The sequence below is a fragment of the Priestia endophytica DSM 13796 genome (genome assembly GCF_900115845.1).
Lineage (GTDB): Bacteria > Bacillota > Bacilli > Bacillales > Bacillaceae_H > Bacillus_I > Bacillus_I endophytica.
Genome location: NZ_FOXX01000013.1, coordinates 57,672 through 115,342, shown reverse-complemented (window position 1 = coordinate 115,342; position 57,671 = coordinate 57,672). Strand labels below are relative to the sequence as shown.

Below are 57,671 nucleotides of genomic sequence, written 5' to 3'. Positions count from 1 at the left end.
TAATCTAGAAGAAGTAGCAGCACTTTATGGCTTAGAGAATTTAACAACTGATGAAAAAGAAAAACTAAAAGCGGCAAAAACAAAAGAAGAGGTAGGACCAATCTTATCTAAACTATTAGCAAATCGCGCGAACCTCGGCTTTACAACTGGAGGCCATACAGGTGAAGATGTTTTCTTATATGCTTATGGTCCACAAAAACCATCTGGTTTAATTGATAATACAGACATTGCTAAAACAGTGTCAAAAGCGATGGGCTTTGATTTAGAAGAGTTAACAGATGAGTTATTTCTAGATGCTGAATCAGCCTTTAAAAAAGTTAAGGCGACTGTAAAGGTCGATAAGACAGATGAAGCCAATCCAGTCCTTGTAGTTACACGTAAAAACGTAAAAGCTGAACTACCTGTTAACAAAGATATTATCCGTATAAAAGGGAAAGAATATGATTTAGACAGCGTTATTGTAGAGAGCAACGGTAAATTCTATGTACCTGAAGAAGCAGTGAATGTATTTAAAAAATATGCTCGCTAAGTTAAATGAAGAAACCGCGTCCCAACTTTAATTAAAGTTGGGACGCGGTTTCTTTTTATTTCTTAATACTCTATACATATTTAGTTCACGTAATGTGATGTCTAGGAAATAATAAAAGCTTAAACCTGTTGAATAACGGTGAGTTTGGGATTTTTATTTTCCTTGAGGTCTACTTTTACGGTGATTTTTATTGTATGGAAGAAAAAAACTAACTCATACATGGGCAGAAACAGGTCAAAAGTTAAAGAGACATATTTCAAACTTCCCTAATCTAATTATCCGTAAAGAATATATGAAGAGATAGAGGATGCTTAGATCCTACCTTAATAAAGAATTCACATTATTTATCAGTATTATTAAAAACTCTGAATATACAGTTGATTTACGACTTAAGTCTTACTATTTTATAAGTCTAGGAATGCTTATTTTTCCATTATGAACCATATATAATAAATGTACATCATCTAATAAACGCTTGTTTATTTGAAACGTAAGTTATTTCGTATGTTAGATCATGCAATATTCTTTCACGATATATCATTGTTAGTTAGTAACCATTTATATATAAGTAGCTAAATGGAAGGAGAGAAATAAAACTTATAATACAAATTTTAAATTGTTGCCTATCCGAATGATATTAAACAGAGAGGAATTAAAATAATAAGATGAAAAAGATAAAAAAATTACTAAAATGGACATGGTTAAGTCTTGTATTATTACTCCTTATCGCTCTCTTTTTTCCCACCTGGACGGCCCATGTAAAAGGAAATAATAGTATAAATGAATTAGAAGAAGTAGAGATAAATGGAAGTAGCCATGAACTTATGATACGTGGTCACGATAAGAACAATCCTGTTATTATTTTTGTTCATGGAGGACCTGGAAGTTCGGAAATCCCGTATGCGAAGAAATATCAAGACTTATTAGAAAAGAACTTTACAGTTGTAAATTATGATCAAAGAGCCAGTGGGAAATCCTATCATTTTTTTGAGGACTATTCTAATCTTTCATCAGACTTACTAGTCGATGACTTATTGGCGATGACCGATTATATATCAGAACGTCTTGGCAAAGAAAAGGTGATACTTATTGGTCATTCTTATGGTACATATATCGGCATGCAGGCTGCCTATAAAGCACCTCAAAAGTACGAAGCATATGTTGGGATCGGACAAATGAGTGATACGGTCCAAAGTGAACTCGACAGCTTAAACTACGTTATGAATAAGGCGAAAGAGGCTGGAAATACAGATGATATTTCAGCTTTACAAGGGGTAAGGGGAAAAATTATAAAGGGTGAGACATTTACCCCAAGGAATTTTGTACTCAAATATGGTGGAGGAGCAAGAGGGATTGATAGTCCAGATGGTGATAATCTAGGTATGTTGTTGAGCGGTGAGTATAACTTATTAGACGTGATCGGCTACAACTATGGGATATCCTATTCTCAAGAAACTTTATTGAAAGAAGTCTTAAAAGAGCCATTGCCTACTAAGATAACAGAACTTAAACTACCGTGCTATTTCGTGATGGGGAAATATGACTATATGACTTCGTCTCATGCTGCAAAAGATTATTTTGATAAACTTAAAGCTGATAACAAAGAATTTATTGCTTTTAATCACTCCGCACACTATCCGCAATTTGAAGAGAAGGAAAAATTTTATAAGTGGATGTGCGATACATTTCTAAAACAAGAATAAAATGAAAAACCAAAAGACCATTATTCAAATTGGATATGGTCTTTTTAAACCTTATACTTTTACGAACTTATTTTAAATCATTTTTTCATTTACACATGGAAAACCTAGTTTACATGTTATCTATATAAGGAGATAAGAGGAAGAGTTCTATGTAACGTTCTTCCCAACACATCTTATTATGTATACTTTCTTGGTTATATCTACCTAAAATTTACCTAGTATGTCTTACATAAAGAAAGGGATTCTAAGGTTATACAAGGGCAAGGAGGTGGCAAGCATGTCAAATCGTAGTGGTGGTCGTAATCAACTATTAGTACAAGGTGCTGAATTAGCACTTGAGCAAATGAAGTATGAAATCGCTTCTAAATTTGGTGTTCAACTAGGAGCTGACCAAACAGCTCGTGCTAACGGTTCAGTAGGAGGAGAAATTACGAAACGTCTTGTTGCTACAGCTCAATCGCAATTATCAGGCCAAGTTGGAACAATTAACGTATCTCGTTAATTGATCAAAAAACTCCATAGCTATCATGGCTTAGGCTAACTACATCTGTAGGTAGCCTTCAATCTTATGTTTTTATTTATTATTTAAAAGAGGGGTGAAAATGAAAAACTTCTCCTTTATAAACTTAATCTTTATATTGTTACTTATAGCTTGTTCAGGGAATAACAAAGTAAAAGAGAAACCTACAGAAATTATCATATCGTTTATAGGAATTGAACTTTTGTTACCTTCGTAAAAGTTTTTCAAGTTTCTCCTCGATATGTTTAAACTTTCGATTGTAATGTTTAAATGTTAAGTAACATATAAGAACTTTAGCTGAAAAATAAAATAACAACGGAAATTATAATCTAAGCGTTATTCGTACATTTATTCAAAATCTGACCAAATTCATTTATGACAGGCCGCCCCCTTTTTATTTATTTTTTATCAGCCCCAATGTTATTATGCTGAGATTTCAAGTCTATCTTATCTAAAGATTGAAAGTTGTTTTCTTTGAGAGGTACGGAGAGTAATTGGGTTTTTCTAAAAAAAACGATAAAAGGGGAATAGTAGATTATTGATAGAAGAGCTTCTTGCTTAGCGAAAAGTAAAAGAGGAGGGTTCTGTTGAAGAGAACCGCCCCCTTTAGTTAATCATCTCTATTATCTTTATCTCGTCTATCTTCTTGATCTTCTATTTGATCTTCTGGATCTGGATTTTGGTCTTTTTCATCATCTTTATTTAGGGTATCATTTTCATCGACACCAGGTGCATTCCTATTTCTATCCAGATTATTTTCATAGTTCACATCGTCTGCATCCTGATTATTTTCATTGTTTGTGTTATTTCCACCTTCATCATTTGGAGCTTGTTCTTCATTTTGTTGCTCATCTTCTTGAGGAGAATCTTGATTATCATTTGCTGTACAACCTGTAATAAGTGTAATAGCAAATAAGCCTCCTAGTGATTTTAATAACCATTCCTTCATTTGGGCACTACTCCTTTCTTAACTATGACTTAAATTTCTTTTATATTTTCTGTATTTTATTTTTTTTTATTCAATTAACTCTTTCTTTTCAGAGGAGAATTTATCAATTTTTTATTCGCATTTTTCGTAAATAGGACTTCTTTTATTAGATTTTTATACTATGAATTAGTCAGCATGCAGTTAGAGATGGAGGTTTCAGAACGATTATGAATAACGTAGAACATAAATATGCAAATTTAGACTTAAATACGGTTTCAGAGTATGCACTTAGCTATACTATAATTTAAAGAGGCTACTATATATAAAATAATAAAAGGTACCTCTTTTTTAATACATATTATATTTATAAACTAGATTAAATTTAGTTAGTACAATATGTATATTTGATGTTCCACAATCGCACCCTTTTCATGAAGGTTTGGTTTCAAGGTAATATTAATAACGATCTTCCGCATTATTCCCTTTACCTTAATTAAAATTCGTTGAAATCCTCGGAATATACCGAGTGTTTTTTGGTAAATAATAAGATCGTTCAACAATAAATTGAGGAGGACTTGTATGCAACAGGATCAACAAGCTAAAGAGAATTTGAATTCTATTATTAAACCAGAATTTGCTAGAACTGATGCGCAAAAAGTAAAACAAGAAATTCAAAAAGATGTAAGCGAAGGACAAGGAGCAATGACTTCCCGAGAAGCAGGAGCAATACGTGATTAAAAAACCACTCTGGGTGGTTTTTTTCTCTTTCAAGATTAAACACTTTATATCTCTCATTTGGATTTGATCAAGATGCTGCAAATTTAATAATTAAGCACGGTTGGTTTGAAAGACCACCTCAAGCAATCAGGTGTAAATATCTAGATAAAGAAAAACCAATCTGTACCATTTTTATAAATGGGTTACTCCACACTCTGGCCCGATTGTTGAACAAAAAATGAAAGGTTGATACATATTAGTTATGTATCAACCTTTCATTTTTTAAGAACTTTTACGATTTAGATCTTGATAAGATTTTATCAGGTCGTTGCGATAACTGGGATAATGCATGTTTTAGACTGAAAATTAGCTAGGCCTTTTTGTTCTTTTCTTTGTGATACCTTGCATATAGTATGACAGCTGTAAGCCAAAATCCACTAATAAGGTATCCACCAAAAATGTCACTTGGATAATGTACACCTAGATAAATACGGCTTACTCCCATTGCTAAGATTATAGTTATGATTAGTAAAGATAATAGAACCTTTATTTTATAATGATTTAAATGAGTCCATAATAAAAATAAAAGTATACCGTAAAGAACAAAGGCATTCATAGCGTGTTGACTTGGAAAGCTATGGCCATCAATCTCTACTAAATGTGGTCCATCTGGTCGTGAACGGATAAGTAAATATTTTAGTCCTTCCCCAAGTAGTCGCTCTCCTAGCATTGTAATAATAAACAAAATAGAAGCAAAACGACGCTTAATTATAAAATAAAGGTAAAATAGAATGACAAGGGAAATTCCAATGACAAAATAGCTTGAGCCGATGAAGTCAAGACATTTCATTATATTGGTTAAAAAAGAAGCTCGATTATTATGAATGATTGAGGATAACCATTTGTCAAATTCACTAAACTTCCCAGTTTTAACTAAAACAGTAGTGAAAACAAAGCTAATGATCAATAATAAACCAGTAATAATGTATGCTCTTAATTTAACTAAAATCTCCATATTAGAATCCTCAAATCTATGTAAGTAATAATATTCTTCCCGAAGGATCAGTTGTTTATTTATTAGAGGAATCTAGAGAGTTTTGTGAATGAATGATGTATAAAATCTTGCATAATGAAAAGACACAAATCCCTTATCGTTCAACGGATCTGCGCCTTCTCTACTTCCCCGAATTAAGATCATAGTGATTAGGTTAGTCACTAGAGATTCACCTTAGGAAAAGGAGAATATCATGAGTTATTTAAACCAACCTTTTCTTTTAAACCAAAGATACATTAATACTCCAATAATCCCCATGAATCCAAGAGAAAGAAAATATCCATATTTCCAAGTTAATTCAGGCATATTTTCAAAATTCATTCCATATATTCCTGCAATAAACGTCAAAGGGGCAAAAATAGAGGTGATAATTGTAAGGACCTTCATTACATTATTTGTTTGATGTGAATTTAATGAAAGATAGCTATCCCTTATATCAGCTGTTACTTCCCTATTGGACATTACCATTTCCGATAGTTTCAAAAGGTGGTCATATATATCAGAGAAATATTCTCTTTTTTCTCTAATCCCACTCAAATGATGAGAGTTTAACATACGATAAAGTAAGTCTCGCATAGGATTAACCGTATGTCTTAGATTTAATAGCATAGATCTTGTATCGAATAACTCATTCATCAAATCGGTCATTGATTTCTTTGTTGTGTTATGTTCAATTTTATTTAATTCATCTTCAATTTTATAGATTAGGGGAAAGTAGTTGTCTACAATTTTGTCCAAAATTTGATAAAACACATAAAAGGTATCCCACTTTTCAGTATTTTTTTGTACTGAAAGCCTATCCCATACTTGAGTAACTTCCTTTGATGGCATACGATGAAAGGTCACTATAAATTTTTCACCGACAAAGAAATCCAATTCTTCTTTATAAATTTCTTTTTCTATTTCTCGAATAATATGTGTAACATAAAAAGTATAGTTATCGTAGTAGTCCAATTTAGGACGTTGAAGTCTCTGCACACAATCTTCAATAGCAAGTGGATGGAATTGAAAAGTGTACGCTAAATGTTTTATCTCTTCATCGGTAGGTTCATCAAAATCTACCCAGAACCATTTATACTTTGATAAATCTGCATGATGCAAATTAATATTTGTTTCTAAATTATTCTCATTAGTAATAGCAATAAAATTTATCATAGATAATTCTCCCTAACAACTATGATGATAACTAGATTTTTGTGGCGTAATAATGTCTAAACAGAAAAGGATAGGGAAGAGGTCCAATATCCTTTTCTATTTAGAACGAACTAAGGCTTAAGGTAACTGGAAATCTCATATCACCTTAAGTAGTTTGCTCCAAATATTGGATGTTATTCCTTTCCTTAAAATGAGCATAATAATGCTTCCTTTTCCTTGTTGAAAAACTAGAGAGATTAAAGAAGGCTTATAATTAAGTACATAGTTATCAAATAACCCTAAAAACCATGGATTCTGAGAGGATTTCTGTTCAAAATAAAGAATAATAGGGGTATTTTATATGAAACAAAATGTAGAGAAGCAGGGTTCATGATTACGAAAGGGATTCGGGGCAGAGTAAAAGAAAATTGGTGAAATGAAAAAAGGGGTGTGACTAAACGGTCAACATCTCTTTTCTCTTTTGCACATGGAAAACCTAATGTCGGATATGAGTCTTACATATACAAGGAGATGAGGGGAAGAGTTCTATGTAAGGTTCTTCTTCCCAACATAACTTATTCTGTATGAATTTCCTGATTATATTAACCTAAAAATTACCTAGTATGTATTAATTAAAGTAAGGAACCTTAAGAGTATACAAGGGCAAGGAGGTGACACTTATGTCAAATCGTAATAGCGGTCGTAACCAACTATTAGTACAAGGTGCTTCATCTGCAATTGAACAAATGAAATATGAAATCGCTTCTGAATTTGGCGTTCAATTAGGAGCTGATCAAACAGCGCGCGCTAACGGTTCTGTTGGAGGAGAAATTACGAAACGTCTTGTTGCTACAGCTCAATCTCAATTATCAGGTCAAGCTGGAACAACTAACGCACTTCACTAATCTCTTGAAAATTCAATAGCTATCATGACTTGGGCTACCTATCTATATAGGTAGCCTTCAATTATATGAAGTTTTCTAAATCGTATATACAAAACTATGACATGGATTATAAGAAGTAAATCCTTAAACTAGTAACAGGATTGAGCCTTCTTTTTCTGATAGGAACTCGATATAAACAAAGAAAAATATCTAAGAGAGAAACAAAACTCCAAATTCTACAATTTAATTTTTAAATTAAATTGAAAGATTATGAAAAAGAGAGAAAAGACGTGTAATATTAAGAAAATTCTATATACTACATGTTTTCAAAGCTATTGTTTCCGTTTTCATGGAGAATGTTTCCGTTTTCAGTGACTTTGCCTAAATAAGCCCACGCATGACATAATGAGAACAACAAATCATAAGGGAGGAAAATAAAATGAAAAAAATAGTTAAATTAGTTTCTAACGTAAGAGAAGTATATGGTAAATCAATGGATAATTACGGAAATGCGATTTTAAAAACAAAAGTCAAGTAAGGAGGATTTTAATTGAAAATCTATATTGAATATCAAACTGATCCACAAACCGATTCCAAAAGATAAAAACGAGAATCGGTTTTTTTTATGAAAAAAATTCCTCAATCCCTGCTTTTCCATTTAGTTATCTCTCCCCTAAATTAACATCATCATAAAAAGTTATGTATCTACTTTTGCCTTAACATAATCTGTTCTATAAGAAATAAAAGGCTAGAGGATTCAAAATATAGCAGCAATATTTACAGCCAGGATAACAAGTGAAACTGAAGTATATATTATAATTTGGTGGGGTCTAGATTTTCTATTAAATCATCTCCATCTCGTTTTCTCTTAAACAAATATAAACTAATTGAGAAGGTAATCTTTTTATACATGGAAAGTCAAACCTCTATCCGCAGGAAGTTCGAAGATAATTAATTTTTATCTAGCCGACAATTAATATATTATAATGAACATAAAAGTTAACTAATAATGTTTTTGTGTTAACATAATGGAAATGGATTCTGGTGAATTGAGGTGAAATATGTATAAACTGCGAGGCCATCATCTTTTTTGCCTTCTTGGCTATCGGGGAATGGGGTATTCCCCAGAATACGTAGAAAATATGACAAAGTTGCATCAAACCTTAAGAGATCAACCCCAGACAAGGATTAAGCTTGTAATGGGTCCTGATCACTTGTGTGAGAAATATCCTAACTCAGGTGAATACCATTGCCAAAATGAAAGCATCTACAAAAGAGATGCTGAAGTTTTAAAGAAGATGAAGCTTGAAATCGGACAAATTTTGAAATGGGAGGACATTGAATTCCGTATCCGAAAGCATGTCAACCCCTTCGATATTCAAGACATCTGTAAAAACTGTTCTTGGCGTTCATATGGGGTTTGTGAAGAAGGTATTCAAGAAATGCTTGAAGGGAAGGGCTTAAGGGAAATTAAATAAGCCCTTCTTTTATACAGGTTTTTTTGTTTCTGGGGGGAGGAACATTTATTAAAATCTTGCAATGGCATTTTATATTCAGCAAAACAAATCATTAAGTACATTTCTCATCATCTTTTTTTCCTAATTCAAAAAGAGCTACCGTAGTAGCCCTGAATAATAAAATCAACTGATATTTATAGCTTGTCCCCATTAGTTGTAATAACGTCTTTATACCAGAAAAAGGATTTTTTCTTTTTCCGTTCTAATGTTCCGCTACCGTCGTCATGTTTATCAACATAAATAAAACCATAGCGTTTTGAGAACTCACCTGTGGACATGCTGACCATATCAATACAGCCCCAGCTTGTATAACCCATTAACTCAACCCCATCTTCGATAGCTTCTCCCATTGCTTTTATATGTTCACGAAGATAGTCAATTCGATAATGATCATTTATCGTACCGTCTTCTTCTATATTGTCATAGGCTCCTAATCCATTTTCTACAACAAACAGTGGCTTTTTATAGCGATCATATAATTTGTTTAAACTAATGCGTAATCCTTCCGGGTCGATTTCCCAGCCCCAGTCACTGGCTTTTAAGAACGGATTTCTTATTCCGCCAATAATATTCCCTTGTGAAGCTTCCTCATCTGTTTTCACTTTCTTCTCAGTACGTGACATATAGTAGCTGAAGCCAATATAATCCACAGTGCCTTCCTTTATTATATCTAAATCACCATCGTGCATTTCCAATTCAATATTATGTTCCTTGAAGTATCTCTTCATGAAAGATGGATATTCTCCCTGTACTTGAACATCTGCACAATAGTAATTGAAAAGTTGTTCCTCTTGAAGGGCATACATCACATTTTCTGGATTGCAATCAAAGGCATATACAGGTGCAAAGAGAATCATACAGCCTATTTTGGAGTTAGGAATAATCTCATGGCATGCTTTGACCGCAAGAGCACTTGAAACAAATTGATGATGATAGGCTTGGAAGGTAGGTTGGTATTTATCCTCTTCTTTTTCAATTGAAAAGCCAAGACCTTGAATTGGCATAACCAAACCACTATTGATTTCATTAAACGTCATCCAATACTTTACTTTATCTTTATAACGATTGAAAATCACTTTTACATATCTTTCGAAAAATGTTACCACTTGACGGTTTCTCCAACCTCCATATTCTTTTACTAAATGAAGTGGCATTTCATAATGAGAAATTGTTACGAGTGGTTCAATTCCATGTTTATGTAACTCGTCAAAAACACGATCATAAAAAGCTAATCCTTCTTCATTAGCCTCTAATTCATCACCATGCGAAAAAATTCGCGTCCAAGCAATTGACATACGGAATGACTTGAAACCCATTTCCGCAAACACGCAATATCTTCTTTATATCGATGGTAAAAATCAATTGCTTCATGATTTGGGTAGTAATACTGATCGGGATGGATTTCAAAATCGAAACCTGGATTCATTAATATTTTGTAGCGTTCTTTTCCACCTGGAAGGAGATCAGCAATATTGAGTCCTTTATTTCCTTCATTATATCCGCCTTCTATTTGATTAGCTGCAGTTGCTCCGCCCCATAAAAATCCTTCAGGGAACCGATATTTTTTCATATTAAATTACCTCCGCAAGTATATTCCATCCTTATTATTTGGTTTTTGTGTAAATTTGTTAAATTCATTACTTCAAAATCAAGATAAAAACTATAAAAAATCAGATTCGAAAGTTAACTTTAGTTCTATTGTAGGGAAAAAGAGAAAAAATATAGGGAACATTTCTTTTCCTATAAATAAAATATTCATAAAATTTATAAAAAACTTATATACTTAGTAGACAAGTTAAAACAAGGAGTGTATACTAGGATCATGGAATAACTTAGTAGACAAGTATATAAGTATACAAATTATTTGCTTTTTATAAGTCTTAATTGAGGTGACAGAAATGAAAAACATAAGTATTGAGGAATTAAAAGAAAAAGCAATTGAAATGAGACAAACTGCTGTAACAATGATTCACAAAGCACAATCTGGTCATCCAGGAGGTTCACTCTCTGCAGCTGATATTATGACAGCGCTATATTTTAAAGAGATGAACATTGATCCTAAAAATCCTAACTATGAAGATCGAGATAGATTTGTCCTTTCAAAAGGTCATGTTTGTCCAATCCAATATTCTGCATTAGCCCTATTAGGATATGTCCCATATGAAACGATTTATACACTAAGAGAATATGGTTCTCCTTTCCAAGGACATCCAGATATGAAAAAATGTCCGGGAATTGATATTTCAACAGGTTCTCTAGGACAAGGATTATCATGCGGCGTAGGTATGGCAATCGCAGGTAAAAGAGATAAGAAGGATTACCGAGTGTTCTCATTAGTAGGGGATGGGGAATGTCAAGAAGGACAAATTTGGGAAGCTGCTCAGACTGCAGTAAAGTATCAATTGGATAATTTAGTTGTCTTTGTAGATAATAACCGTCTTCAAATTGATGGCTTCTGTGACGAGATTATGCCACTTCAAGACGTAGAGAAGAAATTTGAAGCCTTCGGTTTTGAAACCAAGAGAATTAATGGACATTCAATGGAGGACATTGTTGAAACATTAGATGAAATTAGAGAATTAAAAAACGGAAAACCGAAATGTATTGTACTTGATACTGTGAAAGGAAAAGGCGTTTCTTATATGGAGGATATCGCTGATTGGCATGGGGTTGCTCCTAATGATGAGGAGTATCAACAAGCTATGGAAGAACTTGCAGGAGGTTTAAAATAATGAGTATCTTAGAAAAAACTCTAACAACAAAAAAAGCTACAAGAGAAGCCTTTGGTGATGAAATCGTAAAATTAGGTAAAGAGAATAAAGATATTTATGTAATTGATGTTGATATTGCAAAATCATGTAAAACGAGCACTTTTATAAAGGAATTACCCCATCAACATATTAATGTTGGAATTGCCGAACAAAATGCTGCAGGTTTAGCTGCAGGGCTTGCAACAACTGGTAAGATTCCTTTTGTAAGCACTTACGCTGTATTTGGTTCGTTAAGAATGGCTGAACAAATTAGACAAGAAGTTTGTTATCCAAACTTGAACGTTAAGATTGCTTGTTCTCATGGAGGGTTAACTCCTGCTAATGATGGAGGAAGTCACCAAGCCATTGAAGATATGGGCGTTTTAAGAAGTTTCCCAAATATGACAGTTATTATGGGAGCTGACTATCAATCTACTCGAAAATTAGTAGAGCAAGCTGCGAAGATAAACGGACCTGTATATTTACGATTCACACGGGATAAAGTTCCAATGCTTTACGATGAAACGGAGGAGTTTACAATTGGTAAAGCAAAAAAATTAAAGGATGGAAAAGATATAGCCATTATTGCAAATGGGGATACGGTGCATCTCGCTTTAGAAGCAACAAAGGAATTAGAAAAACAAGGTGTTTCTGTAAAACTACTAGATATGCATACAATTAAGCCAATTGATAGAGAAGCTGTAGTAGAATGTTTAGAGTTAGGAAGAATTATTACAGTGGAAGACCACAATATTTTAAATGGACTTGGAAGCGCTGTATCTGAGGTAGTTGCTGAGGAAGGCAAAGGTAAGGTAAAGAGAATTGGCGTTCAAGATCAGTTCGGTCAATCTGCTCCATATGAAAAATTGTTGGAGCTTAACGGAATTACTGTTGAAAATATTGTTCGTACTGCAAATGCAATGCTTTAAAAAACGAAAATAATCTTAGAAATTTTAACCTGAGGAGCGAATAAAGATATGTTTGAATTAAAAGATAGAGTAGCAATCGTTACAGGAAGTGGATCAAAAAAAGGGATTGGACGTACAATTGCCTTAACACTAGCAAAACAAGGAGCATCTGTTGTAGTGGCTGATTTAAACGCCGACGGAATTCAAGATACTGTTCAAACAATTCAAAATGAGGGTGGAAAAGCATTAGGTGTAGAACTAAATGTAACAAACAAAGAATCAGTTGACGCTATGGTTGAAACCGTTTTAAATGAATATGGACGTATTGATATCCTTGTTAATAATGCAGGAATTTCACAAAAAGTGACAGTTGAAGATATGACAGTTGAAGATATGGCTAAAGTCTTTAACGTAAATATGTTTGGGTTATTCTTATGTACTCAAGCCGTATTAGAACCAATGAAAAAACAAAAATTCGGTAGGGTTGTAAGCCTTTCCTCTGTATCTGCAAAAAGAGGAGGAGGAGTCTTTGGTGGAGCACACTATTCTGCATCTAAGGCTGCTGTTTTAGGATTCTCTAAGAACCTAGCTCGTGAAGTTGCAGTAGAAGGAATTACAGTGAATTGTGTGGCCCCAGGCCTTGTAAATACCGAGATTTGGAAGTCGCTTCCTAAAGAAGATGCTGATAATGTGATTGCTGGAATACCAATGGGGAGACCGGGGGAAACGGAAGAGATTGCATCAACTATTGCTTTCCTAGCTTCAGAAGAAGCTTCTTACATTACAGGTGAAGAAATTGATATCAACGGTGGATCACATATGGATTAATACCTAGGATAGATGGATTGAGTCTGACTCAAAACCAAAGGGTCAGGCTCATCTTATTGTGTAAATAAAATATACTGTGCATTGTTCTATAGAATTAAAATTATTATGTTGGAGGACTACTATGCCATTATTGTTTACAGCTATTGGGGTAATATTACTACTTATTTTGATAATGGTGTTGAGATTAAACACATTTGTTTCATTAATTATTGTATCGTTTGTTGTAGCTTTAATGTTGGGAATACCAGTAGAAGAAATCGCAACTTCTATTGAAAGCGGTTTAGGAGATACGCTTGGCCATATAGGTCTCATTTTTGGACTTGGTGCCATGCTTGGAAGATTAATTGCAGACGCAGGCGGATCCCACCGCATAGCCATGACGTTACTTAACAAATTTGGTGAAAAAAAGATACAGTGGGCAGTCGTATTTGCTTCATTTATTATCGGTATCACATTATTTTATGAAGTAGCTTTTGTCCTCTTAATTCCTATTATATTTACCATTGCAAAAGAATTGAACATATCAATTATCAAATTAGGCCTTCCTACGAGTGCGACTTTATTAGTAACGCATTCTTTTCTTCCCCCACACCCAGGTGCAACAGCAGTCGCTTCTGAATATGGAGCAGATATTGGGACTGTTCTAATTGTAGGTATTATTATTGCCATTCCAACAGTTATTATAGCTGGTATTTGGTATCCAAGAATTATCGAAAAATTATCTCCCGGTATGTTCCATACAAACCGAGAAGTTGTATCAATAGGTGTACAAAAAACGTTTGCATTGGATAAAACCCCGGGTTTTGGGATCAGTATATTCACAGCAACTTTTCCTGTTATTTTAATCACACTAGGTTCTGTTGTTGATATGATTCAAGAAACTGTAGGATTTGCAGATAATAGTTTAATCATTTTTATTCGTTTTATTGGAAGCGCTTCAGTTTCTATTTTGATTTCACTATTATTAGCTGTTTATACTATGGGTATCGCAAGAAAAATTCCGATAAAATCTATGATGAATTCTTGTTCTGCATCTATAAATGCATTAGGTATGTTACTTCTTATTATTGGCGGGGGTGGAGCGTTTAAAGAAATTCTTATTGATGGAGGGGTAGGAACCTATATCGCTAAGCTATTTGAGGGATCTTCAATTTCACCCGTCTTACTTGCTTGGACCGTAGCAGCGCTATTACGTATTGCTTTAGGGTCTGGTACTGTTGCAACCTTATCAACAGCAGGGTTAATTATTCCCATTCTTAGTCAAACATCTGATGTCAACTTAGTTCTAGTGACACTTGCAACTGGAGCTGGTAGTTGTATGGCATCACATGTAAATGACGCTGCATTCTGGATCGTTAAAGAGTATATGGGAATGAACATGAAAGAAACATTTGCAACTTACAGTGTTATTTCGAGTATTATATCTGTAGTTGGATTAGGGTTCATTATGTTACTAGACTTATTTTTCTAAATATAAAAGAATGAATAAAATTCAATAGGTTTCTTTTCTTTTAATACAAGGAGTATTGTTATTGACTCATCCCTCTGTCATTCAATAATTAATACTCCAAGAGGTGGTGTATATACTTACTCCTTTGTGTTAAAAACGGAAAGAAAACAATTTGAATGCAAAAAAATGTTATAACCCTAGTTTACAATCACTAAAAATCTGTATACTATACATATAGTTGACTAAGTAGACAAGAAGTCAAGTTTGATAAGATAGTTGATTGTCGATTTAATGTATTTATTTTTTTCCTTTTTAAAGCAAGAGAGTTTGATATGGTCATTGCTTGTAGATTGTAATGAATAAAAAATAATGGAGAGAAGGGGTTAATATTAGATTTAATCGAGTTTCTAGTAATAAATTATATATTCAAATTTATCATCAAATTCTTTCAGAGATTCAGTCAGGTGCATTTAAAATAGGAGATAAGCTTCCTGCTGAAAGAGAACTTTGTGAGCAATTTGGTGTTAGTCGTGCTCCAGTTAGACAGGCTTTAAGTGCCTTAGAATTAAATGGCTATATTTATTCACGGCAAGGGGAAGGTGTTTATGTAAAAAGTCATCAATCGGCTTCCGGAGACCAGAATTCAGTTATTATATTAGAAGCGGTATCGCCAGAAGATATTGTGGAGGCAAGAATGAATATTGAGCCTCTTATTGTAAAGTTTGCAGCATTAAGAGCTACTGATGCCGATATTAAAGCACTGCAAGAGACTATAAATAAGATGGAAGTTGAAACAAAATCTGGGGTATATGTACCTGAAACAGATGAAAAATTACACAATCAAATCGCCATTGCTTCTCATAATGATTTATTTATCAAGTTTATGTCAGCTATTAGCACAGCAATGAAACAGCAAGAGATGTGGCACTTCATTCGAGACCGAACTGTTACTCGACCAGACTATAGAGATGTGAATTTCAAAGAACATCAATTATTAATTAAAGCTATAGGGGATCATAATGAAAAAGAGGCAATAGAGCTAATGACTAACCATATGGAAAATTTGTATGAGAGATATTGGAAAGCTTAACATTCTAAGATTCTTCTGATTGTTTTATGAACCTTTAACATGTGTCTAATTATTTTAGTATACATTAACTACCTTAGAGTTGAGATACTTTACTAATTCCAATGCGGAGACCTTGTTCTGATCAAAGCATTGTTATAAAGTTTAAAGGCTGGCGATGCTTATCGGCAGTCCTAATATCGTGTAATTTTTATGATTTATAGCAAAAGTCATAGGAAGGTCAATATAACAGAGACTTCATACTCTAAACAGTAGAGGAGTCTAGCTCATGATTGATAGTTGAGTTCAGAGTTTTTTATTTAGAATGAAGGAGTGATACGTGCATCCATGCACATGACTTCTTGAGGAGAGGTTGCCTAATGGGCAACCTCTTTTTACATATTTGGAGGGAAGTATGACTTCCTATGTGAGAGGAAGGAAACTTTTCATTTTACTTTTTATTGCGCTGCTTTTACAGCTTCAATCGCTGCTTCATAGTTAGGGTGATTTGTTGCTTCATTTACATATTCAACATATGTAACTTTATTATTAGAATCAATTACAAATACAGCACGTGCTAATAAACGCAATTCTTTAATATGGACGCCATACGCTTCACCGAATGAGAGGGTACGATGGTCGGAAAATGTATGTACATTTTCAAGTCCATTTGAAGCGCACCATCTTCCTTGCGCAAATGGTAGATCAACGCTAATTGTTAAAACGTCCACGTTGCTTATAGTTGAAGCCTCTTCGTTAAAACGGCGTGTTTGAGCGTCACAAACTCCTGTGTCGATAGAAGGCACTACTGAAATTAAGCGAACCTTACCTTTGGAATCCTCAAGTGTTACTGGAGTTAATTCATTATTGAGAACTGTAAAATCAGGTGCTGTATCCCCAACTTTTACTTCGTTCCCTAATAACGTAACAGGTTTGTTTAAAAATGTAATTGATGCCATTTCAAATTCCTCCTTAGTATTTATATAGATTATAAATATAGTAATCTAATAAATTTAACAATGAACAATAAAGATAATAAATTTAAATAGAATAAATAAATTATAATTATTGACATCTACACATATTGTAAGTAATCTATGTATATAAGTCAACTTAGTAGACAAGTATACAAATCGCTAATAACCATCAATTGCATTTTCTACTCAAAAGTTGCAATCGCTATCATTAAGTAGAGTGAAACAAATTTAGTATGGATTCGCACCTAACAGACAAAGGTATCAATTATTAGAAACGTGAAAGTGAGGGAACATCTATGAATAAACTTGGCATATTAACAAGTGGAGGAGATGCTCCAGGAATGAATGCTGCTATACGAGCTGTTGTTATAGCTGCACAACAAAAGAATATAGAGACAATGGGAATAAAAGGTGGGTACCAAGGCTTGATCGATAGAAATATTGATAGATTAACTCCTTTTAATGTTGAGGGAATTGCAGATAAGGGGGGAACAATATTAAAAACTTCTAGATGCCTAGAGTTTATGAAAGAGGAAGGAAGAAAAAAGGCTGTAAGAGTACTAAAGGAATTCGGTATAACCCTTCTAGTGGTTATAGGTGGCGACGGTTCCTTTAAAGGAGCAGAAAAATTACATCATCTAGGCATCAATGTGATAAGTATACCCGGAACGATCGATAACGACTTTGCTTATACAGATTACTCAATAGGATTTGATACAGCTTTAAATACCATATTGGATTCTATTAGTAAAATTAAAGATACGGATTTTTCACATGATAAAACAACAATTATCGAAGTTATGGGAAGATATTGTGGGGATTTAGCTACTTATTCAGCGCTGGCTGGGGAAGGGGAAATTATCTCTATCCCAGAAAGAAAATTAGATTTTACTACGATTTGTTCACAAGTACATTCAAAGATAGCCAGTGGCAAACAGGACAACTTAATTATTATTACGGAAAAGATGTATGATATCGAAGAACTAAAAAAGTATATTGAGGAAAGGCTACAGATTAGTGTAAGAACTTCTGTATTAGGTTTCATACAAAGAGGAGGAAGTCCATCAGCTTTTGATAGGATATTAGCAAGTAAGATGGGCGTTAAAGCAGTAGAACTGTTGACTGAAGGACATTCCGGTCTTGCTGTTGGTATTAAAGAAAATAAATTAATAAGCATAGAATTTGGAAATGTAAACAATATACTATCTGATAGTTATGAAAAATTTAGATTGTTAGATACATTTAGCACTTTTAACAAAGGTGACCAAGTTTTAAGCTAAGTAAATAACTAACTAAAGTCCATCGTATTATCTTAATTCCAACCTTATTGTCTTACTAAACGAATTCCTAATAAAAGCAGAATCCATTCACCATAACATAGCAGATAAGTATACAAATTATTTAATATATATAAAGGAGAATGAGAAATGGGTACACTAATTTGTCAGGAATGTAATTCAACAGTTGATTATTTTGAAGACAAAAAGGTAAGTGTTTATTATACTACGTGTCAGTGTTGTAAAACAAAGAATGCTAGTACTTTAGAAAAGTAATTTTAAATGAACTTTTATAACAGTCATATAAGAATAGGAGTGGAAGAAGATGAAGGTAGCTATTGCATCAGACCATGGTGGTATTACCATTCGGAACGAAATTATCTCGTTAATGAAAGAGATGAATATTGACTATGAGGATTTAGGATGTGAATGTAACACGTCAGTTGATTATCCGGATTATGCAATTCCAGTAGCAGAAAAAGTGACTAGAGGAGAAGTAGATCGCGGAATTTTAATTTGCGGTACTGGAATTGGCATGAGTATTGCAGCAAATAAAGTAATGGGGGTTCGTTGTGCCCTTGTACATGATCTATTTAGTGCGAAAGCGACAAGAGAACACAATGATTCAAATATATTATCAATGGGAGAACGTGTTATCGGTCCAGGACTTGCCCGTGAAATTGCAAAAGTATGGTTAACAACGCCTTTTGAGGGTGGTAGACATGAGAAACGTATCAATAAAGTAAAGATATACGAAGAAAAGGAATTATACGCATAATTGTTTCATGGATAAAAAGCGACAAACAAATAATTTTGAAACCAGAAAATGAATCTACATTTTTCTGGTTTTTTATTGTATACGAAGGACAAACTTAGTTAACATAAAATCTGTTTGAGGAAGTGAAAAAAGTACAAACTTGTACAGTGACAATAATTTTAGTCTTACTGCATTAAATGGCTCTATACAAAAAGACACGTTACTCGATAAACGCGCCCAATTGTGGAAGAGCTTTAGGGTGTATTTTTTATTACTATCTTGTATTTCTTCGAGAAAGGGGCAAGCAAATCAAACTATATCATCATAAGAATGAATCATTTTCAAACCCTTTTGAATTGAAAAATATACCTCACACGATAGAGTTCTTCAGCATTTGAAGGCTCAAGAGGAAAGGCATCAAAGTGAATGGAATAGGATCCTTTTGGTACGTCAAAAAATAATCCCTTTTGGCCTACGCTTGAAATTATAACTCCATCTTCCAGCACTTCAAAAGGAAGTAAAAAGGAACGGACCGATTCTTTGATCGTTTTATACTCATCAATAACTCCAACACGCACTTCACACGTTGTATTAGACAACGTTTCAATTGAAAGTATTCCGTTTTGGCTGATATAGCCCCGTTTAAGGTCTACTTCTTTCCATTCCAGATAAGGTTCTTTTATTCCATTTTGATATAGCACGAGCTGTGAATAAGAAACCGTTAATTCCTCTATAGGCCATGAATTCCTCAATGTATAATACTCCCTCTCAATATCGTAAAATCTTAGTTTAAGATAAATTTAACACGAGTCCCATCTGGAAAATCTTCAATGGCATTACCGACCCATGCTCCTGAACCACGATTATCAGAGGAGGGAACATATCTTACACTTGCACCAGCACCTCCTTCTTCACATACGGCCATTGGCCATTCATCACGATCATAACCTGATTTTGTTGGGATTCCTGCTAAAGATTCTCTCCGATTAGCATCTGCACCATCACGATCAATTGTACAAACTGAAGGGTGACCAGCAGCTATAGCATCACTGATATGATCGGCAGTTAACGGATAGCGTTCAGTAGGGAAATGTAAAACTTCATCATACGAACTGTAGGCTACAACCTTAGGTTCATTCTCTGAAATTGAGATTCCAAACGATCCAACAACAAGAGATCCAAGAGCTAAAGTACTTAATGTCATTTTTTTTAAGGTGCTTTTCATAAAATAACCCTCCATTTGATTGTTTTAGTAATATTATCAATTATTAATATAATGGAAGGATATTAAATTCCAGTTACAAGGTTGTAAAAAATGAATTTGATTAAAGTCCTTAATATTCATAAATGAAGTTCAGTTATGATATCTCCTAAAGATAAATAGGAGAAAAATAAAACCAGTTACTTATCTAATTTTTACATTGTCGGAAGGTATTCTAGTTATAATTTTGAATAATATTAAAGAGGTATTTTAAAAAATGGAGGGATAAACATGATAAGAAAAATGGTGAAAACGGGATCCATCACAGCGTTGGCTTTATCTCTATTGTTAGTACCGTCATTCTCTGATTCTGTTAAAGCTGATGATAACAGGACCAATGTAAATCAACATCCTGAACTTTTAAGAATCGAGAGTTTAACAAATTACGACGAGATGTCTAGATTTCTAGAGAACGTTGATCGAAAATCAGAATACGTTAATGTAGAAGTAATTGGTGAATCCGTAAAAGGACGTAAACTTCATCTTGTGAAAATAGGGGATAATCTAGATGACCCAAATAAACCAACCATATTATTTTTAACCCAACAGCATGGTAATGAACCATTAGTGACGGAATCTGCGATTAGAGTGATTCGTCAGTTATCAACTGATAGCAAGAAAGTGAGAGGCTTGATTGATAAGGTAAATATTCTCATTGTACCACGTTTAAACCTTGATGGCGCAGAAGGGGATGTGGATTGGGATAGTTCTCATTTGTATAGAGGGGGGCTGCAGACTCGTAATAACGCGAATGGTATTAATTTAAACCGGACCCATAATTCATTATCCCAACCGGAAACAAAGGCATTGCATGAAAATGTACTTCAACAGTATGACGTTGATTATGCCATTGATTTTCACCATCAAATTGCGAATCGGGCTACTGATGATGGAGAGCTTGTTTCCGGTGCGATGCTTTACCCGACAAATGACGGCGTAAAGGATGAAGTTCTCGAAAGTTCAAAAAAACTAGGAGCTGTTGTGTATAAAGCAATAGAACCAAAGAAGTACAGTAATTTAGCACGCTATCATAGTGATAGCACGTCGACCTCCATTGCCAGAAATAACTTTGCAGCGCATTACGACATTCCAACCCTTCTTTTTGAAAATAGAGGACTTTCTGATTCGCCAAATAGATCTGCTATCTTAGAACAAAAAGATAGGGAGTATTTAATTAAACAAGGGGAAGTAGCTATGTTGGCTGCCATAGAAGCGGTAGCTAACCGTTCTATTGAAACGGCGGATACAAGCATCTGGGATTCCCTGCCGGAACAACATACTGTAGAGACGGAGCTTCAAGAAAGTAAATAACTGCAGCGATAAGTGGATAACCCAAGAATCCCCAAGACTGCAGTAGTGGGGAGCTCAAAAGAAAGAGAAAATAAAAGAGGTTGGTCGTCTTTTAGGCACCCAACCTCTTTCATTTTTAAAGGTGGGATGAACTCCAAGGAACTTCACATCTTGAATAAATACGCTTCTGTGTCTATTAGTACCCCCTAAAATACTACTCTTTAATTACTTGTAGCTTTTAAAACGTTCAGTATCATCACTTCGCTTTTTCTTTTCCTTTAGCTATACTTTTACGGACAGATTATTAATTTGTAGAAAAATAAAAAGTACTTTTCTTATTACTTATCGTTAATTGAACACATTCCTCTATCATCCTCTTTTGTATAAAAGAGAGAAAATCGAACATTCTAATTACTATTAATAGAGGTAGGTGTAAAAAATGGATACGATGAGAATTATTCAATATATTTGCAGCATTTCGGGTGTTATTCTTTTAGGATTCACGTATTATCACATTCTAAAAAAAGAAAGTAAGACAAAAAATAAAAATAAAACATAATCGTAAAAAAAGCCATGATGAGAATCATGGCTTTTTTGAAATTAATCTGTATGAAGAGGGAGTGTGATTGTAAACGATGTTCCTTCATTAGAGGAAGATTGTAAAAATAAGTCTCCGTTCATAGCTCGTGCTAACATTTGACTAAAGGGAAGACCAAGCCCTAATCCACGGACTTCATATTTTTTCTTTTCACCTCTAAAAAATCGATCAAATATAAAAGGTTGTTCTTCTTCAGAAATAGGAGGTCCGTTATTTGTAACCGTAATAAGCAGTTGTGTTAAGCTTTCTGAACACTCTATTGTAATATGACCGCTTTCCTTCATCGCATGTTTAGCATTGTTTAAAAGATTGGTCATAATTTGTTGAAAGCGCATCGGATCTACATCAACAAGTATAGATTTGTTGGTTGCATTGATATCATATGAAAGAGCTTCATTTCCTTGCGCAAGATGCCATTGATACGTGATTTCTTTAACTAAGTCAAGCGCATCGTGAGTTTCAATGTTAATAGGAATAGCCTGAGCTGTAAAAGCATTAAAGTCTAACAAATCTCCAATCATGTTTTGAAGTTTGCTTGTTTCCTTTACAGAAATGTCTAGAAACTCTTTTGCTTCTTCTCCTGTTACAACATCATCTTTAACAGCTTGAAGAAGACCGCTTATCGAAGTGACGGGCGTTTTTAATTCATGAGTTACACCTGCAAGAAGTTCAGCACGCAAAGACTCAAGACGTTCAAGCTTTTGTGCCATTTCTTTAAAAGAATGAATAAGCTCATACATTTCCTGCTGTGGTACGTTTTCAGATAAATTTACGTCATAAAGTCCTGCTTCAATACGTTTGGCTGCCTTTGAAACGTCTTGAATAGGGGAGGTTAACTTTCGTGATAAAAAGTAAATAGCCCCCCAGCCTAGAAGTCCAAGGCTAATAATCATAATAAGTAAAAGACTATATTCTTGGTGAACTTCGGTTAATTCTTTTTCAGGCTGAACAACAAGAACCCATCCTTTTTCTCCATTTTCCATTTCAATAGCTGATTTTACAACATAGATATCGTATGGAGGAGAATCAAGACGAAACTTTTTTACCGTATCTTTGCTGCTAAAAAAAGACGATGACACAAAGCTATTTATAACCCCAGGTGAACGAACGTTTGAGAAAATAACTTTTCCATTTTCATTGACAATGTAAAGAGAAGGTTCTTTTTTGGAATTAAGAATTTTGCTGCGATCCTCCAAAATATTAGGAAAGATTTTCAGAGGGCCACCGCTATCATTTGCAATGCTATTTTCCATCCGATCGGCAATTTCTTCTGCCATATATTTGTTTAGATTTAAATTATTTTCAAGTGTTGAATGACGAATCCACAGAACGCTCACAATGAGGATAATAGCAAGACCAATAACAAGTGTTAAAGCATAACGAGTTGTCCAATAGCGAAGAAGCGATGAGCGTTTAGCTTGTTGTGTATACACAAAATTGATACCCCAATCCTCGTAGTGTCTTAATTTCTCCTTCATCAGTGTTCCAGTTTTCTAATGCCCGGCGAAGCCGCTTAACAGATAAATCAACGGCTCTGTCACTTCCTTCATAATCTATCCCCCATACTTGATCAATAAGCTGATCTCTTGTGAATGTTTGGTTCGGATGTTGAGCAAGGAAAAAAAGTAAAGATAAATCTCTTCTCGTTAGTTCAACAGAGACTCCATTTAAAGTTACCGTATGTGATTTAAAGTCTAGTTTTAAATTACCAAAGTATTGGCTGTCTTCGCTATTAAGCGTACCAACAGAGCGACGTAAAACGGCTTGAACTCTTGCAACCACTTCATCAGCTACGAAAGGTTTTGAAATATAATCGTCTGCACCGCCTTTAAGACCTGATAGACGATATTGAACATCGCTTAGCGCTGTTAACATAATGACAGGTGTAGCACTTTTGGCGCGTATTTCTTTTAAAATGTGCCATCCATCATAATCAGGGAGCATAACGTCTAGTAAAACGAGCTGAAAGATTTGCTCGTCAAATTTATCAAAAGCTTCTTGCCCTGTGAAGGCTTGTTCAATACTGTAGCCGGATTTCTTTAAATAAACGGAAAGAATTCGGCTTATTGTTTGTTCATCTTCTACAATTAAAATTTTTTGCATGTTTCTCACTTCCTTGAAAGTCTACTTCTATTATAGCGAATAAGTAAAGATTGAGAATAGCTTTACTTATTCATGATATGGAAAAAAGACTCGCGCACAACTTCTAGGAAATAAATCAAGCTCTTTTAATTTATGTGGATGCTTTCTTACAATTTCTTTTAAAAGCTCACGTTCGTTTTTATTTTCAACATTTATATCAAGGAGAGTAGCTGCACGCTTTATTTTTTGACATCGAATTTCTTCTTCTAGCGTTTCTAATGGTTTTTCTTCTACTGAAATACGAAGTTCACTCGCTTCTTGTAGGATCATTTGTTGACGTACTAATTTTGAAAGAGTTAGAAAATCTAGATTTTCAGGCGAGATTCCTAATTTTTGTGCTTCCGTTTCTAAATGAAGAGCATAAAGACGATGAGAAATTCCATTTTTGCTTTTTCCGGTTGTTTCAATACCGGCTTTTTGTGCTTTTTGATATAGATGTTTGTGACGAATCTGATTGCGGATTTGGGTAAATGTTCGCTTTTCTGTTGATATACCAAGTTTTTTAGCCTGTCTCATTAGTCTTTTAACTCGTGCATGCTGTAAAAGAGCTTGATCTTTTTTAGCTCTGTTTCTTTTCCATCTTTCTAAAAAAGCTTGTATATGAGAATGGACAGGGTCCTGAATTAGCGTTTCTTGATCATAACGATGTTTGTTTGAATGCTTTTCAAGTGATTCGTTCCATACTGATGTCATGTTAATTCCTCCTTATTTCTCGTAAGCGTTTCTTTTACTTTATCTTAGAAATATGTCAGGAAGATGTCCTAAGCTAAAAAGTCATATTCTCTCAGTTTGAAAAAGTGCAGATTAGGCTATGGTAACAGTACGAAGTGGCGTTTATAGAGAGGAAGAAAAATATGAAAAAAATTCGACAGTTTTTATTTTTTCTAGGCATGATCATTTCTTTTATAGTTGTAGTGGTAACAAACTATTCGTTAAATACAAAAATTGTATTTGGTCTCCTCTACATAATTATTGTGCTTTCCATTTGTGGAGGGATCATGCTTGAAAATCGTTCTCCTTACAAAACGCTCCTTTGGATGTATGCTATTATCTTTTTCCCTCTTGTAGGATATGTTTTTTTCATTTATTCTGGACAGCTTGAAGTAAAAGGGCATTTGTTTAAAAGAAAGCGAGAAAAACATATTGAGATGATGAAGAAAATGATTCACTGCAGACCGTCTGAGCTGTCACAAGGATTCAATGAAAAAGAAAAATCGTTTGCAGATTTAGTGGAAACGCTAAGTCAACACCCTCTAAGCTGCTACTCTCAAACAGAAGTATTGAAAAATGGAGATGAGACTTTTCCAGCTATTCGAGAAGAGCTAAGAAAAGCTCAGGAGTATATTCACCTTGGATACTATACGTTGAGAGATGACAAAGTTGGGATGAGTATTATCGACATTCTTTGTGAAAAAGCTAAAAACGGGTGTGAAGTACTTGTTTATCACGACTTTATCGGCAGTTCTCTTTCAAAGAGGACGATTAAAAGAATGAGAGAATTTGGTGTGCGTGTACATCGCTTCTTACCGCTTCGTCGAAGTTTTTTTAACCAAAAGCTTAATTTTCGAAATCATCGTAAAATCATTGTAATTGACGGGAAAGTAGGATTTGTAGGCGGAATGAATATTGGAGATGAGTATATAGGAGAAGGAAAGAGATTTTCCTTTTGGCGTGATACCCATCTGAAAGTAAAAGGAGAGATTGTGCAAACTCTTCAAGCTGCTTTTTTATCAGATTGGTTTTATATAACAGGGGAAGAGCTTCCATTTTCTAAGTATAAAGCAAAAGAATTACAAAACGGGGATGGTGGCATACAAGTTGTAACAAGCGGTCCTGATTCAAGTCAAAGTGTAATGAGTGATTTGTATCATGCAATGGTAACATCAGCAAAGGAGTCTATTATTATTGCAACTCCATATTTTGTCCCAAACAAGGATATTCGTACGGCCCTGAAAATTGCGGCTGCTCGTGGAGTAGATATTAAAATTATGGTGCCGCGTAAAAATGATGGTTTTTTAACTCAGTATGGAACAAACTCTTATTTTGGAGAGATGTTAAACGAAAATATAAATATATATCAATATGAAAAAGGATTTATGCATCATAAAATTCTTATTGTTGATGATAAAATTGCCTCTGTTGGAACAGCAAATGTAGATATTAGAAGTCTTCAGCTTAATTTTGAAATCAACGTCTTTTTACTTCATAGTAAAACAATTCAACAGCTTATTCACAATTTTTATGAAGATATCAAGGATAGCCATAAAGCAGAAAAACAAGAGTATAGACATCGCTCTTTTTTAGAACGATTGAAGGAATCATTTGCGCGTTTGTTTTCTCCGGTATTATAAAAAAAGAAAGAGGAGCTCCTCTTTCTTTTTTTATATTCTTTGCCTTTTTTTCTTGATAGCGTAGTATATCGGAAGCCCAATAATAGTGACACCAATAGAAAGCAGACATGATAAAGGTTTTGTCATAAGAGTACTAATTAATACAAAAAGCGAACCTATAATTGCAATGATTGGTAATATAGGATAAAGAGGTACGCTATATTCCCGTTTCTTCTTATTCTTTTTCCGCAGTATAAAAACAGCGAAGAAAGCGAGCATATAAAACATATAAATAGTAAAAACAGCAAGATCTGATAGCTTATCTGGATTGCTAGCAAACATGACGATAGAAGCTAAAATCATCTGCAATAGAACGGAAATCCAAGGAGTTTGAAAGGAAGGATGAATTTTAGCTATACTTTTCGAAAATGGAAGCTGTCCACGTTCTGCCATTGCAAATGTTACACGCGGGAACGTTAAAATTTTTCCATTCAAACATCCAAAAATCGAAACGATAATGCCGATACTAATGATTTTTCCTCCGATATCTCCAAAAAGCATCGTAGCTGCCGTGCCTGTTGCATTTTCACCAAGCTTTACAATCTCTGTAGCTGGTAACACATGAAGAAGTGCAATGTTCACAAAAAGGTAACACGCGGTCACAATAAGAAGGCCAGCCGTCATTGCTCGTGGTAGAAGTTTTGCGGGGTTTTTCATTTCTCCTCCCATTGAAGCAAGGAGAATCCACCCATCATAAGCAAAAAGCGTAGCTAAAATGGCAGCTCCTAAGTTCATATCCGTAAGCGCGCTGTCAACAGTTGAACCAATATTTTCGTTGCCTTTCCATAGTCCAAAAACGATAATAAATACGATAGGAACTAATTTTCCGACTGTTGTGAGCGTTTGAACAAAGCCGCCATATTTTGTACCAACAATATTTATAATACATAAAAAAATAACTGTTATAACTCCAACAACACTTTCTAATGCTGAATTCCATGAAAAAAGATTTGTAAGCAAGGAACCAAAATACAATCCAAGCGCTCCGATAACAGCAGGACCATAAACAACAGTTTGAACCCATCCACATAAAAAGCCCCAAAGTTCACCGTATACTTCTTCAATATATGTATATAAACCACCTGTCTTTGGGATTTGTGAGCCAATTTCAGCAACGGTTAAGCCGCCCGCAAGTGTTAAAATTCCGCCAAGAAACCAGGCGAGTAGAGCCATATTTGCACTGCCTGAATATGTTAAAACAGTGCCTGGCTTCATAAATACACCAGAGCCAATAATCGTACCAACAACAATAGATAATGCGAAAAATAAACCAACTTCTTTTTTTAATTCTTGATTTTGTGAATTCATAGATGCACTCCTAAGGAAGAGAACGCTTTTCGAAAGAAAAAGCGTTCTCCAGTTTGAAAATTATGATTTGACGTTTAAATTGCTATGTTGTTTTCCGTATAAGAAGTAAACAACAGCTCCAACAGCAATCCAAATGATAAATGAAATCCAAGTAATTCCCGGTAAGCTTAGTGATAAATAAATACAAAATAGGGCGCTTAATAGAGGAACAACTGGAACGAATGGAACGCGAAACGTAGACTTAACATCTGGAAATTTCTTGCGCAAAATGATAATAGCAATAGAAACAAGCGTAAATGCAGCGAGTGTTCCCATATTAACAAGATGGGCAAGCGTTGTTAAATCAAGAAAACCAGCAATTCCTGCACCAATAAATCCTGTAATCCACGTATTTAAAAATGGGGTTTGACGTTTTTTATTTAAGCGTGATAAAGACTTCGGCAGAAGACCATCACGACTCATTACAAATGACAAACGAACTTGTGCATAAATAAGAGCTAAAATAACGGTAACCATTCCAATAACAGCGCCAACGGAAATAAAACCGGCAATCTTGTCTTGTCCAACAAAGGAAAGAGCAAATGAGACAGGAGCATCTACATTAAGCTTTGTGTATGGAACAATTCCTGTTAAGACTGCAGATACAGCAATATATAACACTGTACATACAATAAGAGATCCAATAATACCAATTGGCATATCACGCTGTGGACGCTTTACTTCTTCAGATGCTGTTGCAATTGCATCAAATCCGAGGTAAGCAAAAAAGACGGTTGCAGCACTTGTGATGACTCCGCTAATTCCAAAAGGCATAAAGGGAGACCAGTTTTCAGGTTTAACATACCCAATTCCAGTCACAATAAAAGCTAAAATCACAACGATTTTTAAAATTACCATTACGTTGTTAAATCGAACGCTTTCCTTTACTCCATAGCTAACAAGAGCTGTAATTAAAAGAATAATGATCACAGCAGGTAAGTTTACAATTCCTCCTTGCCCGCTTAAAGGAGCAGATCCAAGCGCTGTCGGAAAATGGAGACCAAAGCCTGTTAGGAAAGATTGAAAATAAGAGGACCATCCCGTAGAAACAGCCGCCATTGCAAGTACATACTCGAGCATCAAGTCCCATCCAATTAAGAAAGCGAAAAACTCGCCAAGTGTAGCGTATGTATAAGTATACACACTCCCTGAGACAGGAACGGAAGAAGAAAACTCTGCGTAGCAGAAGGCTGCAAGAGCACAAGCGATTCCAGCAATAACAAAAGATAAAATAAGAGCAGGACCAGCGCTTGTTGCTGCCACAACACCTGTAATAACAAAGATGCCTGTGCCAATTACACAGCCAACGCCAAGGAAGATAAGGTCTAACACGCTAAGTGTTCTTTTTAAATCTTTTTGTGTGCTTTGAGCTAAAAGAGCTTCTATCGTTTTCTTCCGAAAGATACTATTCATAAATAAAAATCACCCTTTCTTCGATATGAAATTGTCTTTTTGAAACATGAATTGCTTTATGTAGTATATTGTCGTTTTGTATTAGCGTCAAGAGAAGGTTTTAGAACAGAGTATGAAAGGTTTTGGGCGGTAAAAAGAAACAATAAACGGATCTTATAATGAAAGAATCTTTTCTTATATAATTTTCTGGGATGTGTTCTTTTTTCTATATGAAAGAATCGGTTTTGAAAATCCACGAGACAGCTACAAATTTGTATCTATTTTTCAACATTACCTAACATGGATGAATATATGCATTAAACGATTTCGAGAGGAGAAAAGAGAAAAGATCCTTTTTTTGATTTACAACAAATTTTATTTTTATACTAGAAAAAGAACTGAAAATGAATCTGGTGTGGAAAATCTCTATTTTAGAATAGGGAATTTGTCATGTTTTTCATCAATAAATGTTTCTATATAATAGAACGACTGTTTGTTAAAAAGAGAATAGTTTCCATTTTAAAAAAAACATAAAAATGCTTACAATCCGCATTCTAAAAGAGGCGGATTATTTTTCTGGAATTTTCCGTTCCTAAGTCCTTTGTCCTTTTTTGATCTACAACACTTTATAAAGAATTTACTTTATGATAAAGTTAATAAGGTGAACAAAAGATAAAAAACAAAATCATTAGCTTAGGAGTGTGTAAAGCTATGAAGACTATTCATTCTTACTTAGTAGAAAGATCTATTGAAACACCAAACTTTGAAGGTTTAGTAGACCGAAAACATCGTTATACATTTAAACAATACAATGAAGAAGTAAACAGACTTGCTCATTATATGAAAGAAAAAGGGGTACAAAAAGGAGACAGAGTTGCTCTACTTCTTGAAAATACCCTATTTTATCCTGTAGCCCTTTTTGCATCATTTAAAGTAGGAGCTATTGCTATTCCAACAAACAGTGAGTCCACAACCTCAGAAATGGAAAATGTAATTGATTCTGCCCAAGCTAAACTTGTGCTTTATGATGAGAAATTTGCAAGTGTGATGGCCCCTCTTATTGAAGAAAAGGGAAATGTTATTTTTAAATCTGTAATGGCTCAAGATGAAAGCTTAGAAGGATTCCAACAATTTTTAAAAAATTATTCAACTGATGAACCAAATATTGTGGTGAATCCAGAAGATCCAGCTCTTTTCTTATTCACCTCAGGAACAACAGGAAAACCTAAAATTTGTGAAATTGTTCATAAAACATATACAAGTTATTTCGAAAGTGGCGATGTGTCAAAATGGAAAAATACAGGTGAAGGAGCTCGTTTTCTTGCAGTTCATCCACTTTTCCATATGAGCTCTCTTATCAGCGTATTTGGAGCCGTCTTTATGGGGATGACAGTTGTTTGCTCTATGAAATCTGAGCCAAAACAAATTTGGGAAGTTATTCAAGATCAAAAAATCAATTCAATGATGGCTTTTCCATATGTTTATAATCATATGATTGAAGAGTATCATAAAGGAAATTATGATGCGTCATCTCTTAAACAGCTTCAAACAGGAGGAACAAAGGTACCATCTTCTTTATTTGATAAATATAAAGAAATCGATGTACCGCTTCTTTCTGGTTATGGAAGTACAGAAGCATTTGTGTTAACAAGATATGTACCAAGTATGGGACGAGAAAAAGCAGATTCTGCTGGTCTTCCAGTAGACGACATTGAGATTAAAATTGTTGATAAGGATACACATGAACCTCTAGAGAAGGGGCAAGTTGGAGAAATTTTAATTCGAAGCCCTTATGTTTTCGAAGGCTACTGGGGAAATGAAGAAGCAACTGAAAAAGCATTTGAAGACGGCTGGTTCCTAATGGGAGACGCTGGAATGATTGATGAAGATGGGTTCTTATATATTATGGGACGCTATAAAGATGTGATTGTATACGGAGGCGAAAACATCTATCCAGATGGAGTTGAGGAAGTATTAACATCAATTAAAGGAGTTCGAGAAGCGGCCGTTGTTGGGATGAAAGATGAAACATTTGGTGAAGTGCCAAAAGCTTTCATTGTTAAACAACCAGGTTCACCACTTAGCGAAGAAGACGTTCTTTCTTATTGTAAAGGACGCTTGTCTGACTACAAAATTCCAGCGGTTGAGTTTGTAGAGAGCCTTCCGAAAAACCCTGTAGGGAAAGTATTGAAAAACGTACTGCGTGACCGCAAACAATATGCTTAACAAAAAAATCGAGCAGAAATGCTCGTTTTTTTGTTGACTTAATTGATTTATAGGTGTATATTTATATATTACTGACTCTTTTTTAAGCAGTTTAATACATGTTTATTTCTCTTTTTAATAAGAGAAACGGAGCTTAAACACACTATTAAATATTCGAGGGTAAATAATCGTATGACTACGTTAAATATAACTGGAACATTATATCTAAAAAGTGAGAAGAAACAAAGCTATAAGAAATCTTTTTCTAATAGCGAGAATATGAACATCTCACATGCGACGAGTAATTTAATCCGACTAAAAAGAAACTCAAGACTTTGTTCGTAGCAGGCACGGCCTAGGAGCCGTAAGCATGAAAGAGAGGTAGGGCTTTCATTGTTTCTAGTTTTGGGAAGTTACTCTCGATCATAAGTTGAATGAAAAGAAAATTCATCGCATATAATAAAGGGTTAGTATCCACAATTTTCTTTGTGAAATCTTTCTTTAATACATTTTGAGGGCTTAACTTCGCCTTTTTTGGAAAGGCTATGAAAAGGAAAAGAATCCATTTCAAGACCAAGGAGTGAGCGCATGTATAATAAAAAGGAAGTCCCTGAAATTGTGACAGCAGAAACGAAAGTTTGGAACTGTGTTTCCGAAGATTGTAACTGCTGGGTGCGAGATAATTTTAAAAGCAGTGAGACGCCGACATGCCCGCTTTGTGAAAGTGAAATGAAGTCGGGAGTAGAAATCCTTCAAGTTGTCGATAATCCAACGCTTTCATAATAAAAAACCAGCCAAATTGGCTGGTTTTTTATTGTTTCTGATAAAAGAGCAACTTTCTACCAGATATTAACGTCTATTTTAAAAATATGGTAAAAAGGTTGGTCAATTATGATAGTAGTCCTCATCATGGTTTTAACAGGAGTTATTCACTTTGTAGAAACATCGTGCTATAGCATTCGATTTGGAGGAGTCAAGTTAAAAAAAATTGCCGTATCTCTTTCCATTGCAAGTGCTGTTTTACTTATCGCAAGAACATCGAATTTGTCTCAGTCTATGCTTTTAGGGAATATGGTAGATAGCGTTGATGAAGGCATGGAAGGAAGTATTGTTCTTTCCTTTCGTCTTATCTTATTGAGTGCTTCCATTGGAACACTCATTAGTATAGTTGCTTATCCAACAATGGCGAAACTTTCTCCTCTGCTTATTAAGCGTTTTGAGATAGAGGGATCACTAATGAATTTAATGACGCTCACAAATATTAAAAAATTACGTTATGTTCCTTCATACATAAGAAAGCCAAGAATAACGGTTATGCAAAGACTTCGCATTGGAGGGATTCCAAAGCGAATGATGCTCACAAATATTTTCGTAACCTCTGTTTATACAACCGGAGTTCTTTCAGCTTTATATGCTTCAATTCTCGATCCTGCTCATAGTGCAACATCTATTATGTCAGCTGGAATTATTAACGGAGTAGCCACAATTTTATTTACGCTATGTCTCGATCTACACATAGCACTTTTGACAGAGCGTGCACTCATTGAGGACACGGGATCTTCTGCAATGACAAGAACATATATATTTCTTATGATTTCACGTTTAATAGGGACGCTAGTGTCTCAAATCTTCTTTCTTCCAGCAGCTGTTCTTATTACTTATATAAGTAAACTTATTGGCGTCTTATAATTTTGGAAGATAGCTTCTACTTTTTACAAAAGAGCAATGGCCAAGTTGCTCTTTTTGTAAAAAAACGACAGAAAAAATATTTATTTGTCAAAAAGCTATTGACAAATGAGGAAAAGATAATTTTTTTATTATTTTTAAAAGTTTCTTGGATTTACCAAGGTAGTTTCCTCATCTATCCCACGAATGACAAGTGTTACAGCGTGTTCTAAAATCTGTTTTGTATGCGCTTCCAAAATACTAAAAAGCTTGTCTTATAGGCGTTTCAACCTTGACATAGAATATGACCATGTTACGATTAATTACGTTGTTGGCACAAACAACAGCAGTACATTTTAAAGGAGAGGATATTTTGATTAGTAATCAAAAAGTTGCTTTTTTAGGAGCAGGTTCAATGGCAGAAGCAATGATTTCTGGCATTGTAGAAGCAGAGTTAATTCCTGCTGAACAAATTATTGCGACAAATAAAAGCAATGAAGAGAGATTACAACAGCTAAGAAATAAATATGGAATTCGTGCAATGAAACGTGAAGAATTGGATTTTAGCTCGGTAGATTTTTTTATCTTAGCAATGAAACCAAAAGATATCGATGAGGCTCTTTCATCTATTAAAGATAAAGTAACAAAAGAGCAGGTTATCTTATCTGTATTAGCGGGTATACCAACTTCATATATGGAAGAAAATTTAAATGAAGACCAACAAGTTATTCGCGTTATGCCGAATACATCAAGCATGTTAAGAGAATCGGCAACAGCACTTTCACCAGGAAAGCACACGTCGATGGATAAAGTAATATTAGCGAAAAAGCTTCTAGCTTGCATTGGCGAAGTTTATGTAATTGAAGAAGATAAAATGGACATCTTTACAGGAATTGCTGGAAGTGGTCCTGCGTACTTCTACTATTTGATGGAGCATATTGAGAAAACAGCGAAAGAAGCTGGTCTTGATGAAGAAATAGCACGTCAAATTGGCTCTCAAACAATTCTTGGCGCAGCAAAAATGATGATGGAGCAAGAGGATACACCTGCTGATTTACGCAAGAAAGTAACGTCACCAAACGGAACGACAGCAGCTGGACTTGCAGCGCTTGAAAAACACGGTGGCGGAGAAGCAATTTCAGAAGCCATTAAAGGTGCAGCACAGCGTTCAGAAGAAATCAGTGCTAATTTAAATAAAAAAATAGTCACTCAGTAAAAGTAAATTAAAAATAAAAATTGAAACCAGCTATAAAACAGGAGTGAGATGATGTCATTAGACACCGTAAAACGGGTTGTCATAAAAATTGGAAGCAGTTCACTAACAAGTAGACATGGAGAAATAAGCAGAAGAAAATTAGAAAAATTAGTTGACCAAGTTGTGCAATTAAAAGATCAGGGACATGAAGTATTGCTTGTTTCATCTGGAGCAGTTGCGGCGGGTTATCGCAAGCTCGGATGTCTTGAACGTCCAAGTTCTTTACCTGAAAAACAAGCAGCCGCATCAATAGGGCAAGGATTATTGATGGAAGCTTATTCAGAGCTTTTTCTATCACACGGTTATGTTACGTCACAAATTTTAATTACGAGAAACGATTTCTCAGACGAAGCTCGCTATAATAACGTGCGTAACACAACAAGTATCTTGCTTGAGCGTGGAATTGTACCAATCGTAAACGAAAACGATACGGTAACAGTTGATCGCTTAAAATTCGGTGACAACGATACGCTATCAGCTAAAGTAGCAGGTCTTGTTAATGCAGATTTACTCATCATTCTTTCCGACATTGACGGACTTTATGACGACAATCCACATAACAACCAAGATGCTAAGCTTTTACGCACCGTTGATAAAATCACACCAGAAATTGAAGCAGCTGCTGGTGGTTCAGGTAGCAGTGTTGGAACCGGAGGTATGAAATCTAAAATTGAGGCAGTTAAGATTGCAAATGCTTCCGGTATTCCAACTTTCCTTGGCAAGGCAGGAGTTTCAAACATTTTGGACGATGCTGTACAAAATAAAGCAAAAGGAACGTATTTTACATGTGCAGAAGGAGCACCAAACTTAAATCATAAGGAACAATGGATTGCTTTTAATTCAGGTCCTGAAGGAGAAATTACCGTTGATGAACAAGGGAAGAAAGAGATTTTGGAAAACTCTGAAAGCTTACTTCCTACACATGTTTATAGCGTTGAAGGTACATTTCAAAGCAAAAGTGTTGTACGCATTAATGATTTGAGTGGAGAAGCGATTGGTCTTGGCATTGTAAACTACTCTTCTGAGGATTTAACGCTTTGTCGAGATCTTGAAGCTCTTGAAGCAAAAGAAGCGGCTGTAAAGTTTGAAGACTTAGTTTGTCATAAAGAAGTAATAACGCCAATTAAAATATAGCTTAGCTGTAAATATAGTTCGATTATTCTATGAAATAAAAAACTAGGAGGCATTACTTTACACATGACGTTAACAAAAGAAGTATCAAACGTAAAAGAACAAGGGAAAAAAGCAAAAAAGGCAGCAAAAACGCTCTGTTTATTGACAACAGATGAAAAGAACAGAGCATTGCTAACGTTAGCTCAACATCTTGAAGAAAATTATGAAAAGATTTTAGAGGCAAATGAGCGTGACTTACAGAAAGGACGCGAGCAAAACTTTGAGGAAGCTTTTATGGATCGTTTAGCTCTTTCAAAAGAAAGAGTTCATGAGTTTGCGGAGGGACTTAGAAATGTCGCCAAGCTCGACGATCCTGTTGGAGAAGAACTCTCAAGCTGGACACTTGATAACGGTCTCGGTGTTAAAACAGTTCGTGTACCACTTGGTGTTATTGGGATGATTTATGAAGCAAGACCAAACGTAACGGTTGATGCAACAGGTCTTGCTTTAAAATCAGGAAATGCCATTATTTTAAAAGGGGGCTCATCAGCTCTTCATTCTAATGGAGCTATTGTAGATGTAATTCATGAGGCTCTAGATCAAACAAAAATTCCACGTGATGCTGTACAATTTATTTCAACCGCAAACCGAGAAGCAACGAGCGAACTTTTTACGATGAAAGATGAAATTGATGTACTTATTCCACGTGGAGGAGCTTCACTTATTAATACTGTTGTGAACAATGCAAGCGTTCCGGTGCTAGAGACAGGAATAGGAAATTGTCATCTCTACGTTGATCATGATGCAGACGTTAAAAAAGCTTTAAATATTATCATTAATGCTAAAACAGATCGTCCTGCTGTATGTAACGCAGCAGAAACACTCATCCTCCATGAAGAATGGTTGCAAAGTTATCAAGAGGAGCTGAAAAAAGCTCTTTCTGACGCAGGGATTACGGTTCATGGAGATGACAAAGCGCTTGCTGTTTTTAACGATGGATATAAAGCAGAGGAGAAAGACTGGAAAGAAGAATATTTAAGTTTAGATCTTGCTATTAAAGTCGTAAGTAACATTGATGAAGCGATTGAGCATATTGAAAAATACGGTACAAAACATTCGGAAGCGATTATTACTGAAAATGCAGAAGCAGCGAACAAATTTACAACGCTCGTAGATGCTGCAGCTCTTTACCATAATGCTTCAACAAGATTTACAGACGGTGGAGCGCTCGGATTTGGAGCAGAAATTGGGATTTCGACGCAGAAGTTACATGCGCGCGGTCCAATGGGTCTTCCGGCTCTTACAACCGTAAAATATGTGATGAACGGTACAGGACAAATTCGTTAATGTTAATAAAGGAAAAACCACCCTCCAGATAGGGTGGTTTTTCTTATATTTTAAAATGTGTAACAAGTTTTTGAAGATTTGTCGCTACTTTTGAAAGAGAATGAGCAGAAGCGTTAATTTCATCCATTGAAGCAAGCTGTTCCTCTGTTAGAGCTGCAACACTTTGAACATGATCTGCATTTTCCTTTGCAACCTCTGTGATTGAGGAAGCCGTTGCCGTTACTTCCTGCGTATGAGATGTCATATGTTCTGTAATAGAGACAGATTTGGTGATTGTTTGCTCAAGCTTTGTTGTGAAAGACGTAATTTCTCGGAATGTATCTTCTGTTTTTCTAACAAGCGTTAATCCATTTTGGACATCTTCTTTTACATGATGAATGGATTGAGCGGTAGCCACAATTTCTTTTTGAATTTCTTTAATAAAATTTGAAATTTGAGCAGCAGACTGCTGAGATTGTTCTGCTAATTTGCGAACCTCCTCAGCAACAACTGCAAAACCTCTACCATGCTCTCCAGCCCTTGCCGCTTCAATAGAAGCATTTAAAGCAAGCAGGTTCGTTTGGTTCGCAACATCTGTAATAAAGGCAGAAATTTCTTCAATCTCTTTTGATCGTCTATTTAAAAGCTGAATAGCCTGTTTGCTTTGTAAAACCGATTCTTCAATTGTCTTCATTTGAAAGGAAGAAGACTCAATTAGGTTGCGTCCTTCTGAAACAAGTTCATTTGTTAGTTTTCCTTTCGTTGCCATCATTTTAGAACCCTCTGCAATTTTCTGAATTCCTACTGTAACGTTTTCAAGAGCTTGTTCACTTTCCATCATGCTTGCCATTTGGTTTTCAGAAGCATGAGCAACAAGTTGAATAGATTCAGTAATTTTAACAGTTGCTTCATTTGCTTCCTGTGCTCCATTTTTTAGCTGTTCAGAAGAGGAAGCGACTTGCTCAGACGTGCGCGAAATCTTTCTAATCATTGTATGTAAATTTTCTTTCATTTTATTAAAACTATCAGCAAGCACTGTTAGCTCATCATGTGCTGTATCTTGTAATTCTACTGTTAAATCTCCATCTCCAGCTTTTTCAAAAGCAGCAGAAAGTTTATTCAGACGCTTTTTCATTTTATTAGTAAAAAGGTAAGTGGCAATACCTGATAAGATTAAAATAATGAGAACAGTACATGTGAAAAGAAGAAAAAATGATCGAGTTGTTTCTTTGATCATATCTTGATTTGCTCCAACGTAAAAAATACCAATAATATCTCCATTCTTAGCTCGAATAGGCATATATGCAGTCTGATAAGGAACGCCAACAATGTCTGCTTCTCCATAAAAACGTCTTTTGTCTTCGAAAATCGTTTTCGCTACTTTAGGATCAAGCTTCGTACCAATTGCCCGCTTTCCGTTAGTCATAACGTTAGATGTAACAGGAACCTCTTTTTCGAAAAGTGTTACAGTATCTCCTGTTAGATTTCCAATTTGATCAACAATGGCGTAATTTCCATTCATTCGAGTTTTTCCTTTATATAACCCATCTTTCTTTAGAGTCCATTCACCTTTATAACGACTGCTTATATAAGAATAGCTAATTTTTAAATCTGCTTGGGCTTTTTGTGTAGCAATTTCTTTTATATCATCGGTAATAATGTGGAAAAATACAGTGCCAATCAAACTACAAAGTATAAATACAATACAAAAAACTAAAAGATTAATTTTCGTCCCCAGCTTTAACTTTAACACTTTTAAAACCCCTTTTCTTTTTTTATCGTACAAAAGTAGGTGTTTTTGAAGGTTAAAGAGTATTTAAGGGGGTATATTTTTAAAAAAATAAGGTTGTTTATTACTATTTTTCAGATGATTTATATATATATCTATAACCAATCTTTTCCTTGCTTGTTGCATGAAGCGTTGTTAAGCGTTAAAATAGATGTTAAGGCAAAATAAAAAGGAGAGATTATTTGTTATCTCTTTCAATGATTAACAAACAGTATGAAGAAGTGCTTCTTTTAAAGACAACACATGCTATCAAGTTTTTAAAACTATCACATCTGCTCACATACATGAGAAAAAATTACTTTGTTCCACCAATAGAGAATGAGAAGTGGGAAGCAGAAAATCGAAAAGTAATCGCGCTTTATCGGAAGATTATTATAAGTCGCAACAGTTATAAATCGCAAAAGCTTATGGCTTATTCTTAAGTCATAAGCTTTTTCTATGAAAAGAGAAAAAGTGTATAGAATAAAGAGGAGAAAGGGAGAGAAAAGGAAAAATTGTGAAGGATTTTAAAACGTTCAAGGCTATTTGTTGACACTTGTCATTTTATTCAATACGATATTTGAGAAGCACACTATTTTAAAGGAGTTACAGGAATGAAACCCACACAGAGTCAAAAAAATTATACTGGGATTGTTGTGACGCTGACAATCGTCATTAACGGACTTATTGCTCTTCTTTTCTTTATGCCAAAGCTTGAGCAGTTTAGTCATCTCGATGTTACCTTCTTACCATTGTTAAATGCTGTGTTAAATAGTTTTACATTTATCTTTTTGCTTTCAGCTCTTTTTATGATTAAGCAGCGAAACATTACGGCGCACAAACGCTTTATTTTTGCGGCCTTTACAACAACGTTTCTGTTCTTAATTTCATATGTTACGTATCACGCTATTGCTCCAAACACGCACTTTCCAGCAGAAGGATTTATTAAGTACGTCTATTTCTTTATTCTTATTACTCATATTACGCTTTCAGCCGCTATCGTCCCGCTTGCTCTTATTACACTTCTACGTGGATTGAGCAGACAAGATGAGCGTCATAAGAAAATTGCAAGATGGACAATGCCACTTTGGCTTTATGTAAGTCTTACAGGAGTTATTGTATATTTAATGATTTCTCCTTATTATTAAGATGAAAACACGAAAAACGAAGGTTTTTCGTGTTTTTTTATCTTTCTTTAAGGATATGGTAAAGGAAGTAATGCATAAACTAAGAAGCAGTATTCTTTTTTTCTTTTCCAAAAAAACGTAAAATAGAAGAATACATACATAAGGAGAGTGTTGTTATGGTAGAAACAAAAAGCATTCCAGAAAGCGAGAAATGGAAAAAAGAACATATTTTTTCTTCTGAAGAAGCATGGAAAAAGAGCTATGAAGAAGTTTCCACTCGTATTGATGATATCAAACGCTATCAAGGAAATATTACAAATGCAAAAGAACTTTTAACATACTTAACAAAAGGAGAAGAAATCTCTCAAAAATATAGTAAGCTTTATGTTTATGCAATGCTTTCTCATGATGAAGATACAAGAGTTGCCGATTCACAAGCAAGGCTTTCAAAAGTGCAGCAGCTTGGCGTAAAATTAAGCAGCGCTACATCTTTCTTTACGCCTTTTCTTCTTAGTTTAGATGAGCAAACACTTTCTACTTATATTAAGCAAGAAGAAGGACTTCAATATTTTGAAGAAGATTTATTTGATACGTATCGATATAAAGAACACGTGTTATCTGCAGAGCAAGAGGCGCTTCTTTCTGAAATGGGAGAGGCACTGCAAGCTCCTCGCAATACGTATGGGATGATCAATAATGCAGACATTACGTTCGGATATATTACAAATGATCAAGGAGAAAAAGAGCGTCTAACACGCGGAAAATATGCATTGTTAAGCAAAAGTTCCGATCGAGAAAAAAGAAAAGAAGCGTATGAAGCTTATTATGAACCATATATAGGTCTTCATAATACTATTGGTTCAACACTTTCAGCTGCGGTGAAAAACAACGTCAAATTGACAAAGCTAAGAAACTATCCATCTGCTTTAGAAAAAGCGCTCTTTGGCGACAAAGTACCAAAAGAAGTATATGAGACGCTCATTCAAGCAGCACATGAAGGAAAAGAAGCCTTGCATGCTTACACAAAAGAGCGGAAAAAGATTTTGAACGTAAACGAGCTTCGTCCGTATGATTTAGGAGTGCCACTTGTAGAAGGAGTAAAGTACGATATTTCATATGACGAAGCATACGAAATGATGTTAAAAGCGTTAAGTCCGCTTGGAGAAGACTATGTAAGTCAATTAAAAGAAATGAAGGTTGCAGGTGTTATTGACGTTCATGAAACACCAGGGAAACGGTCTGGAGCTTACAATATTGGAGTATATGGAGTTCATCCTTACGTTCTTCTAAACCACCGCAATGACTTAGATAGTTTGTTTACATTAACGCATGAAATGGGCCATGCTATGCACAGCTATTATTCAAATAAACATCAGCCACATATAACAGCAGGATATTCTATTTTTGTAGCGGAAGTAGCTTCAACTGTGAATGAAGTCTTGCTTATGCACCACCTTATTGATCATGAAAAAGATGATAAGAAGCGACGTTACTTACTTCACCATTTTATTGATCAGTTTAAAGGAACATTTTTTACTCAAGTTATGTTTGCTGAATTCGAGAAAATTGTGCACGAGAAAGCAGAAAAAGAAGAACCTCTTAATGCTTCAGCTTTTAATGAAGTATATGAAGAGCTTTTTGGAAGCTATCACGGAGAAAGTTTAGAGCTTGGAGATGAAGTGAAATACGGATGGAGCCGTATTCCTCACTTTTACCGTCCATTCTATGTTTACAAGTATGCAACAGGCTACGCATCAGCCATTCATATTGCAGACCGTCTTCTTAAAGGCGATGAAGAAACGAAAAACAACTACCTAGAGTTTTTAAAAAGCGGGAGCTCTGATTATCCGCTTAACTTGCTAAAAAGAACAGGCGTTGATTTAGAAGAGGGAGAGCCAATTCGCAATGCGCTAAATGTATTTAGTGGTCTTGTAAAAGAGTTTTCAAAGGAATAAAAAAACAGAGGTCTGTAGACCTCTGTTTTTTTGAGCGAAGAATTAGTGATGAAGAAAAATCGGAGGTTGTAGGGGGTAGAACGTATAGCAGAAAGAAAGAGAGGACTATATTTCCTCTCTTTCTTTCATGAGCAAAAGAGACGGTGTTTATACATGTTTGTTATGTAAGAATATGTATACGAGCTACTACCAAGTGCTTTTTTCAGATTTATAGCCGTAGCACCCACGTCGAATCCGCGTAATATTTGGATCAATTTCTTGCAACTTTTTATAAAAGTAAGCAAATTGTGAAATTTTATATCCTGTTTCTTGTTCAACATGTGCCGTAATTTCTTTAGCTAAAAATACTTTTTCAGGGTTGTTCTTTAATAATTGTGTAGCCTCGTAATAAGCCTCCATTTTTTTATGAGAGGTTCTGTTAATGGTTACGTGTGAAGGCACAAAATGGCGGCCTTCAATGTAGTCTAAATCTTTTAGTCTCTTTTTTAATGCGTTTCGCTCTTCTTGAATTTCTTCCAACACATTTTGCTCATACTGGTTTAGCTTTTCAAGTTTTTTTAACAATATAGTCCTTTCGCGAGTCATGTTAAAATCCCTCCGTTTCATCATTGTAACATTTATGAGAAAAATTGTGTATAAAATAAATGTATTTTATGTACAATTTCATAACAGAGAGTTTGAAGGGGAGTCTTTTTATATAAAAAAGCAAAAACGCTCTCTTTTTATAAGAAAGCGTTCTTACTTTTATTGAGTATTATCAACAAAAAGTTAAAAAGTAAGTTGAATAATAAAGTATAAAAGAGATGGACACAATAAGCAGCCTAGTCCTGTATAAAATGTAGCGGTCATTGCTCCATAAGGAACAAGTTTTGGATCTGTTGCTGCAAGCCCTGCTGCTGTACCACTTGTTGTTCCCATAAGTCCACCAAAAATCATCGCAGAACGAGGATTATTAAGTCCTATAAATTTAGCTGCAAATGGAGTGAAAATCATTGTTAGCATAGATTTTATAAGCCCTGCTGCAATGCTGAGTGTAATAACTTCAGAGCTTGCTCCAAGTGCTGATCCTGTTACAGGACCAACGATATAAGTAGCTGTTCCAGCGCCAATTGTTGTAATGTCTACGGCATTTGAATACCCAAATGAAAGAGCAACAATGACACCAATAAAGAAGGAAAGGAAAATGCCAATAAATAAAGAAAGGAACCCAATAGCACCTGCGCTTTTAACTTGATTAAAATTCACGCCAAAAGCTGTCGAAATAATAGCAAGATCGCGCAGCATGCCACCACCCATTATGCCAATCCCAGCAAAAATACTTATATCAGCAAGTCCTTTTTCTCCTCCTGTTACAGTTCCTCCATAATAGGCAAGAAGAAGACCAAGCATAATGGCAATAGCAGAGCCATGAAGTTTCCCACGTGTGAGCTTTGTGGATATGAAGTAAGATAAGTACATTGTAAGGCCAATGAGGGCGAAAGCTGTAACAAGGCTGTTTTCAATTAATACATTTTTAATACTATCCATCCATAGTTCAGCTCCTTATCTTAGAACGCCCCTATTTGGAAGCGTTTTCTTTTTTAGGTTTATTACTTTTACTTAGGATTGGAACAGCGGCAAAACTAATCAAAACAGCGAGCACTCCTGCTAAAACAGCCAATGGACCTCCTTTAATAGCTGCTACAACATTTTGCTGAGCTGCCATTGCTACCACAATAGGAATATAAATAGCACTCCAAAATGCGATTCCATCTTGAGAGGGCTTTTTCAACCTTCCTTTTTTTGATAGGGAGTTAACCGCAACAATTAAAATTATCATAGAAAGCCCGACTCCACCAATGTTAGAATCAATTCCGATAAGAGTTCCAATAAGCTCTCCGGCTGAAACACCAATAAGCATACTAATCGCAAGAATGGCAACACCGTAAATGACCATTTTTCTCCCCCTTGTTATTAATATGAAAGCGCTTTTAAAAAAGTTTGGCAAAAGAAGCAACTTCTCAATTTATGATATGACATTGTAAGAGAAAACACATAACTATAAATTAATTGAAAATTAAGTCAACTTCAAGGGGATTGAGAAAAATATTTTAATTATATTTCGACAGAGGATGTCCTAAGAGAAGATAAAGTATCTTTTATAAGAGGATATTTGGAACATGAAAGGGTTCTAAAAAGCTTTGCTTAATTCTGTAACATCTTCTTTATTTATGTAAAGAAGAATGTTATCATGTTAAAAACCTGCCATAATGGGCAGATTCTTAACATTGATAATCATTCTTTAAACTATCTTCACCCATACTTATTCTATACGTTACAGCTTTAAAATGTGCGTTGTTTTTAGAATAATAGAAGTTAATTTTATAAAGGAGGTTTATTTTTTTGTACATTTATTAATTTAGGGGAGTGTACTATGAAAAAAAGTTATATGAATGCAGCTTTTGGAATGTATGTGAACTACTTTTTGCTTGGAATGGTTAACATTATGTTAGCTTCCAATATGACTTTTCTAACGCGTCAGCTTAATACAGATGGCGCAGGAATTAGTTATATTATCTCAGCTATTGGAATAGGAAAGCTTTTATCTTACTGGATATCAGGCGTTTTATCTGATAAATTTGGAAGAAAACCGCTTATTATTACATCAAGCTTATTAATGGCTGTCTTTTTAGTTGCGATTCCACTTTCGCCTACATATCAAATAGCTTTTATATTTGCTATTTTAGCAGGGATTGCAAATTCTGCTATGGATGCAGGTACGTATCCTGCTCTTATTGAAGTGTTTCCAAAATCTCCTGGTTCAGCAAGCGTTCTTGTAAAAGCCTTTATTTCCATTGGAGCAGCTCTTCTTCCATATATGATTGCTTTTTTTGTCAATCGGGATCTTTTTTACGGATATGCATTTTTTATTCCAGCTCTCATTTATTTTGTTAATATGCTCTTTTTATTTTTTGTTCCGTTTCCAAATCATCATAAAATGGTTGTGGAAGGGAAGAGGGGTTCTAACGAAGAAGAAGTTTTTAAAGAAGAACCGAATATGTGGAAAGAGGGAGCAGCTCTTGTTGTGATTGGGTTTACATCAACCGCTCTTTTCACAGTTGCTCAAATTTGGTTGCCAACTTTTGGACAAAATGTGCTTGGAATGCAAGATACAGCTTCTGTTAAGCTTCTAAGTTACTATAGCATCGGAGCTCTCATTTCAGTCCTTATTCTTGCTTTTCTTTTGAAAAATGTAGTAAAACCTGTTCGTGTTTTACTAGTATATCCACTTATTACGCTAGCAGCGGTTGTCACTCTTTTAACCGTTCATATTGTTCCTGTCGTTATTGTAGCTTCTTTCTTTTTAGGTTTCTCAACTGCTGGTGTTTTTCAGCTCACAATTACAGTAATGACGCAGTTTTTCTATAAAAACAAAGGAACTGTTACAGGTATTGTCGCAACAGCTGCAGGCTTAGCATCAATTCTTTTACCTCTTGCAACAGGCAAAATGTCGCAAACTGGTCATATCTCCATTATCTTTATATTTGATGCTTGCCTGTCGGTTGTAGGTATTTGTGCTGCAGGTTTTGTAAACTATCGCTATAATAAAGTTATGCCTAGCTTACCAGCTAAAAAAGAAAAGACGCCTGCATAAACCTGCTTTATGCAGGTTTTTTGTGTTGTTTTCTATGATAAGATAGAAAAAAAGAGAAGAGAGGGATATGATGGGAAAAGGATTAGAAGGGAAAAAAATTGTAATCGCAGGGTCTAGAAAAACAGAAGAAATGAGCACTATTATTGAAAAACAAGGAGGGATTCCTCTTGTTCGATCTCTTCAAGGTACCGTTTTTTTAGCAGAAGAAAGTATAGAAAAACCGCTGCGTACCGTTATAGAAGAAGGAGCAGATTGGTTTCTTTTCACAACGGGTATGGGAACGGAAACGCTTGTTGGAATGGCAGAGAAATTAGGAATAAAAGAAGAGTTTCTAAATAGAGTAAAAGAAGCAAAGATTGGAACAAGAGGGTATAAAACATTTTCAGCGTTAAAAAAATTACATATCAAAGTAAAGGCTGTTGATGAAGATGGCACAACTGCAGGGCTTATTCGTGCTCTAGAAGGATATAGCTTTAAGGGGGAAAAAGTAGTTGTACAGCTTCATGGCGAAAAAGCGCCTCGCCTTATCCAATCACTGGAATCACAGGGAGCTACTGTTCTCGAACTTCTTCCATATGAACATATAGCACAAGAGAAAAGCGTTGTGGAAATGCTTTGTAGAGAGATTATCGAAGGTAAAATTGATGCAGTATGTTTTACAACGGCAATCCAAGTTCGTGCTCTCTTTGATGTGGCAAAAGAAATAGGAATGAATGATAGGTTACGAGCATGCTTTGGCAAAGAGATCGTTGCTGGGGCAGTTGGGAAAATTACCGCTGAAGCCTGTCGAGAAGAGGGAATTGAGAATATTGTTGTACCTGAAAAAGAAAGAATGGGTGCTCTCATTATCGCACTTGGTGAACATTACAAAAAATAAAAAAAGGTGGCATCTTAGGATGTCACCTTTTTAGCTTTGATTAGCATCTGCTGTTGCAGAATTCCCAATCCATTCTTTTACTGTTAATGTTCGTTCATTTACTTTTTCAGAATATGTGTAGTCTCCATAGCAGTAAGGATAGCGAAAATTGTTTTTATCGCCTCCGCATTTATACACGTCAGGATTTTTTTCTACTTGAATTTTAGAGAACTCTTTAGCAAGCTCTTCTGTATGTTTTTGCCCGTTTGATGCTACATAGTCAATATATCCTGGTCCCATATTGTAGCTTTGAATAACTGTGTCCAAATCAACGCCTTTTTTCTGTGCATAGCTGTACATGTCATAAAAATGGGCAACCCCTTGTTCAATGCTTTGTTCGGGTTCTTCAATTTCATTGCGAGAAAGACCGTTTGACTCTGAAGACTGCATTGGGTCATTCCCACGTCCGTTCGACTCCTGATACATAATTCCGAGTAGAAGAGGTGTGTAGTCTTTTAAACCGTACTTTTCTAGTTCACTTTCAACAAGAGGCTGATATTCCGTTAGTCGCTTTTCAACAAGTTTTGACATTAATTTATCTGTACCGCCATCGCGCGTTACTAAAAAAACAAGCGCAATTAAAAAAATAATGCCGAAGCTTAAGAGAAACCCTAAGCAACCTAAACAGCCTTTTTTCTTCATTCCCTTTTCCACCTTTAAACTTTTCTCTCTCTATTTCTATTATAAAGAGTTTCAAAGATTTTAAAAACAAAAACATTCAAAAATAGATTACAATTTTATTACTTTAGCGAAGAAATGATGAAAAATTTGTCATACTCTCTTTCTTTGTAAGAAATAGTATAGTTCTTTTTCATTTCTTCTTTTGTTATAGTAGAGAAAGAATGTTATTAAAAGGAGAATATACGAATGGCAAAGAAAAAATATTACGTTGTTTGGGCGGGAAGAAAGACAGGCATTTATACAACGTGGGATGAATGTAAAGCACAAGTTCACGGCTTTCAAGGAGCAAGATATAAATCATTTCCAACGCTAGAGGAAGCCGAATCTGCATTTAAAGCTGGAGGAGGAGCACCTGCAAAAAATATACCTAAACGTGCATCTAAATCTACCTCCTCTTCTTACATAGAAGAAAGCATATGTGTTGATGCTGCTTGCAGCGGAAACCCTGGGATTATGGAGTATCAAGGAGTGAATACAAAAACGGAGGAGAGAATCTTCCATTATGGGCCTGTTAAAAATGGAACAAACAATATTGGAGAGTTTTTAGCTATTGTTCATGCTCTCTCTCTTTTTCAAAAGGAAGGAAAAAGCACGCCAATTTATACAGACTCTATTACAGCTCTTGCTTGGGTTAGAAATAAGAAAGTGAATACGAATTTGCCACGAAACGAAGAAACACAGCATATATGGGATCGTATTGATAAGAGCATTGAATGGCTAACTCACTACTCATATGAAAATCCAATCATGAAATGGGAAACTAGAAAATGGGGCGAAATTAAAGCGGATTTTGGTCGGAAATAAAGGAGTCTATGGAATTGTCCATAGGCTTTTTAGCATAACAAAAAGGTGTGGAACTTAAAAAATAAAAGATGCGAAAGCTTAATTTGGGCTTATTTTGAATTTTTATGATACAATTACTCATTGTATGGCAAAAAATTAGTAGCAGGTGTTAATATTTAGTTATATAATAAAGTTACATTAAATAAAAATGAGAACTGAATCCAAGAGAACGTGGATGAAGGAGGAAGAGAAATGTTGAAATTAGAAGAACTTATTCCAGCAGAACAGTATAACTTAACAGAAGAAATGGAAAAGTATGCTTCAGAAAGAACAGCATTAAAATGGAGAGACGATGAAGGCCATCGTGAAGAAGTATCATATAACGAACTTATTGAGCGAGGAAACAAGCTAGCAAACTCGTTTAAAAAATTGGGTTTACAAAAAGGAGATCGTGTATTAGTGATGGTGCCACGTCTTGTGGAAGCATATGTCACATATTTTGCTTGTTTAAAATCAGGTCTTGTTATTATCCCATCATCTGAAATGCTTCGTGCTAAAGATTTACAGTACCGGATAAAACACGCAGAAGCAAAGGCCATTATTGCATATAAACCATATTGTAAAGAAATTGATATGGTAGAAGATGTGGGAACGTTAGAACACAAGCTTGTAATTGGTGGAGAATATGGCGAATGGACAGATATGGTAGCGCTTACAAAAGAAATGTCAAGCTCATTTGATGCTGTGAAAACTTCAAAAAATGACATTGCTTTTCTTTCATACACATCTGGTACAACTGGACAGCCAAAAGGGGTTGTTCACAGTCACGGCTGGGCATATGCACATTTACGCATTGCAGGCGGTGAGTGGCTAGATATTAGTGAAAAAGATATTGTATGGGCAACTGCAGGTCCTGGATGGCAAAAATGGGTATGGAGCCCGTTTTTATCTGTACTTGGAAGAGGTGCAACAGGATTTGTTTATCATGGACGATTTGAGCCTAAACAATATTTGCAGCTTTTACAAGACGAGAAAATCAATGTGCTTTGTTGTACACCAACTGAGTATCGTCTGATGGCTAAAATTGATGAATTAGAATCCTATAATTTATCTTCTTTACATAGCGCTGTTTCAGCAGGAGAAGCGTTAAATGAAGAAGTTATTAATACATTTAAAAAGTATTTTAATCTTCAAGTTCGTGATGGATATGGTCAAACGGAAAGTACGCTTTTGATTGGTACATTAAAAGGAGTTCCACATAAAGCAGGGTCAATGGGAAAACCAATGATTCCTCAGTTCATTGAGATTGTAGATGATAACGGTGAGGCGTGCGAACCAGGAGAAGTCGGAAATATTGCGGTTCACAAAGACCTTCCATCGCTTTTTAAAACATACTACAAAGATCCTGAAAGAACGGCATCTGCCTATAAAGGAGACTATTTCTTAACAGGAGATCGTGCATCAAAAGATGAAGAAAACTATTATTGGTTTGAAGGAAGAAGCGATGATATTATCATTAGCTCAGGTTATACAATAGGACCATTTGAAGTAGAAGATGCACTTATGAAACATCCCGCTGTGAAAGAATGTGCGGTTGTAGCAAGCCCTGATGAAATTCGAGGAAATGTTGTAAAAGCGTTTATTGTGCCAAGAACGAGCGTAGACAATGAAGAGGAGCTCATAAAAGAGCTTCAGAACCATGTTAAACATCTAACAGCACCATACAAATACCCACGTCGTATTCAATTTGTAGATGATTTGCCAAAAACGAATTCAGGTAAAATTCGTCGCGTAGAGTTACGTCAACAAGAAGTAGGAAAGTAAGAAAAAGCATCCATCTGGATGCTTTTTCTTTATGCTAACTCATCATCTCCCTTTCTAATGAAAAACGGGCACACCTTCTTTTCCTTTGCATATTATAAATGGGGAGCTTTTTTATCAATTGAGCGAGGTGAACTTCATGAAAAAAATCGTTTTAAATGTAAGCGAGAAATGGGTTAGCATGTTAAAAGAACAAAAAGAGAAAAATTATATGTCAAAAACAAAAGAATACTTAAAAAAGAGTGGGGTGTGGGTTCCAATTACTCCTGAAGTCCTTCTATGGTGCTTGGAGAAAAAAGGGAATCTTCCTATTATTGAACCACATTTATCGTTTTTGGAAGAAGGAATTGCTTTTAGTGGTAAGGTCAAAAAACTCGGCATCTCCCTTCCATTTGAAATAAGACTGTCCCCTTTCAAAGCCAGCAACCGCTCGCTTACGTTTCAAGTTCTTTATGTAAAGCCGTTAAATAGCAGCTGGCTCAAGAGAAAAATATTTCATAATGAACCTCTATCTCACTATAGTCAAAATTTATTAACGATTAATCTTAACGAAATAAGCAAGATTCGCTATGTGCCAGTCGGAAATATAAAAGACTTTGAAATTAAGGATGGAAAAGTATTTGTAAAACTAGGCGTTTAAAAGAAAAAGCTACCTTTGATTCAAAGGTAGCTTTTCCTTTTATTTTATAAAACTATGTTCTAAAAGAATGGATTAACATTATTTTAATAATTGTAAATTTTTTAAAATAAAAAAGCTCTTAACCTTGTCATTAAGGGGGTGAAAAGTAATTATAATTAAAAAATCGAACAAATTATAAAAATAATTAGAATTTTTTGTTTATGTTTCTATTTATCGGGTACAGCTCCTATGTATTACCAAAAATAAGGAGGAGAACATATGAAGAAAGCAAAAAGAGTTTTAGCAGGATCTGCCTTAAGCGTCACTCTATTAGCCGCACCATTAGCTCTACCTTTTGGAGGTAACACAGCGTCTGCTGCAACGCCTGAAGTAGGAGGAAGTGTTACAATCGATCCTGTTGCAATTGGACAAGCTATTGAAGATGCAAAAGTTTCAGCAGATAACAGAAGTGGATTTGTAAAAGGAGCAATGGAGAAAGCGTTCTTTGAATCAGGACAGCAATATAACGTTGTTGTGATGAATTTAAGTCAAGGATACAACTCAGATGGACTTCAAGGTGTACAATATTTTGATACAACAGACTATGATGGAGTAACATATGGAATTTGGGTATTTGAACAAGGAACATTTGTTAATGAAGGTGATGGAGGTTATATTAACTGGGCAATGCGAGGATGGTTTGAACGAACAGGAGATGATGGAAAAACGGTCAACTTTCATCGTCCATAATATAAAAAAGCTTGAAGTGAAGCCACACTTCAAGCTTTTTTTTATATGAGTAAACAGGATTTACATTGAAGAAGACGAATAAAAGGGGTAAAAGATGCTTTAGGGGGAATAAAGCAATGAAAACGCGTGTAACAGAGTTATTAAATATTCAATATCCAATCGTTCAAGGAGGGCTTGCTCATTTAGCGTATGCAGAGCTTGCTTCCGCTGTTTCTAATGCAGGCGGACTTGGGCAAATTACAGCAATGACGCTAGGAGAAAGTGAAAAACTTAGGAAAGAAATTCGAAAAACAAAAGAGTTAACTAAAAATCCGTTTGGTGTAAATTTTGCGATTGGCCAGCATGCTACTTCTTATGAAGAATTATTAGAGGTTGTTATAGAAGAGGAAGTTCCTGTTATCTCCATTACAGGAGCAAATCCTAAGCCGATTTTTGAGCGCTTACAAGGAGAAAAAGTGAAAAAGCTTGTGCTTGTTGCAAACGTAAGACAAGCACAAAAAGCGGAGAGTCTTGGAGCAGATGCTGTGATGGCCGTTGGAAACGAAGGTGGAGGTCATTTGGGAAGAGATGAAGTAGGTACGGTAGTTCTTATTCCTCGTGTTGTTCAGTCTGTATCCATCCCAGTTTTAGCGAGTGGAGGAATTGGCACAGGAAGAGGTTTGCTTGCTGCATTATCGCTTGGTGCTGACGGGATTGAGATGGGTACACGCTTTATCGCGACAAAAGAGTGTGTACATGCGCACCAAACGTATAAAAAAGCGCTTCTTACTAGTAGCGAGCAAGATACAGTTATCATTAAAAAAACGTGGGGAGCTCCTGGACGTGTTTTAAAATCAGCGTATACAAATCATATTATTCAGCGTGAAAGAGAAGGAGCAACATATGAAGATTTAAAAGAATCAGTAAGCGGAGAGGCGAATAAAAGATATATTTATGAAGGAGAAGATGATAAAGGATTTGGCTGGGCAGGACAAGTAGTCGGGCTTATTGATTCAGTCCCCTCTGTTCAAGAACTTATCGGAAATATGGTAGAAGAGGCACGTCATGGAGCAGGGGATATTTATAAAATGTTTAAAAATTGAGTATCTTCCTCATAAAAAGCTTGTTTTCTTGCATAAGGTAGAAAAAAGCTTTTGAAGGGAGAAGATAAGTTTGAAAGGAGAAGGAACAATTGACCTTCATACAACACAAGAACGTGCTTTTAAAATGCTCTTGGATCCAAACGTATTGAAAGAATGTATGGTTGGATGTAAACGCTTTGAAAAAGTGGAAGAGGGAATATATAAAGCAAACATTTCGCTTGGTTTTCTGCCTGTAAAAGGAGATTACGACATAACCATTAAGCTAACGGATTTAAAGGAGCCAGAGCAATATAAAATGAAGATGAGTGGAAAAGGGGGACCAGGAGAAATTAAGATGCTGAATCATATTTATCTCGATGAAAAAGGTAATACAACGGTGCTTTCCTATACATACGAAGCAGAAATTCATGGGAAAGTAACAAAAGCAGGAAAGCCTGTGCTAAAGAAAGTAGCTGGATTCATTGTGAAAGACTTTTTCAAACGATTTGAAAAAGAGATCAAGCGTAGCAAAGTATGAATAGAAAGAAGTCAGTAGATCTCTACTGGCTTTTTTCTATTGAAAACAGTGTTGAAAAGTCAAAAAGTCGGGTATGCAATAGATATAAGACAACACAAAAAAGATAGAAAGGAGAAAGTGTATGTCTTCGGCAAAAGGGTTTTTGAAAAATTTGGGAGAGGAGATGCAAAAAGATCGAGCAACAGGGTTAGCAGCAGAGCAAGCTTACTACTATATGCTATCCATTTTTCCTGTTCTCATCCTTTTGCTATCTATCATTCCATACCTATCAATTGAGCCTCAAACAGCAGTTTCATTTATTAAAAGTATTCTTCCATCAGAAACAGCTAATTTACTAGAAGAAAATGTGATTGATCTTGTAACAACTCCAAATGGGGGATTGTTAACAGTCGGGATTCTTGGGACACTTTGGTCTGCATCAAATGGAATTCAAGCGTTTATTCACGCGATGAATATTGCATACGATGTGGAAGATAATCGTTCATTTATAAAAGTACGCTTGCTCGCTATTGTGTTAACAATTGGCCTTCTTGTAGCTTTTATTATCTCATTAGCTCTCCCTATATTTGGAAACGTACTTATTGAGTGGATTAAAAGCTTTGTTCCTATATCCTCTCAGTTTGAAATTTTATTTACTGTTTTAAGATGGGTTGTAGCAGTTGTTGTCATTTCTATCGTCCTTTCAGGTCTTTATCGTTTTGCGCCGAATAAAAGTTTTGCTTTTAAACACGTTATTCCAGGAGCTGCTATTGCAACAGTGCTTTGGCAAGTGATCTCATTTGGGTTTTCTTTTTACGTTAGTAATTTTGGCAATTACTCCGCTACTTATGGAAGCTTAGGAGGCGTAATTGTACTTATGATTTGGCTCTACTTAACAGGCCTCATTCTTGTTATTGGAGGAGAGATTAACGCTCTTTTTCATAAACGAAATATTAAAACAGAAGCAATTGTGAAACACCCTAAAAGAGTTGTTAAACAATAAAAAAAGCGAGGGATTCCTCGCTTTTTCACTATACTTTTCCGTTTTCCCATACTCTCTTTAATAAAGTTGGGGTTTCTTTGGCACCGCCTATTACTTTGTTAACGGATTCTTTTTTATACTGAATGTCTTCTGAAATTTTATCTTTCGTGTCATTCAATACAGCGGTTTCTGTTTTTATACCATTCATACGGTCGTTTACCCGCTCTGCTGTAGCATTTAATTCATTTACTTTTGGCTTAATGTTTTTCATTGCTTTTACAGCTGTATAGCCAAGATAAATAATGGATACAACGAGTAAAGCAATGCTGGCATATAAAATAATAATCACCGTTATCAACCTCCTTATGTGATACATACCCAATTTAAGCTGTTTATAATCGGTGCAAAAGGAAAAACAGTATGGTACGATAGGGAAAATTAGAGGGAAAGGAAGAAATATATGGACTTAGAAAAACTACAGCAAAAGTTGGAGCATCGCCGTCCTTCTATTTTAGGAAGCGAACATTTTTTAAAATATGCTATTTTAATTCCTATAGTTCAAAAAGAAGATGAACTTCATCTTCTTTTTGAAGTGCGAGCTTCAACGATGCGAAGACAACCTGGAGAAGTTTGTTTTCCAGGAGGAAGAATTGAAGAAGGAGATAAAAATGAGCAAGAGGCAGCTATAAGGGAAACGGCAGAGGAACTTGGCATTTCCTCTAATAAAATCACAAACGTACAGCCCCTCGATTATTTTGTATCTCCTTTTGGGATGATCATTTATCCGTATGTAGGCTTTATTGAAGAAGCTGAGATTTTTCCAAATCAAGAAGAAGTAGAGCGTGTATTCACGGTGCCTCTTTCTTATCTCCTACATAATCCTCCGAAGACATTTGAGATGAATTATGAAGTGAAACCTGCTGATGATTTTCCATATCATTTAATTCCAGGAGGAGAGAACTATAATTTTCGTCAGCGCCCACTCTCTGAATATTTTTATGAATACAATAGCGATGTGATATGGGGATTAACAGGACGCGTGTTAAAACACTTTATAGACGTCATTCAAAAAGATTAGTTTCCACCGCCCTCACTAGAGGAAGCATTTGCTGCAGCACTTGCCATCACAGCTACCATTGCTGCCTGCTGAGCTTGAATGACCATATCTAGCGTTGTATAGAGACTTGTTTTTAAAATGTCTTCATGCTCCATACTATAGTTCATCACAATGTTAACGGCTGTTGCAAAATTTGTTTGCTGCTTCCATTTGAAAGCTTTATGTTTATTGAAATAAGCAGCAATATCGTGAATTTGAGCAAGCTTTCTTTCGTCAGCTTCTAATAAAGAAAGGATTGCAAATTGTGTATAGTGAGCAGGTTTTATTTTCATGCCATTTTTAGAAAAGTAGTTTTCGATTCTAGCATACGTTTCATAAAGGTCTTCAAGCGGTTGCGTATCTTGAAGCGAGAGAATATGGCTTAAAAACTGCAAATCGTTTCCTTTTCGGTATCCTTTACTTGCCCACATTCCATACACGTTTTCAACACGGTCGATAATTTGAATAGGAGATCCATTCTCTTTTGAAAGCAGCATTGCAAGAGGATAGTCGCTTTTAGACGTTATAAACGGATGAGATTCTTTCATTAAGGTGTAAAGAGAAAGGGCTCGGTCAGCATAGTCTTTAACAGAAAACGTTGGCGTTTCTTCATTGAGAACAATAAGAGCGCATAGGTATGTGAATACATCTTTTTTAAAGCCTGAATCTACTAGCTTATTATAAATGGTGTCAAGCTCCTGAAATTTAGCTTCTGGGTCGTTATATTGAGCATCAAGAAGGGCAGCAATCATAAAAGAGTAGCTAGAGTTAAGGGGTGAAAAAAATCCAACTTGCTTTTTGAATGTTTTTCCAAGAGAAAGAAGCGAAACTTGCGCTTCTTTTTTATTGCTTTCCCCATATATAGAAGAGAGAATCATTAAATAGTTTTTATCAACAGCTTGCCATTTTAATTCATTCTTTAAGTGAAAATACATTTTTTCAAAACATTCCACTTTTTCTTGCAGTGTTGTCATCTATATCACTTCCTTTTTTCTTTCTTCTTTTTTATACGAAGAAAGAAGCGAAAAGTTTCAAGATTGTACATCTTGAAACTCTTCAAACCACTGTATAAATTCCTGTGCAGCTTTTGATACATATCCTTTTCGGTAAATAAGTGATGTTGTAAGAATAAAAGGATTGTTTTCAATTGAGAGCGTTTTTAAGTCGTTTAATCCGTGTAAGGAAAGCATTGAGCAAGGCAGTATTGTTGCCCCAAATCCCGCTGAAACGAGATTTAAAAGGGTGGCAGAGTCGTGACATTCACAAAAAAGCGTTGGATGTAAATTCAATCGTTCAAACTCCGCTAAAATACTGTCATAAATTCCTTTTCCATAGTGGGTTCGTAGCAAAACAAGCGGAAGGGAAGAAAGAGTTTCCATACTTACGGGTTCTGTGCTTGGATGATTTTTCGGTACAACAACAACGCAAGGATCTTCAGAAAGCTGTTTTGTAATGACGTTTTCATTTGAAAATAGGGTTGTGGTTAGTGCTACATCAATTTTCCTGTTTTCTAAAAGTTCTTCTAACCGTGTTGGTTCATCTTCCCACACTTGAAATGTAAAGTTAGGATGTTTTTCTTTATAAGACACAACGCTTTTTACGAGCAAGGCAGCCGAATAAATGGTTGCCCCAACAGATAATTTACGTTCCCCACTGTTTTGAAATTCTTTTACTTCTTCAACTGTATCTTCCATCTTATTCACAACTTCTCGCGCTCGCTGGAGGAACAGCTCTCCCTCTGGCGTGAGCGTCATTCGCTTCTTTTTATTACGCTCAAACAGCGTAACACCAAGCTCTTCTTCCATTCCTTGAACTTGTCGGCTTAAAGGTGGTTGTGCCATATGTAGTCGTTCTGCAGCTTTTGTAATGGTTCCTTCTTCAGCAATAGCAATAAAATAAGTCATTTGGCGAATATCCATAAGTCTTTCTCCTTTCTTTATACCTTAAGAGTATTTTATAAATATTTAATACATATTTCAAATATGTAAAAAGTTCATGTACGATTAATTTGTAGAACAAATTATTTGAATTGTAAGGCAAGAAGAGAAACAAGGAGGAGAAAAGATGGCTTACAAAGATTTTCGAGATTTTTTAAACACTTTACAAAAAGAAAATCAACTTTTGACAATTGATGAAGAAGTGAAACCAGAACCTGATTTAGGGGCGGCTGCTCGAGCTATTAATAACTTAGGAGATAACACGCCAGGCCTTCTTTTTAACAACGTTTATGGGTATAACAATGCTCAAATTGCCCTAAATGTAATTGGCTCATGGTCCAACCATGCACTTATGCTAGGAATGCCTAAAAACACGCCTGTTAAAGAGCAGTTTTTTGAATTTGCTAAACGGTATAGTGAGGCTCCTGTTCCTGTACAACGTGAAGAAAGTGCGCCATTTCATGAATGTGAGATAACAGAGGACATCAATCTTTTTGATATTTTACCACTTTTCAGAATTAACCAAGGAGACGGAGGGTTTTATCTTGATAAAGCATGTGTTATTTCAAGAGATGTAACAGATCCTGATCATTTTGGAAAACAAAATGTTGGAATTTACCGCATGCAAGTAAAAGGAAAAGATCGCTTAGGGATTCAGCCTGTGCCACAACATGATATTGCTATTCACTTAAAACAAGCGGAAGAGCGCGGTGAAAATTTAAAAGTAGCCATTGCATTAGGATGTGAGCCTGTTATTACAACAGCAGCTTCAACACCGCTTTTATATGATCAATCAGAATATGAGATGGCAGGAGCGCTTCAGCAAGAGCCATACAAAATTGTAAAAGCAAAACTCTCTAATCTTGATATCCCATGGGGAGCAGAAGTTGTCCTTGAAGGTGAAATTTTAGCAGGAGAACGTGAATACGAAGGACCTTTTGGAGAATTTACAGGTCACTATTCAGGTGGGCGCAGCATGCCAATTATCCAAATTAAACGTGTTTATCATCGTAAAAACCCAATTTTTGAACATCTTTATCT

At 35.3% G+C, this 57,671-nt stretch carries 55 protein-coding genes and 1 pseudogene (2 of these 56 cut by a window edge); 36 read left to right on the top strand and 20 right to left on the bottom strand.

The window, feature by feature from the left end; genetic code table 11:
• The 3 genes from BM012_RS20320 to BM012_RS20310 all read left to right on the top strand — a co-directional run.
• Positions 1-529: the final stretch of an alkaline phosphatase gene (locus BM012_RS20320; RefSeq protein ID WP_061802512.1), read on the top strand. It extends 1,148 nt beyond the left edge of the window; the window shows 529 of its 1,677 coding nt (coding positions 1,149-1,677); the start codon falls outside the window, past its left edge; its stop codon occupies positions 527-529.
• A gap of 665 nt (positions 530-1,194) precedes the next feature.
• Positions 1,195-2,232 carry an alpha/beta hydrolase gene (locus BM012_RS20315; protein ID WP_061802513.1) on the top strand — a complete coding sequence of 346 codons (1,038 nt, stop codon included), beginning with the start codon at positions 1,195-1,197 and terminating at the stop codon, positions 2,230-2,232.
• A 277-nt stretch (positions 2,233-2,509) separates the two neighbouring features.
• Positions 2,510-2,734, top strand: a complete 225-nt coding sequence (locus BM012_RS20310; protein WP_061802514.1) for an alpha/beta-type small acid-soluble spore protein — start codon at positions 2,510-2,512, stop codon at positions 2,732-2,734.
• A 628-nt stretch (positions 2,735-3,362) separates the two neighbouring features.
• On the opposite strand, the gene BM012_RS20305 is transcribed toward BM012_RS20310, so the two are convergent.
• Positions 3,363-3,701 (bottom strand): hypothetical protein, encoded by a 339-nt coding sequence (locus tag BM012_RS20305; RefSeq protein WP_061802515.1) that lies wholly within the window; start codon positions 3,699-3,701, stop codon positions 3,363-3,365.
• A 558-nt stretch (positions 3,702-4,259) separates the two neighbouring features.
• Between BM012_RS20305 and BM012_RS26545 the strand changes: the two genes are divergently transcribed.
• On the top strand, positions 4,260-4,418 hold the full coding sequence (locus tag BM012_RS26545; RefSeq protein WP_167360155.1) for a hypothetical protein: 159 nt from the start codon (positions 4,260-4,262) through the stop codon (positions 4,416-4,418).
• A gap of 349 nt (positions 4,419-4,767) precedes the next feature.
• Here BM012_RS26545 and BM012_RS20300 read toward each other — a convergent pair whose 3' ends face one another.
• Together BM012_RS20300 and corA are read right to left on the bottom strand one after the other, a co-directional pair.
• A complete protein-coding gene (locus BM012_RS20300) occupies positions 4,768-5,412 on the bottom strand; it encodes a phosphatase PAP2 family protein (RefSeq protein ID WP_061802516.1) in 645 nt (214 codons plus the stop codon).
• 237 nt (positions 5,413-5,649) lie between these two features.
• Positions 5,650-6,606 carry a magnesium/cobalt transporter CorA gene (gene corA, locus BM012_RS20295; RefSeq protein WP_061802517.1) on the bottom strand — a complete coding sequence of 319 codons (957 nt, stop codon included), beginning with the start codon at positions 6,604-6,606 and terminating at the stop codon, positions 5,650-5,652.
• 659 nt (positions 6,607-7,265) lie between these two features.
• Here corA and BM012_RS20290 point away from each other — a divergent pair.
• On the top strand, positions 7,266-7,490 hold the full coding sequence (locus tag BM012_RS20290; protein WP_061802518.1) for an alpha/beta-type small acid-soluble spore protein: 225 nt from the start codon (positions 7,266-7,268) through the stop codon (positions 7,488-7,490).
• Between the two features lie 1,040 nt (positions 7,491-8,530).
• On the top strand, positions 8,531-8,947 hold the full coding sequence (locus tag BM012_RS20285) for a DUF1284 domain-containing protein (RefSeq protein ID WP_061802519.1): 417 nt from the start codon (positions 8,531-8,533) through the stop codon (positions 8,945-8,947).
• A 173-nt stretch (positions 8,948-9,120) separates the two neighbouring features.
• Here BM012_RS20285 and BM012_RS20280 read toward each other — a convergent pair.
• Positions 9,121-10,556: pseudogene (locus tag BM012_RS20280) on the bottom strand (glycoside hydrolase family 1 protein).
• 328 nt (positions 10,557-10,884) lie between these two features.
• Here BM012_RS20280 and BM012_RS20275 point away from each other — a divergent pair.
• The 5 genes from BM012_RS20275 to BM012_RS20255 all read left to right on the top strand — a co-directional run bounded on the left by BM012_RS20275 (position 10,885) and on the right by BM012_RS20255 (position 16,012).
• Entirely contained in the window at positions 10,885-11,718 is an 834-nt protein-coding gene (locus tag BM012_RS20275; RefSeq protein ID WP_082802479.1) for a transketolase, read from the top strand.
• Entirely contained in the window at positions 11,718-12,665 is a 948-nt protein-coding gene (locus BM012_RS20270) for a transketolase family protein (protein ID WP_061802521.1), read from the top strand. The genes BM012_RS20275 and BM012_RS20270 overlap by 1 nt, the downstream gene beginning before the upstream one ends.
• Positions 12,666-12,713: 48 nt before the next feature.
• Positions 12,714-13,472, top strand: coding sequence for an SDR family NAD(P)-dependent oxidoreductase (locus BM012_RS20265; RefSeq protein ID WP_061802522.1), 759 nt, complete (start codon positions 12,714-12,716; stop codon positions 13,470-13,472).
• A gap of 121 nt (positions 13,473-13,593) precedes the next feature.
• Positions 13,594-14,943, top strand: a complete 1,350-nt coding sequence (locus BM012_RS20260) for a gluconate:H+ symporter (protein ID WP_061802523.1) — start codon at positions 13,594-13,596, stop codon at positions 14,941-14,943.
• Between the two features lie 367 nt (positions 14,944-15,310).
• Positions 15,311-16,012, top strand: a complete 702-nt coding sequence (locus tag BM012_RS20255) for a FadR/GntR family transcriptional regulator (protein ID WP_061802524.1) — start codon at positions 15,311-15,313, stop codon at positions 16,010-16,012.
• A gap of 434 nt (positions 16,013-16,446) precedes the next feature.
• Here the strand turns inward: BM012_RS20255 and tpx are convergent, their stop codons facing one another.
• The gene (gene tpx, locus BM012_RS20250) at positions 16,447-16,947 is read right to left on the bottom strand and encodes a thiol peroxidase (protein WP_061802525.1); all 501 of its coding nucleotides are present in this window, start codon (positions 16,945-16,947) and stop codon (positions 16,447-16,449) included.
• 314 nt (positions 16,948-17,261) lie between these two features.
• Between tpx and pfkA the strand changes: the two genes are divergently transcribed.
• The 3 genes from pfkA (at position 17,262) to rpiB (ending at position 19,020) form a co-directional block, all read left to right on the top strand.
• Complete coding sequence (gene pfkA, locus BM012_RS20245; RefSeq protein WP_061802526.1) at positions 17,262-18,245, top strand: 6-phosphofructokinase; 984 nt, start codon at positions 17,262-17,264, stop codon at positions 18,243-18,245.
• Positions 18,246-18,392: 147 nt separating this feature from the next.
• A complete protein-coding gene (locus tag BM012_RS20240) occupies positions 18,393-18,518 on the top strand; it encodes a GapA-binding peptide SR1P (RefSeq protein WP_074842881.1) in 126 nt (41 codons plus the stop codon).
• 49 nt (positions 18,519-18,567) lie between these two features.
• Positions 18,568-19,020: a ribose 5-phosphate isomerase B gene (gene rpiB / locus BM012_RS20235; RefSeq protein WP_061802527.1), complete on the top strand. Its 453-nt coding sequence runs from the start codon at positions 18,568-18,570 to the stop codon at positions 19,018-19,020.
• Between the two features lie 320 nt (positions 19,021-19,340).
• On the opposite strand, the gene comJ is transcribed toward rpiB, so the two are convergent.
• The gene (comJ, locus tag BM012_RS20230) at positions 19,341-19,751 is read right to left on the bottom strand and encodes a competence protein ComJ (RefSeq protein ID WP_061802528.1); all 411 of its coding nucleotides are present in this window, start codon (positions 19,749-19,751) and stop codon (positions 19,341-19,343) included.
• A gap of 32 nt (positions 19,752-19,783) precedes the next feature.
• On the bottom strand, positions 19,784-20,224 hold the full coding sequence (locus BM012_RS20225; protein WP_061802529.1) for a NucA/NucB deoxyribonuclease domain-containing protein: 441 nt from the start codon (positions 20,222-20,224) through the stop codon (positions 19,784-19,786).
• 429 nt (positions 20,225-20,653) lie between these two features.
• On the opposite strand from BM012_RS20225, the gene BM012_RS20220 reads away from it, so the two are divergent.
• On the top strand, positions 20,654-21,571 hold the full coding sequence (locus BM012_RS20220) for a M14 family zinc carboxypeptidase (protein ID WP_235862813.1): 918 nt from the start codon (positions 20,654-20,656) through the stop codon (positions 21,569-21,571).
• A 579-nt stretch (positions 21,572-22,150) separates the two neighbouring features.
• Here the strand turns inward: BM012_RS20220 and BM012_RS20215 are convergent.
• The 3 genes from BM012_RS20215 to BM012_RS20205 form a co-directional block, all read right to left on the bottom strand.
• A complete protein-coding gene (locus BM012_RS20215; protein ID WP_061802531.1) occupies positions 22,151-23,581 on the bottom strand; it encodes a HAMP domain-containing sensor histidine kinase in 1,431 nt (476 codons plus the stop codon).
• Positions 23,562-24,251, bottom strand: a complete 690-nt coding sequence (locus tag BM012_RS20210) for a response regulator transcription factor (RefSeq protein ID WP_061802532.1) — start codon at positions 24,249-24,251, stop codon at positions 23,562-23,564. Before BM012_RS20210 ends, BM012_RS20215 begins: the two co-directional genes overlap by 20 nt.
• Positions 24,252-24,317: 66 nt before the next feature.
• The gene (locus BM012_RS20205; RefSeq protein WP_061802533.1) at positions 24,318-24,983 is read right to left on the bottom strand and encodes a hypothetical protein; all 666 of its coding nucleotides are present in this window, start codon (positions 24,981-24,983) and stop codon (positions 24,318-24,320) included.
• 161 nt (positions 24,984-25,144) lie between these two features.
• Here BM012_RS20205 and cls point away from each other — a divergent pair, with 161 nt between their 5' ends.
• Positions 25,145-26,641 carry a cardiolipin synthase gene (gene cls / locus BM012_RS20200; protein ID WP_061802534.1) on the top strand — a complete coding sequence of 499 codons (1,497 nt, stop codon included), beginning with the start codon at positions 25,145-25,147 and terminating at the stop codon, positions 26,639-26,641.
• Between the two features lie 30 nt (positions 26,642-26,671).
• On the opposite strand, the gene BM012_RS20195 is transcribed toward cls, so the two are convergent.
• Positions 26,672-27,988, bottom strand: a complete 1,317-nt coding sequence (locus BM012_RS20195) for an APC family permease (protein ID WP_061802535.1) — start codon at positions 27,986-27,988, stop codon at positions 26,672-26,674.
• Positions 27,989-28,048: 60 nt separating this feature from the next.
• Positions 28,049-29,440: a branched-chain amino acid transporter BcaP gene (locus tag BM012_RS20190; RefSeq protein ID WP_061802536.1), complete on the bottom strand. Its 1,392-nt coding sequence runs from the start codon at positions 29,438-29,440 to the stop codon at positions 28,049-28,051.
• A 690-nt stretch (positions 29,441-30,130) separates the two neighbouring features.
• Here BM012_RS20190 and BM012_RS20185 point away from each other — a divergent pair.
• From BM012_RS20185 to BM012_RS20155, 6 genes are all read left to right on the top strand, one after another.
• Positions 30,131-31,645, top strand: coding sequence for a class I adenylate-forming enzyme family protein (locus BM012_RS20185; RefSeq protein WP_061802537.1), 1,515 nt, complete (start codon positions 30,131-30,133; stop codon positions 31,643-31,645).
• A 567-nt stretch (positions 31,646-32,212) separates the two neighbouring features.
• The gene (locus tag BM012_RS20175) at positions 32,213-32,407 is read left to right on the top strand and encodes a cold-shock protein (protein WP_019392658.1); all 195 of its coding nucleotides are present in this window, start codon (positions 32,213-32,215) and stop codon (positions 32,405-32,407) included.
• Positions 32,408-32,515: 108 nt separating this feature from the next.
• Complete coding sequence (locus BM012_RS20170) at positions 32,516-33,313, top strand: lipid II flippase family protein (protein ID WP_082802481.1); 798 nt, start codon at positions 32,516-32,518, stop codon at positions 33,311-33,313.
• A 349-nt stretch (positions 33,314-33,662) separates the two neighbouring features.
• A complete protein-coding gene (gene proC, locus BM012_RS20165; RefSeq protein ID WP_074842880.1) occupies positions 33,663-34,505 on the top strand; it encodes a pyrroline-5-carboxylate reductase in 843 nt (280 codons plus the stop codon).
• Positions 34,506-34,553: 48 nt separating this feature from the next.
• Positions 34,554-35,678 (top strand): glutamate 5-kinase, encoded by a 1,125-nt coding sequence (proB, locus tag BM012_RS20160; RefSeq protein WP_061802539.1) that lies wholly within the window; start codon positions 34,554-34,556, stop codon positions 35,676-35,678.
• Positions 35,679-35,741: 63 nt separating this feature from the next.
• Complete coding sequence (locus tag BM012_RS20155) at positions 35,742-37,004, top strand: glutamate-5-semialdehyde dehydrogenase (protein WP_061802540.1); 1,263 nt, start codon at positions 35,742-35,744, stop codon at positions 37,002-37,004.
• Between the two features lie 43 nt (positions 37,005-37,047).
• Here BM012_RS20155 and BM012_RS20150 read toward each other — a convergent pair whose 3' ends face one another.
• On the bottom strand, positions 37,048-38,736 hold the full coding sequence (locus tag BM012_RS20150; protein ID WP_082802482.1) for a methyl-accepting chemotaxis protein: 1,689 nt from the start codon (positions 38,734-38,736) through the stop codon (positions 37,048-37,050).
• A gap of 218 nt (positions 38,737-38,954) precedes the next feature.
• On the opposite strand from BM012_RS20150, the gene BM012_RS20145 reads away from it, so the two are divergent.
• The 3 genes from BM012_RS20145 (at position 38,955) to pepF (ending at position 41,833) form a co-directional block, all read left to right on the top strand.
• Entirely contained in the window at positions 38,955-39,194 is a 240-nt protein-coding gene (locus BM012_RS20145; protein WP_061802542.1) for a hypothetical protein, read from the top strand.
• A gap of 171 nt (positions 39,195-39,365) precedes the next feature.
• Positions 39,366-39,899 carry a DUF420 domain-containing protein gene (locus BM012_RS20140; RefSeq protein ID WP_061802543.1) on the top strand — a complete coding sequence of 178 codons (534 nt, stop codon included), beginning with the start codon at positions 39,366-39,368 and terminating at the stop codon, positions 39,897-39,899.
• 155 nt (positions 39,900-40,054) lie between these two features.
• A complete protein-coding gene (pepF, locus tag BM012_RS20135; protein ID WP_061802544.1) occupies positions 40,055-41,833 on the top strand; it encodes an oligoendopeptidase F in 1,779 nt (592 codons plus the stop codon).
• Between the two features lie 186 nt (positions 41,834-42,019).
• Here the strand turns inward: pepF and BM012_RS20130 are convergent, their stop codons facing one another.
• The 3 genes from BM012_RS20130 to madL form a co-directional block, all read right to left on the bottom strand.
• Positions 42,020-42,418: a Rok-like winged helix domain-containing protein gene (locus tag BM012_RS20130; protein ID WP_061802545.1), complete on the bottom strand. Its 399-nt coding sequence runs from the start codon at positions 42,416-42,418 to the stop codon at positions 42,020-42,022.
• Positions 42,419-42,601: 183 nt separating this feature from the next.
• Positions 42,602-43,360: a malonate transporter subunit MadM gene (gene madM, locus BM012_RS20125; protein ID WP_061802546.1), complete on the bottom strand. Its 759-nt coding sequence runs from the start codon at positions 43,358-43,360 to the stop codon at positions 42,602-42,604.
• Positions 43,361-43,391: 31 nt separating this feature from the next.
• Positions 43,392-43,769, bottom strand: a complete 378-nt coding sequence (gene madL, locus BM012_RS20120; protein ID WP_061802547.1) for a malonate transporter subunit MadL — start codon at positions 43,767-43,769, stop codon at positions 43,392-43,394.
• 477 nt (positions 43,770-44,246) lie between these two features.
• Between madL and BM012_RS20115 the strand changes: the two genes are divergently transcribed.
• Together BM012_RS20115 and BM012_RS20110 are read left to right on the top strand one after the other, a co-directional pair.
• Entirely contained in the window at positions 44,247-45,467 is a 1,221-nt protein-coding gene (locus BM012_RS20115) for an MFS transporter (protein WP_061802548.1), read from the top strand.
• Between the two features lie 70 nt (positions 45,468-45,537).
• Positions 45,538-46,344: a uroporphyrinogen-III synthase gene (locus BM012_RS20110; RefSeq protein WP_061802549.1), complete on the top strand. Its 807-nt coding sequence runs from the start codon at positions 45,538-45,540 to the stop codon at positions 46,342-46,344.
• Between the two features lie 30 nt (positions 46,345-46,374).
• Here the strand turns inward: BM012_RS20110 and BM012_RS20105 are convergent, their stop codons facing one another.
• Positions 46,375-47,025, bottom strand: a complete 651-nt coding sequence (locus BM012_RS20105) for a lysozyme family protein (RefSeq protein WP_061802550.1) — start codon at positions 47,023-47,025, stop codon at positions 46,375-46,377.
• Between the two features lie 225 nt (positions 47,026-47,250).
• On the opposite strand from BM012_RS20105, the gene BM012_RS20100 reads away from it, so the two are divergent.
• The 7 genes from BM012_RS20100 to BM012_RS20070 all read left to right on the top strand — a co-directional run bounded on the left by BM012_RS20100 (position 47,251) and on the right by BM012_RS20070 (position 53,618).
• Positions 47,251-47,868: a ribonuclease H1 domain-containing protein gene (locus BM012_RS20100; protein WP_061802551.1), complete on the top strand. Its 618-nt coding sequence runs from the start codon at positions 47,251-47,253 to the stop codon at positions 47,866-47,868.
• A gap of 231 nt (positions 47,869-48,099) precedes the next feature.
• Positions 48,100-49,671 carry an acyl-CoA synthetase MbcS gene (mbcS, locus tag BM012_RS20095; protein ID WP_082802483.1) on the top strand — a complete coding sequence of 524 codons (1,572 nt, stop codon included), beginning with the start codon at positions 48,100-48,102 and terminating at the stop codon, positions 49,669-49,671.
• 136 nt (positions 49,672-49,807) lie between these two features.
• Positions 49,808-50,308 (top strand): hypothetical protein, encoded by a 501-nt coding sequence (locus tag BM012_RS20090; protein ID WP_061802552.1) that lies wholly within the window; start codon positions 49,808-49,810, stop codon positions 50,306-50,308.
• Between the two features lie 258 nt (positions 50,309-50,566).
• Positions 50,567-51,037 carry a hypothetical protein gene (locus BM012_RS20085; RefSeq protein WP_061802553.1) on the top strand — a complete coding sequence of 157 codons (471 nt, stop codon included), beginning with the start codon at positions 50,567-50,569 and terminating at the stop codon, positions 51,035-51,037.
• 116 nt (positions 51,038-51,153) lie between these two features.
• Positions 51,154-52,119 (top strand): NAD(P)H-dependent flavin oxidoreductase, encoded by a 966-nt coding sequence (locus BM012_RS20080; protein ID WP_061802554.1) that lies wholly within the window; start codon positions 51,154-51,156, stop codon positions 52,117-52,119.
• 70 nt (positions 52,120-52,189) lie between these two features.
• On the top strand, positions 52,190-52,636 hold the full coding sequence (locus tag BM012_RS20075; protein WP_061802555.1) for an SRPBCC family protein: 447 nt from the start codon (positions 52,190-52,192) through the stop codon (positions 52,634-52,636).
• A 121-nt stretch (positions 52,637-52,757) separates the two neighbouring features.
• The gene (locus tag BM012_RS20070) at positions 52,758-53,618 is read left to right on the top strand and encodes a YihY/virulence factor BrkB family protein (RefSeq protein WP_061802556.1); all 861 of its coding nucleotides are present in this window, start codon (positions 52,758-52,760) and stop codon (positions 53,616-53,618) included.
• Between the two features lie 28 nt (positions 53,619-53,646).
• On the opposite strand, the gene BM012_RS20065 is transcribed toward BM012_RS20070, so the two are convergent.
• Positions 53,647-53,946 carry a DUF948 domain-containing protein gene (locus tag BM012_RS20065; RefSeq protein WP_061802557.1) on the bottom strand — a complete coding sequence of 100 codons (300 nt, stop codon included), beginning with the start codon at positions 53,944-53,946 and terminating at the stop codon, positions 53,647-53,649.
• Between the two features lie 111 nt (positions 53,947-54,057).
• Here BM012_RS20065 and BM012_RS20060 point away from each other — a divergent pair, with 111 nt between their 5' ends.
• Entirely contained in the window at positions 54,058-54,675 is a 618-nt protein-coding gene (locus tag BM012_RS20060; RefSeq protein ID WP_061802558.1) for an NUDIX hydrolase, read from the top strand.
• On the opposite strand, the gene BM012_RS20055 is transcribed toward BM012_RS20060, so the two are convergent.
• Complete coding sequence (locus tag BM012_RS20055; protein ID WP_061802559.1) at positions 54,672-55,667, bottom strand: DUF4003 family protein; 996 nt, start codon at positions 55,665-55,667, stop codon at positions 54,672-54,674. The genes BM012_RS20060 and BM012_RS20055 overlap by 4 nt on opposite strands.
• A 57-nt stretch (positions 55,668-55,724) precedes the next feature.
• Positions 55,725-56,612, bottom strand: coding sequence for a LysR family transcriptional regulator (locus BM012_RS20050; protein ID WP_061802560.1), 888 nt, complete (start codon positions 56,610-56,612; stop codon positions 55,725-55,727).
• Positions 56,613-56,757: 145 nt separating this feature from the next.
• On the opposite strand from BM012_RS20050, the gene BM012_RS20045 reads away from it, so the two are divergent.
• Positions 56,758-57,671, top strand: partial view of a non-oxidative hydroxyarylic acid decarboxylases subunit C gene (locus tag BM012_RS20045; RefSeq protein WP_061802561.1) — the 5' portion only. It continues 508 nt past the right edge of the window; the window shows 914 of its 1,422 coding nt (coding positions 1-914); it begins with the start codon at positions 56,758-56,760; its stop codon lies off the right edge, out of view.

Bases quoted from the DNA above. Each gene is read 5' to 3' on its own strand.
- BM012_RS20110 (WP_061802549.1), top strand. From the start codon at position 45,538: ATGGGAAAAGGATTAGAAGGGAAAAAAATTGTAATCGCAGGGTCTAGA.
- BM012_RS20055 (WP_061802559.1), bottom strand. From the start codon at position 55,667: ATGACAACACTGCAAGAAAAAGTGGAATGTTTTGAAAAAATGTATTTT.
- BM012_RS20100 (WP_061802551.1), top strand. From the start codon at position 47,251: ATGGCAAAGAAAAAATATTACGTTGTTTGGGCGGGAAGAAAGACAGGC.
- BM012_RS20210 (WP_061802532.1), bottom strand. From the start codon at position 24,251: ATGCAAAAAATTTTAATTGTAGAAGATGAACAAACAATAAGCCGAATT.
- BM012_RS20290 (WP_061802518.1), top strand. From the start codon at position 7,266: ATGTCAAATCGTAATAGCGGTCGTAACCAACTATTAGTACAAGGTGCT.
- BM012_RS20170 (WP_082802481.1), top strand. From the start codon at position 32,516: ATGATAGTAGTCCTCATCATGGTTTTAACAGGAGTTATTCACTTTGTA.
- BM012_RS26545 (WP_167360155.1), top strand. From the start codon at position 4,260: ATGCAACAGGATCAACAAGCTAAAGAGAATTTGAATTCTATTATTAAA.
- BM012_RS20090 (WP_061802552.1), top strand. From the start codon at position 49,808: ATGAAAAAAATCGTTTTAAATGTAAGCGAGAAATGGGTTAGCATGTTA.
- cls (WP_061802534.1), top strand. From the start codon at position 25,145: ATGAAAAAAATTCGACAGTTTTTATTTTTTCTAGGCATGATCATTTCT.
- BM012_RS20050 (WP_061802560.1), bottom strand. From the start codon at position 56,612: ATGGATATTCGCCAAATGACTTATTTTATTGCTATTGCTGAAGAAGGA.
- BM012_RS20285 (WP_061802519.1), top strand. From the start codon at position 8,531: ATGTATAAACTGCGAGGCCATCATCTTTTTTGCCTTCTTGGCTATCGG.
- BM012_RS20265 (WP_061802522.1), top strand. From the start codon at position 12,714: ATGTTTGAATTAAAAGATAGAGTAGCAATCGTTACAGGAAGTGGATCA.
- proB (WP_061802539.1), top strand. From the start codon at position 34,554: ATGATGTCATTAGACACCGTAAAACGGGTTGTCATAAAAATTGGAAGC.
- BM012_RS20270 (WP_061802521.1), top strand. From the start codon at position 11,718: ATGAGTATCTTAGAAAAAACTCTAACAACAAAAAAAGCTACAAGAGAA.
- BM012_RS20240 (WP_074842881.1), top strand. From the start codon at position 18,393: ATGGGTACACTAATTTGTCAGGAATGTAATTCAACAGTTGATTATTTT.
- BM012_RS20175 (WP_019392658.1), top strand. From the start codon at position 32,213: ATGTATAATAAAAAGGAAGTCCCTGAAATTGTGACAGCAGAAACGAAA.
- mbcS (WP_082802483.1), top strand. From the start codon at position 48,100: ATGTTGAAATTAGAAGAACTTATTCCAGCAGAACAGTATAACTTAACA.
- BM012_RS20185 (WP_061802537.1), top strand. From the start codon at position 30,131: ATGAAGACTATTCATTCTTACTTAGTAGAAAGATCTATTGAAACACCA.
- BM012_RS20315 (WP_061802513.1), top strand. From the start codon at position 1,195: ATGAAAAAGATAAAAAAATTACTAAAATGGACATGGTTAAGTCTTGTA.
- BM012_RS20070 (WP_061802556.1), top strand. From the start codon at position 52,758: ATGTCTTCGGCAAAAGGGTTTTTGAAAAATTTGGGAGAGGAGATGCAA.
- BM012_RS20190 (WP_061802536.1), bottom strand. From the start codon at position 29,440: ATGAATAGTATCTTTCGGAAGAAAACGATAGAAGCTCTTTTAGCTCAA.
- BM012_RS20205 (WP_061802533.1), bottom strand. From the start codon at position 24,983: ATGACATCAGTATGGAACGAATCACTTGAAAAGCATTCAAACAAACAT.
- BM012_RS20115 (WP_061802548.1), top strand. From the start codon at position 44,247: ATGAAAAAAAGTTATATGAATGCAGCTTTTGGAATGTATGTGAACTAC.
- pepF (WP_061802544.1), top strand. From the start codon at position 40,055: ATGGTAGAAACAAAAAGCATTCCAGAAAGCGAGAAATGGAAAAAAGAA.
- BM012_RS20275 (WP_082802479.1), top strand. From the start codon at position 10,885: ATGAAAAACATAAGTATTGAGGAATTAAAAGAAAAAGCAATTGAAATG.
- BM012_RS20300 (WP_061802516.1), bottom strand. From the start codon at position 5,412: ATGGAGATTTTAGTTAAATTAAGAGCATACATTATTACTGGTTTATTA.
- pfkA (WP_061802526.1), top strand. From the start codon at position 17,262: ATGAATAAACTTGGCATATTAACAAGTGGAGGAGATGCTCCAGGAATG.
- madL (WP_061802547.1), bottom strand. From the start codon at position 43,769: ATGGTCATTTACGGTGTTGCCATTCTTGCGATTAGTATGCTTATTGGT.
- BM012_RS20130 (WP_061802545.1), bottom strand. From the start codon at position 42,418: ATGACTCGCGAAAGGACTATATTGTTAAAAAAACTTGAAAAGCTAAAC.
- BM012_RS20105 (WP_061802550.1), bottom strand. From the start codon at position 47,025: ATGAAGAAAAAAGGCTGTTTAGGTTGCTTAGGGTTTCTCTTAAGCTTC.
- BM012_RS20220 (WP_235862813.1), top strand. From the start codon at position 20,654: ATGTCTAGATTTCTAGAGAACGTTGATCGAAAATCAGAATACGTTAAT.
- BM012_RS20140 (WP_061802543.1), top strand. From the start codon at position 39,366: ATGAAACCCACACAGAGTCAAAAAAATTATACTGGGATTGTTGTGACG.
- BM012_RS20225 (WP_061802529.1), bottom strand. From the start codon at position 20,224: ATGAAAAGCACCTTAAAAAAAATGACATTAAGTACTTTAGCTCTTGGA.
- BM012_RS20155 (WP_061802540.1), top strand. From the start codon at position 35,742: ATGACGTTAACAAAAGAAGTATCAAACGTAAAAGAACAAGGGAAAAAA.
- BM012_RS20260 (WP_061802523.1), top strand. From the start codon at position 13,594: ATGCCATTATTGTTTACAGCTATTGGGGTAATATTACTACTTATTTTG.
- BM012_RS20305 (WP_061802515.1), bottom strand. From the start codon at position 3,701: ATGAAGGAATGGTTATTAAAATCACTAGGAGGCTTATTTGCTATTACA.
- BM012_RS20310 (WP_061802514.1), top strand. From the start codon at position 2,510: ATGTCAAATCGTAGTGGTGGTCGTAATCAACTATTAGTACAAGGTGCT.
- rpiB (WP_061802527.1), top strand. From the start codon at position 18,568: ATGAAGGTAGCTATTGCATCAGACCATGGTGGTATTACCATTCGGAAC.
- madM (WP_061802546.1), bottom strand. From the start codon at position 43,360: ATGGATAGTATTAAAAATGTATTAATTGAAAACAGCCTTGTTACAGCT.
- BM012_RS20195 (WP_061802535.1), bottom strand. From the start codon at position 27,988: ATGAATTCACAAAATCAAGAATTAAAAAAAGAAGTTGGTTTATTTTTC.
- corA (WP_061802517.1), bottom strand. From the start codon at position 6,606: ATGATAAATTTTATTGCTATTACTAATGAGAATAATTTAGAAACAAAT.
- tpx (WP_061802525.1), bottom strand. From the start codon at position 16,947: ATGGCATCAATTACATTTTTAAACAAACCTGTTACGTTATTAGGGAAC.
- BM012_RS20085 (WP_061802553.1), top strand. From the start codon at position 50,567: ATGAAGAAAGCAAAAAGAGTTTTAGCAGGATCTGCCTTAAGCGTCACT.
- BM012_RS20080 (WP_061802554.1), top strand. From the start codon at position 51,154: ATGAAAACGCGTGTAACAGAGTTATTAAATATTCAATATCCAATCGTT.
- BM012_RS20060 (WP_061802558.1), top strand. From the start codon at position 54,058: ATGGACTTAGAAAAACTACAGCAAAAGTTGGAGCATCGCCGTCCTTCT.